The sequence below is a fragment of the Ruegeria sp. YTSC199 genome, from assembly GCF_059609725.1.
Genome location: NZ_JBXWMF010000018.1, coordinates 56,039 through 105,471, shown reverse-complemented (window position 1 = coordinate 105,471; position 49,433 = coordinate 56,039). Strand labels below are relative to the sequence as shown.

The 49,433-nt window shown below is 58.4% G+C and carries 43 protein-coding genes and 2 tRNA genes (1 of these 45 cut by a window edge); 24 read left to right on the top strand and 21 right to left on the bottom strand.

What is annotated here, in order from left to right; genetic code table 11:
* On the top strand, window positions 1-605 hold a 605-nt coding region (locus AC2FEE_RS17410; RefSeq protein ID WP_496866595.1), incomplete at its 5' end, for a hypothetical protein.
* 140 nt (window positions 606-745) lie between these two features.
* Here the strand turns inward: AC2FEE_RS17410 and AC2FEE_RS17405 are convergent.
* From AC2FEE_RS17405 to recA, 4 genes are all read right to left on the bottom strand, one after another.
* Complete coding sequence (locus AC2FEE_RS17405; protein ID WP_496866594.1) at window positions 746-1,297, bottom strand: transglutaminase-like cysteine peptidase; 552 nt, start codon at window positions 1,295-1,297, stop codon at window positions 746-748.
* Between the two features lie 428 nt (window positions 1,298-1,725).
* Complete coding sequence (locus AC2FEE_RS17400) at window positions 1,726-2,013, bottom strand: DUF1330 domain-containing protein (RefSeq protein WP_496866592.1); 288 nt, start codon at window positions 2,011-2,013, stop codon at window positions 1,726-1,728.
* Between the two features lies 1 nt (window position 2,014).
* Window positions 2,015-4,684 carry an alanine--tRNA ligase gene (gene alaS / locus AC2FEE_RS17395; RefSeq protein WP_496866591.1) on the bottom strand — a complete coding sequence of 890 codons (2,670 nt, stop codon included), beginning with the start codon at window positions 4,682-4,684 and terminating at the stop codon, window positions 2,015-2,017.
* 138 nt (window positions 4,685-4,822) lie between these two features.
* Entirely contained in the window at window positions 4,823-5,890 is a 1,068-nt protein-coding gene (gene recA, locus AC2FEE_RS17390) for a recombinase RecA (protein WP_496866590.1), read from the bottom strand.
* Window positions 5,891-6,082: 192 nt separating this feature from the next.
* Between recA and AC2FEE_RS17385 the strand changes: the two genes are divergently transcribed.
* Window positions 6,083-6,676, top strand: coding sequence for a sulfotransferase family 2 domain-containing protein (locus AC2FEE_RS17385; RefSeq protein ID WP_496866589.1), 594 nt, complete (start codon window positions 6,083-6,085; stop codon window positions 6,674-6,676).
* Here AC2FEE_RS17385 and AC2FEE_RS17380 read toward each other — a convergent pair.
* From AC2FEE_RS17380 to guaB, 3 genes are all read right to left on the bottom strand, one after another.
* The gene (locus AC2FEE_RS17380) at window positions 6,673-8,964 is read right to left on the bottom strand and encodes a hybrid sensor histidine kinase/response regulator (RefSeq protein ID WP_496866588.1); all 2,292 of its coding nucleotides are present in this window, start codon (window positions 8,962-8,964) and stop codon (window positions 6,673-6,675) included. The two genes, AC2FEE_RS17385 and AC2FEE_RS17380, sit on opposite strands and share 4 nt — an antisense overlap.
* A 104-nt stretch (window positions 8,965-9,068) precedes the next feature.
* Window positions 9,069-10,226, bottom strand: a complete 1,158-nt coding sequence (locus AC2FEE_RS17375; RefSeq protein WP_496866587.1) for an RsmB/NOP family class I SAM-dependent RNA methyltransferase — start codon at window positions 10,224-10,226, stop codon at window positions 9,069-9,071.
* 93 nt (window positions 10,227-10,319) lie between these two features.
* Complete coding sequence (gene guaB, locus AC2FEE_RS17370; RefSeq protein WP_496866586.1) at window positions 10,320-11,768, bottom strand: IMP dehydrogenase; 1,449 nt, start codon at window positions 11,766-11,768, stop codon at window positions 10,320-10,322.
* 217 nt (window positions 11,769-11,985) lie between these two features.
* On the opposite strand from guaB, the gene AC2FEE_RS17365 reads away from it, so the two are divergent.
* Together AC2FEE_RS17365 and AC2FEE_RS17360 are read left to right on the top strand one after the other, a co-directional pair.
* Window positions 11,986-14,028 (top strand): ASKHA domain-containing protein, encoded by a 2,043-nt coding sequence (locus AC2FEE_RS17365; protein ID WP_496866585.1) that lies wholly within the window; start codon window positions 11,986-11,988, stop codon window positions 14,026-14,028.
* Between the two features lie 23 nt (window positions 14,029-14,051).
* Window positions 14,052-14,909: a class I SAM-dependent methyltransferase gene (locus AC2FEE_RS17360; RefSeq protein WP_496866584.1), complete on the top strand. Its 858-nt coding sequence runs from the start codon at window positions 14,052-14,054 to the stop codon at window positions 14,907-14,909.
* A gap of 1 nt (window position 14,910) precedes the next feature.
* Here AC2FEE_RS17360 and AC2FEE_RS17355 read toward each other — a convergent pair.
* The 5 genes from AC2FEE_RS17355 to AC2FEE_RS17335 all read right to left on the bottom strand — a co-directional run bounded on the left by AC2FEE_RS17355 (window position 14,911) and on the right by AC2FEE_RS17335 (window position 18,325).
* Window positions 14,911-14,984, bottom strand: a tRNA-Gly gene (locus AC2FEE_RS17355).
* A 64-nt stretch (window positions 14,985-15,048) separates the two neighbouring features.
* Window positions 15,049-15,876: a polyphosphate kinase 2 family protein gene (locus AC2FEE_RS17350; protein WP_496866582.1), complete on the bottom strand. Its 828-nt coding sequence runs from the start codon at window positions 15,874-15,876 to the stop codon at window positions 15,049-15,051.
* 128 nt (window positions 15,877-16,004) lie between these two features.
* The gene (locus AC2FEE_RS17345; RefSeq protein WP_496866581.1) at window positions 16,005-17,066 is read right to left on the bottom strand and encodes a methyltetrahydrofolate cobalamin methyltransferase; all 1,062 of its coding nucleotides are present in this window, start codon (window positions 17,064-17,066) and stop codon (window positions 16,005-16,007) included.
* 9 nt (window positions 17,067-17,075) lie between these two features.
* A complete protein-coding gene (locus tag AC2FEE_RS17340; protein WP_496866580.1) occupies window positions 17,076-18,002 on the bottom strand; it encodes a methylenetetrahydrofolate reductase in 927 nt (308 codons plus the stop codon).
* A gap of 26 nt (window positions 18,003-18,028) precedes the next feature.
* Window positions 18,029-18,325: a virulence factor gene (locus AC2FEE_RS17335; protein ID WP_480588957.1), complete on the bottom strand. Its 297-nt coding sequence runs from the start codon at window positions 18,323-18,325 to the stop codon at window positions 18,029-18,031.
* Between the two features lie 241 nt (window positions 18,326-18,566).
* Between AC2FEE_RS17335 and AC2FEE_RS17330 the strand changes: the two genes are divergently transcribed.
* From AC2FEE_RS17330 to AC2FEE_RS17320, 3 genes are read left to right on the top strand one after another with little or no spacing between them, the layout of a single operon-like run.
* Window positions 18,567-19,679, top strand: coding sequence for a Ppx/GppA phosphatase family protein (locus AC2FEE_RS17330; protein ID WP_496866579.1), 1,113 nt, complete (start codon window positions 18,567-18,569; stop codon window positions 19,677-19,679).
* Window positions 19,680-19,695: 16 nt separating this feature from the next.
* Entirely contained in the window at window positions 19,696-20,031 is a 336-nt protein-coding gene (locus AC2FEE_RS17325) for a hypothetical protein (protein ID WP_496866577.1), read from the top strand.
* A 52-nt stretch (window positions 20,032-20,083) separates the two neighbouring features.
* Window positions 20,084-20,800: an RlmE family RNA methyltransferase gene (locus AC2FEE_RS17320; protein ID WP_496866576.1), complete on the top strand. Its 717-nt coding sequence runs from the start codon at window positions 20,084-20,086 to the stop codon at window positions 20,798-20,800.
* Window positions 20,801-20,802: 2 nt separating this feature from the next.
* On the opposite strand, the gene AC2FEE_RS17315 is transcribed toward AC2FEE_RS17320, so the two are convergent.
* The 3 genes from AC2FEE_RS17315 to AC2FEE_RS17305 form a co-directional block, all read right to left on the bottom strand.
* Entirely contained in the window at window positions 20,803-20,991 is a 189-nt protein-coding gene (locus AC2FEE_RS17315; RefSeq protein WP_496866575.1) for a hypothetical protein, read from the bottom strand.
* Window positions 20,992-21,087: 96 nt separating this feature from the next.
* Window positions 21,088-22,962, bottom strand: a complete 1,875-nt coding sequence (locus AC2FEE_RS17310; protein WP_496866574.1) for a multiheme c-type cytochrome — start codon at window positions 22,960-22,962, stop codon at window positions 21,088-21,090.
* 20 nt (window positions 22,963-22,982) lie between these two features.
* Window positions 22,983-23,849, bottom strand: coding sequence for a YihY/virulence factor BrkB family protein (locus AC2FEE_RS17305; protein WP_496866572.1), 867 nt, complete (start codon window positions 23,847-23,849; stop codon window positions 22,983-22,985).
* Window positions 23,850-23,999: 150 nt separating this feature from the next.
* On the opposite strand from AC2FEE_RS17305, the gene AC2FEE_RS17300 reads away from it, so the two are divergent.
* From AC2FEE_RS17300 to AC2FEE_RS17265, 8 genes are all read left to right on the top strand, one after another.
* Window positions 24,000-25,085, top strand: a complete 1,086-nt coding sequence (locus AC2FEE_RS17300; protein ID WP_496866571.1) for an AI-2E family transporter — start codon at window positions 24,000-24,002, stop codon at window positions 25,083-25,085.
* A 3-nt stretch (window positions 25,086-25,088) separates the two neighbouring features.
* Entirely contained in the window at window positions 25,089-26,195 is a 1,107-nt protein-coding gene (locus AC2FEE_RS17295; protein WP_496866570.1) for an acetoin utilization protein AcuC, read from the top strand.
* Between the two features lie 120 nt (window positions 26,196-26,315).
* A complete protein-coding gene (locus AC2FEE_RS17290) occupies window positions 26,316-27,293 on the top strand; it encodes an AAA family ATPase (protein WP_496866569.1) in 978 nt (325 codons plus the stop codon).
* A 20-nt stretch (window positions 27,294-27,313) separates the two neighbouring features.
* Window positions 27,314-28,261: a DUF58 domain-containing protein gene (locus tag AC2FEE_RS17285; protein ID WP_496866568.1), complete on the top strand. Its 948-nt coding sequence runs from the start codon at window positions 27,314-27,316 to the stop codon at window positions 28,259-28,261.
* Complete coding sequence (locus tag AC2FEE_RS17280) at window positions 28,258-28,734, top strand: DUF4381 domain-containing protein (protein ID WP_496866567.1); 477 nt, start codon at window positions 28,258-28,260, stop codon at window positions 28,732-28,734. Before AC2FEE_RS17285 ends, AC2FEE_RS17280 begins: the two co-directional genes overlap by 4 nt.
* Window positions 28,731-29,714, top strand: coding sequence for a VWA domain-containing protein (locus tag AC2FEE_RS17275; protein WP_496866566.1), 984 nt, complete (start codon window positions 28,731-28,733; stop codon window positions 29,712-29,714). Before AC2FEE_RS17280 ends, AC2FEE_RS17275 begins: the two co-directional genes overlap by 4 nt.
* A 122-nt stretch (window positions 29,715-29,836) precedes the next feature.
* Window positions 29,837-31,216, top strand: coding sequence for a VWA domain-containing protein (locus tag AC2FEE_RS17270; protein ID WP_496866565.1), 1,380 nt, complete (start codon window positions 29,837-29,839; stop codon window positions 31,214-31,216).
* Window positions 31,213-32,445 (top strand): hypothetical protein, encoded by a 1,233-nt coding sequence (locus AC2FEE_RS17265; protein WP_496866564.1) that lies wholly within the window; start codon window positions 31,213-31,215, stop codon window positions 32,443-32,445. Before AC2FEE_RS17270 ends, AC2FEE_RS17265 begins: the two co-directional genes overlap by 4 nt.
* Here AC2FEE_RS17265 and AC2FEE_RS17260 read toward each other — a convergent pair whose 3' ends face one another.
* Window positions 32,446-33,096: a Crp/Fnr family transcriptional regulator gene (locus AC2FEE_RS17260; RefSeq protein ID WP_496866563.1), complete on the bottom strand. Its 651-nt coding sequence runs from the start codon at window positions 33,094-33,096 to the stop codon at window positions 32,446-32,448.
* A gap of 231 nt (window positions 33,097-33,327) precedes the next feature.
* Between AC2FEE_RS17260 and AC2FEE_RS17255 the strand changes: the two genes are divergently transcribed.
* The 3 genes from AC2FEE_RS17255 to cls all read left to right on the top strand — a co-directional run bounded on the left by AC2FEE_RS17255 (window position 33,328) and on the right by cls (window position 37,416).
* Entirely contained in the window at window positions 33,328-34,938 is a 1,611-nt protein-coding gene (locus AC2FEE_RS17255; protein ID WP_496866562.1) for an arylsulfatase, read from the top strand.
* A gap of 67 nt (window positions 34,939-35,005) precedes the next feature.
* Window positions 35,006-35,980 (top strand): HAD family hydrolase, encoded by a 975-nt coding sequence (locus AC2FEE_RS17250; protein WP_496866561.1) that lies wholly within the window; start codon window positions 35,006-35,008, stop codon window positions 35,978-35,980.
* A gap of 23 nt (window positions 35,981-36,003) precedes the next feature.
* Window positions 36,004-37,416, top strand: coding sequence for a cardiolipin synthase (cls, locus tag AC2FEE_RS17245; protein ID WP_496866559.1), 1,413 nt, complete (start codon window positions 36,004-36,006; stop codon window positions 37,414-37,416).
* On the opposite strand, the gene AC2FEE_RS17240 is transcribed toward cls, so the two are convergent.
* Window positions 37,413-37,847 (bottom strand): ion channel, encoded by a 435-nt coding sequence (locus AC2FEE_RS17240; protein ID WP_480588994.1) that lies wholly within the window; start codon window positions 37,845-37,847, stop codon window positions 37,413-37,415. The two genes, cls and AC2FEE_RS17240, sit on opposite strands and share 4 nt — an antisense overlap.
* Window positions 37,848-38,006: 159 nt before the next feature.
* Here AC2FEE_RS17240 and AC2FEE_RS17235 point away from each other — a divergent pair, with 159 nt between their 5' ends.
* Genes AC2FEE_RS17235 through AC2FEE_RS17225 form a run of 3 tightly spaced genes read left to right on the top strand, consistent with a single transcriptional unit; the run spans window position 38,007 to window position 42,095 of the window.
* On the top strand, window positions 38,007-38,654 hold the full coding sequence (locus AC2FEE_RS17235; protein ID WP_496866558.1) for an ABC transporter ATP-binding protein: 648 nt from the start codon (window positions 38,007-38,009) through the stop codon (window positions 38,652-38,654).
* A complete protein-coding gene (locus tag AC2FEE_RS17230; RefSeq protein ID WP_496866557.1) occupies window positions 38,651-41,065 on the top strand; it encodes an FtsX-like permease family protein in 2,415 nt (804 codons plus the stop codon). The genes AC2FEE_RS17235 and AC2FEE_RS17230 overlap by 4 nt, the downstream gene beginning before the upstream one ends.
* A complete protein-coding gene (locus AC2FEE_RS17225; protein ID WP_496866556.1) occupies window positions 41,055-42,095 on the top strand; it encodes a lipocalin-like domain-containing protein in 1,041 nt (346 codons plus the stop codon). Before AC2FEE_RS17230 ends, AC2FEE_RS17225 begins: the two co-directional genes overlap by 11 nt.
* Window positions 42,096-42,097: 2 nt before the next feature.
* Here the strand turns inward: AC2FEE_RS17225 and AC2FEE_RS17220 are convergent, their stop codons facing one another.
* From AC2FEE_RS17220 to AC2FEE_RS17210, 3 genes are all read right to left on the bottom strand, one after another.
* The gene (locus tag AC2FEE_RS17220) at window positions 42,098-42,529 is read right to left on the bottom strand and encodes a universal stress protein (RefSeq protein ID WP_496866555.1); all 432 of its coding nucleotides are present in this window, start codon (window positions 42,527-42,529) and stop codon (window positions 42,098-42,100) included.
* Window positions 42,526-45,135 (bottom strand): TRAP transporter permease, encoded by a 2,610-nt coding sequence (locus AC2FEE_RS17215; protein WP_496866553.1) that lies wholly within the window; start codon window positions 45,133-45,135, stop codon window positions 42,526-42,528. The genes AC2FEE_RS17220 and AC2FEE_RS17215 overlap by 4 nt, the downstream gene beginning before the upstream one ends.
* Window positions 45,136-45,237: 102 nt before the next feature.
* A complete protein-coding gene (locus tag AC2FEE_RS17210) occupies window positions 45,238-46,206 on the bottom strand; it encodes a TAXI family TRAP transporter solute-binding subunit (RefSeq protein ID WP_496866551.1) in 969 nt (322 codons plus the stop codon).
* A gap of 403 nt (window positions 46,207-46,609) precedes the next feature.
* Between AC2FEE_RS17210 and AC2FEE_RS17205 the strand changes: the two genes are divergently transcribed.
* Complete coding sequence (locus tag AC2FEE_RS17205) at window positions 46,610-48,103, top strand: BCCT family transporter (protein WP_496866550.1); 1,494 nt, start codon at window positions 46,610-46,612, stop codon at window positions 48,101-48,103.
* Between the two features lie 121 nt (window positions 48,104-48,224).
* Here the strand turns inward: AC2FEE_RS17205 and AC2FEE_RS17200 are convergent.
* Window positions 48,225-48,310: transfer RNA gene (locus AC2FEE_RS17200), tRNA-Leu, on the bottom strand.
* Window positions 48,311-48,455: 145 nt separating this feature from the next.
* Here AC2FEE_RS17200 and AC2FEE_RS17195 point away from each other — a divergent pair.
* Both AC2FEE_RS17195 and AC2FEE_RS17190 read left to right on the top strand, forming a co-directional pair.
* Window positions 48,456-49,034 carry a YqaA family protein gene (locus tag AC2FEE_RS17195; RefSeq protein WP_496866549.1) on the top strand — a complete coding sequence of 193 codons (579 nt, stop codon included), beginning with the start codon at window positions 48,456-48,458 and terminating at the stop codon, window positions 49,032-49,034.
* Window positions 49,031-49,433, top strand: partial view of a disulfide bond formation protein B gene (locus AC2FEE_RS17190; RefSeq protein ID WP_496866548.1) — the 5' portion only. 65 nt of this gene lie beyond the right edge of the window; the window shows 403 of its 468 coding nt (coding positions 1-403); its start codon is at window positions 49,031-49,033; its stop codon lies off the right edge, out of view. Before AC2FEE_RS17195 ends, AC2FEE_RS17190 begins: the two co-directional genes overlap by 4 nt.

Genomic DNA, 49,433 nt, shown 5'->3' with positions numbered 1-49,433 from the left:
GTGGCGACAACGGCAATGACGGTGGCGACAACGGCAATGACGGTGGCGACAACGGCAATGACGGTGGCGACAACGGCAATGACGGTGGCGACAACGGCGGCGGCGGCAATAACGGCGGCGGTGGCAACAACGGTGGCGGCGGTAACTCCGGAAACGGCAACGGCGGCAACAACGGTGGCGGCGGTAACTCCGGAAACGGCAACGGCGGCAACAACGGCGGCGGCGGAAATTCCGGCAACGGCAACGGCGGCAACAACGGTGGTGGCGGTAATTCCGGAAACGGCAACGGCGGCAACAACGGTGGTGGCGGTAATTCCGGCAACGGCAACGGCGGCAACAACGGTGGTGGCGGAAATTCCGGCAACGGCAACGGCGGCAACAACGGTGATGGCGGAAATTCCGGCAACGGCAACGGCGGCAACAACGGTGGTGGCGGCAACTCCGGAAACGGCAACGGCGGCAACAACGGTGGTGGCGGCAACTCCGGAAACGGCAACGGCGGCAACAACGGTGGTGGTAGCGGCGGCAACGCCGGTGGCGCTGGTACTGGCGGCGGCGACGGCGGCGGCAATTCTGGTGGTGCCGGCAAAGGCGGTGTTTTTTAAATGAAAACCTTCTGGCTTGCGTCACGATTCAATATGTGGCGCAACCAAATCCCATAAACAAAGCCGTAAAGATGGAAAGGGCGACACTCGTGTCGCCCTGGCTCATGTCTCAACAACCCGAGTATTCAACAGATGATGTATCAACTGCGGCTGTAAACCCCAACCCAACCACTGGGCTTCCGCGGGTTCTGCATCCGAAGGAACAAATACCGCGTTGCCGACCATGGCTTGATTTTATCGGTGAGATTATCCAACACCAAGTCACCTGCAGCCGAGCGGTACACAAGGACAGCATGAGCATTGCGCTGCCTATCCAAAACAGTCGCGATAAGCAATTTACTCGGATCGACCCCGGCGCGAATAAGATCTCTTTTCTTCAGTAGGGCGAAGTCTTCGCAATCTCCGCCCCGGGACGTCGGCAACGCCCATCTTTCAGCTGTCCGATACTGCGACTGATCCGTCACCGAGCGTGTTGTCGCGTTGACCTGGCGATTGACCCGCTGGATTATCTGCATTTCCTGTTGGCTGGACATGGATGCAGCGGCCTTACCGGAACAGGCCCAATTGTACTGACGGCACAATTGACGCGCGCCCGACGGCGGCGGCGATGCGGAAACGATCTTTAGAAAGTCGCCTTCGCTTGCATCAGCAGCGGTACCTGCGCCCAAAGCGCTTACCGCCAGCGCGGCCACTGCGATCAGTCGCCCCACGGATGAGGTCAACCGCGCAACAACGGCTCTGAATTCAGTGCTCAACGGTTTCATGCCTGTTCCTCGATCCACATTTATCCACGCGACTGCGAAAAAACGGGACCGTAGATTGTTCTGCTAACTATCAGTGCACGGGGCCGTTTGCGCAATCTGCAGCGAGGTTGCAAGTGAAATGAGGCAGAAATTCGTCCCGTGTTTTGACCATTTCAGGCAAGAATTGAGAGAAGTTGGCCACAATCTAAGGGTGACCTTACGTAAACTCTTCACCCGACATCCGCGATAAGCACTTGAAAAGCTTAACAGCAATCTGAAATGAAAAAGGTCAGGCGGCCATCCGGGCCGCCTGTTTCATTCGTTGGCTGATTTTCGCTCAGCCCGCCAAATTCCGGCATAAGTATGCCAAAGTGATTCTAGTCAGTGATCTCGACAACGACCAATTCACGCTCGCTGGCGCCACGGGCGTGGTCCAATGCCCGCTGATATTCGGGGGATTCGTAGCACTCCACCGCGGCTTCAACAGAGGGGAAACGGGCAACCACGTTGCGGGGCCGTTCTTTCCCTTCAAGCTGCACATATCGCGCCGCGCGGGCGATGAATTCGCCCCCGTGCTTGGCAAGCGCTGGGCCTGCCAACTCGGCATATTTTCCATAGGCCTCGGCGTCGGTCACAGTGACATGGGCTATCCAGAGTGCAGGCATGTTATCCTCCCAATACTTGCTCAGCGGCTTTTATCGCCGCGTCCGAATTCGTGGCATCACGGCCACCGCCCTGCGCCATGTCAGGGCGTCCGCCGCCACCTTTACCGCCCAACTCGACCACCGCGGCCCGGACTAGATCAACGGCCGAGACCTTGTCTGTCAGGTCTGAAGTCACACCGGCCGCAACCGCAGCCTTGCCACCGGCATCGGCAATCAGCAAAACCGCGCCCGATCCCAATCGGCTTTTGTGTTCGTCGATCAAAGCAGGCAGATCTTTGCCGGACACGCCACTCAGAGCCTGAGCCAGGAATGGCACTCCGTTCACGTCGCGGGCCTCGGCACCGCCCTGCCCCGAGCCTCCTGCCATCGCCAGATCACGGCGCAGCTGTGCGACTTCATTTTGCAGGGCTTTACGCTCATCCAGCAAGGATTTGACCCGGCTCACCACGTCGTCCGGCTGTGCCTTCAACTCAGTCGCAATTTGACCAAGCCGTTGATCTTGTGACGAAAGATGTAGGAAAGCCTCTTCTCCGGTCAGCGCCTCGATCCGGCGCACACCGGCACTGCTGGCGCTGTCACCTAGAACCACGAACGTGCCGATATCGCCAGTCTGCCTCACATGCGTCCCACCGCAAAGCTCGATCGACCAGGTTTCGCCGTCATGTCCCTTGCCCGTCGGGGCCTTACCCATCGAGACCACACGAACCTCGTCGCCGTATTTCTCACCAAACAGCGCCTGGGCACCCAGACCCCGTGCATCATCCGGCGTCATGATCCGGGTTTCGACGGTCGAGTTTTGGCGGATGAACTCATTCACCTCGCGTTCGACTTTCTGGATCTCGTCAGGGCTCAGCGCCTTGGAATGACTGAAGTCGAACCGCAGCCGGTCCGATGCGTTCAGCGACCCGCGCTGCGCCACATGATCGCCCAGCGTTTCGCGCAGTGCCTCGTGCAGCAGGTGCGTGGCCGAATGGTTTGCCTGGATCGCGGTGCGGCGCGCGTGATCAACTTGCAACTCGACCGCGTCGCCTTTCGACAATGTGCCCTGGCTGACCGTCACCCGATGCGCATAAACCTTGCCTTCGGCAAACTTGCGCGTATCTTCAACCTTGGCCACATCCTGCATATTCTCGAGACGCCGGATTTCCCCGGTATCACCAACCTGGCCACCGGCTTCGCCATAGAAAGGCGTCTGGTTCACCACGACCCAGCCGGTGCCGCCCTGTTCAATCTTGTCGACCAGCTCACCGTCGATGACCAGCGCGGCCACCTGCCCTTCGGCTTTCTCGGTATCATAGCCGAGGAAATCCGTGGCCCCGGCACTGTCCATCACGTCAAACCAAACGGCCTGATCGGCAGCTTCGCCCGACCCGGCCCAAGCGGCGCGCGCTTTGGCTTTTTGTTCAGCCATGGCAGCGTCAAACCCATCCGTATCCACGGTCCGGCCTTTTTCCCGCAGCGCGTCCTGTGTCAGGTCCAACGGGAATCCATAGGTGTCATACAGCTTGAAGGCCGCCTCGCCAGACAGTGCAGCGCCATCAGGCAAGCCCGCGACCTCGTCATCCAACAGCTTCAGACCGCGGTCCAGCGTCTGCTTGAAGCGGGTTTCCTCAAGCAAAAGCGTCTCTTCGATCAGCGGCTGCGCCTGACCCAATTCGGAATACTGTGCGCCCATCAGTTGCACCAGCGTCGGCACCAGGCGGTACATCACCGGATCTTTCGCCCCCAGCAGATGCGCGTGACGCATTGCCCGGCGCATAATCCGGCGCAGTACGTAACCGCGACCGTCATTGCTGGGCATCACCCCGTCCGCAATCAGGAATGAGGTCGAACGCAGATGATCCGCGATAACCCGGTGATGGACGTTCTGATCTCCGTAAGGATCAACACCGGTCGCATCCGCCGAGGCCTCGATCAGCGTCTTGAACAGATCGGTGTCATAGTTGTCATGGCTGCCCTGCAATAACGCGCCAATCCGCTCCAGACCCATGCCGGTGTCGATTGATTGCATATCGAGTTCGACCATCGATCCGTCTTCGAACTGCTCGTTCTGCATGAAAACGATGTTCCAGATTTCGATGAACCGATCGCCATCTTCCTCGGCCGAGCCCGGAGGGCCGCCCCAGATGTGATCGCCGTGGTCATAGAAAATCTCGGTGCACGGGCCGCAAGGGCCGGTCGGACCCATCTGCCAGAAATTGTCATTGGTGGCGATGCGGATGATCCGGTCTTCGGGTACGCCGACCTTTTTCCAGATCTCGAAAGCCTCGTCATCTGTGTGGTAAACCGTGGCCAGCAAACGGCTCTTGTCGATGCCGAACTCCTTGGTGATCAGTTCCCAGGCAAATGGTATCGCGTCGCTCTTAAAGTAATCGCCGAAAGAGAAATTCCCCAGCATCTCAAAGAACGTGTGGTGCCGGGCGGTGTAGCCCACATTGTCCAGATCGTTGTGCTTGCCGCCCGCGCGCACACATTTCTGCGCCGTGGTCGCGCGCTGATAATCGCGCGTTTCCACTCCGGTAAACAGGTTCTTGAACTGCACCATGCCTGAGTTGACGAACATCAGCGTGGGGTCATTGCGGGGAACCAGAGGGCTGGACGACACCACCTCATGCCCCTGTTTGGCAAAGTAGTTCAGAAAGGTTGATCGGATATCGTTCAGCGTGGGCATAAGCTTCTCTCAGCGCGCAATCATAGTGTGTTGAAACGGGTTTATCCCTGTCCCTGCGGATAGTCCACAGCATTGGAGACGCTGAACGAAACAAGGCGGCCCAAGGGGCCGCCTTGCAATCAGAATTCTCAGAACGCTTTAGGCTTCGAGGATATCGTCATCTTCGGCCGCGCCGGGCGGCATATCGAACTCCAGCCCATGAGCAGCGCGAATCTTATCTTCGATCTCGAGCGCGGCACGGCTGTTGTCACGCAGGTATTGTTTGGCGTTCTCACGCCCCTGCCCGATCCGTTCGTCGCCATAGCTGAACCACGAACCCGATTTCTCAACCACTCCGGCTTTGACGCCCAGGTCCAGCAGCTCGCCCATTTTCGAGATTCCTTCGCCATACATGATGTCGAATTCCACCTGTTTGAACGGCGGCGCCACCTTATTCTTGACGACCTTGACGCGGGTCTGGTTGCCGACCACCTCGTCCCGGTCCTTGATTGCGCCGATACGGCGGATGTCCAGACGGACCGAACTGTAGAATTTCAGCGCATTACCACCGGTCGTGGTTTCCGGGCTGCCAAACATCACGCCGATCTTCATCCGAATCTGGTTGATGAAGATCACCATGCAGTTCGAGCGGCTGATCGAGCCGGTCAGCTTACGCATCGCCTGGCTCATCAGGCGGGCCTGAACGCCGACACTGCTGTCGCCCATATCGCCCTCAAGTTCCGATTTCGGCGTTAGAGCCGCCACCGAGTCGACCACGACCATATTCACCGCACCCGAACGAACCAGCGTGTCGGTAATCTCAAGCGCCTGTTCGCCGGTGTCGGGCTGAGAAATCAGCAGCTCATCCAGATCAACGCCCAGCTTACGGGCATATTGCGGGTCCAGCGCATGTTCCGCGTCGACGAACGCACAAACGCCACCGCGTTTCTGCTGTTCCGCAATACAGTGCAGCGTCAACGTGGTTTTACCTGAACTTTCCGGGCCATAAATCTCGACAATCCGGCCCATCGGCAGACCGCCGATCCCCAGCGCAATATCCAGACCCAGAGAGCCTGTCGAGCTTGCCTCGATGTCCTGCTTGGCGTCCTCGCCGAGCTTCATGATCGAGCCCTTGCCGAACTGCCGTTCAATCTGCGCCAGCGCGCTGTCGAGCGCCTTTTGCTTGTCCGCGTTTTTCTTGTCGCTCATCGTCAGAAGATCCGCCATTGTCCTGTCGCCTTCCCTTTTGTCACACCCTTGAACGGGCGGCAATCGCTGCTTTGTTCGCCTCTTGTTCCTTATGAGACCAAACAGAGAACATTTCAACTAAAACTTACAACACGTACTGTTCAGCAATTGTGTTAAAGAGTCGTTTACGCCAATCTGCGACAGTAACATAGATTGGCAAAGGGCGACTAAATGCTTGTTTTCTATAAGGAACGACTTGCGTTCCTAGCTGTCCCCAAAACAGGCAGCACGGCATACCACACCGCCCTGCGCGACCGCGCCGACTTTGTCGTGACCGGCCCACCAGAGTTGAAACACGCCCCCGTGCGGCGCTATGACCGTTTTTTTCAAAACATCTTTCGGAAAATGTACGACACCGAGATGGAAATCATGGCGGTTGTTCGCGAACCAATCGATTGGCTTGGCAGTTGGTACAGATTTCGCAGCCGGGATGATCGGATCGGGCATCCGCATTCCACGCGCGACCTCAGCTTTGACGACTTTGTGCAAGCCTATATGCAAAACCCGCGCCCCGAATTTGCCGATGTGGGCAGCCAGAGCCAGTTTTTTCGCACCCGGAGCAACGGTTTTAGCGCCAGCCACATCTTTAAATATGAAAACCAGGACAAGATCCTGGATTTCCTGCAGCACCGACTGAACACGCAGATCGATCTGAAACAGGAAAACGTTTCACCCCATCGCGAGCTGTTGCTGACGCCCGAGACGAAGCGCAATTTTCGCAATCGACACAAGGCTGAATTCGCTTGCCATGAGGCCGCGCTTTAGTTGATCTGCAGAAACACCGCCTCGGTCAGTTGATTCAGCGAGAACGGCTTGGGCAGGAAGGCGGAATTTGCGATCTCGGGCCCGGAATCGCCGAAGGCTCCCTCGGTATAGCCGGACATAAAAATCACACTTGTATCCGGCCGTGTCTCCATCGCCTTGCGCACCCAGGTCGGCCCGTCCATCCCGGGCATAACCACATCGGTGACAAAGACATCGACATTCAGCGCACCGTCTTCCAGCAGACGCAGCGCCTCTTCCGCCGACTCAGCCTCGAGCACGGTATAGCCCTTCAACCGCAGCGCACGTGTTGCAAAAGCCCGCACGGGCGCTTCGTCTTCGACCAGCAGAACAACCCCTTCGCCCTGACGAGCAGTTTGCGTGTCAGCGACGGGCATCGTATCCGGCTGGGCGTCTGGTGAGGCGACGGAGACAGGGAGGTAGACGATGAATTCCGTTCCATGCCCCTGAAAGCTGTCGACAAAAATGAAACCACCCGTTTGCTTGACGATCCCATATACTGTCGACAACCCCAGACCGGTGCCTTCCCCTGTACGTTTGGTGGTGTAAAACGGTTCGAACACCTTTTGCAGCTTATCAGCGGGGATGCCGACGCCGCTGTCGATCACCTTGACGGTGACATATTCGCCAGGCTGAACCGTCGCCCGGTCGCGCGAGAGTGGATCGGTCAGCACCACAACCTCGGTCTCGATCCGCACTTCGCCGCCATCAGGCATGGCATCTCGTGCGTTCACGACGAGGTTCATCAGAACCTGTTCCAGTTGCCGCTTGTCGGCACGCACAGGTTTCAGGACCGGATCGTGGCTTAGGATCAGGCGGACTTTCTCACCTACCAACCGGTTCAGTAGGTGGATCAAATCCGAGATCGTATCCCGCAAATCCAGCACCTCGGGCTGCAGTGTCTGTTTCCGGGAAAACGCCAGCAACTGACTGACCAGAGCCGCGGCCCGGTTGGCATTCTGGTTGATTTGTACGAGGTCCCCATAGTTCGGGTCGTTCTGGTCATGTCGCAGCAAGAGCAGATCGCAATGCCCCGATATGGCCGTCAAAAGGTTGTTGAAATCGTGGGCAACACCACCGGCCAATTGCCCGACCGCCTGCATCTTTTGTCCCTGCACGAACTGCGCCTCAAGTGTCTTGAGCTCGGTTGCGTCGTTCAGCACTGCAATCAGCTGGACCTGTCCGTCATTCACCACACGGTTCAGCGTGACCTGTACGAACACCTCCTTGTCCTGGCGGGTCAGGCGCAGGAATTCGGACCGCACCGCCGGTTCCTGAGCGGCCGTGCGCGCCAGCCAATCTAACACCGGATAGCCAAGCCCTTGCATGATCTGGTCGGCATTGGTTTCGCCGGGCTCGACTTCTCCGATCAGCTTCACAGCCAGCCGGTTGGCCTCGAGAATCCGGCCGTCGGGTGCAAGACGCATGATCGGAACTGGCAAATCGGCAAAAGACGCCCCGCTGCTGGCATGCCCTGCTGCCTCTGTCGGCAGCACAAGCAGGTCGCGCACAGTGCCGGACCGGTTGAGCTCGCATACGGCGGCAGAAACCGTTCCATTTGCCGTTTGAACCTGCATGATATCGCCTTGTGGTCTTGGGACGGTCGAAAGGACCTGTTGCATCGTTTCCGGCCTGTGTCCCAGCAAATGGGCCGCGGCGACGTTGACCCGCAGCAACATGCCATTGCGACCTTCGGTCAAGACTGGAACGGAGACCTCATCCCACTGTCCCGGGGTATCCAGATGAAAACGCCAGCAAAACTGACCGTTGCCAACATCGAAAACCGAAACCGGGACGGTCGATCCGACGGTCACGATGTCTTCCCGCGCTTTGCCGTGGATCTCAGCCTTCGACTGAAGCCGCAACAGAACCGCGGCAGGATTTGCAAACATGGACTTCAGGCAGCTTTCCAATCGCTCACCCGGAACGGCCTGAAACCTGTTTCTTGCCTCGGGGTTGGCAGCGAGAATGTCACCTTGAGCGTTTGCGATGATGCAGGGAAATAAGTCCTGTTCTGCAAAAACCGCCATGGTCTTTACCACCTGCTGCATCAGAAGGTCCACGATCTTTCCCCGCAGCACCACCAGAAAACTCGCCGCCAGCAAAGATACGCCAGCCACAACAAAACCTGTGTGCCACAACTGAGGCACAAGCCCCACAACAGGCGAAAGGCTCAGCAGCGCGCCGATCACGACCAAAGGGGCAAGTCGCAAACCGGATGGGGCGTTTTGAAAGGACGGATCAGAGAAAACTTCCGTAGTATTAGTCATAAACAACTCAGGTCAGTGGGCTTTCACGCAGTCAGCCCAAATAAGGTTAATGCCCGCTTAAAAGAAACCGGAAACTCTCCTTTAAGTTGCTATGACCTGGCGCTCTATCGCGTCAAGTGTGACGTGAAGAAACCATCCGTACCGTGGGAGACAAGCCACGTTTTTCGAAAAACGTCGGACCAATCCGGATGTTTGCGCAGGAAATTGTCTACAATATCACCGTTTTCGGCGTCCAGCATTGAACAGGTCGCATAGGCCAGAACACCGCCGGGTGCGATCATCGGTGACAGCTTGTCCAAAATAGAGGATTGAGTTTCAGTCAGCTCTTGCAAGCGGCTTTCGGTCAGGGCCCATTTCCCAGCCGGAGCCCGCCGCCACGAACCGCTACCGGAGCATGGCGCGTCCGCGAGAATGACATCGAATGAAGCGTGTTGCGCGAGTTTCTCCGTTGTTAGGATCTCGACCTGAGCACCGGCCCGCTCCGCCCGCGCCGGAAGGTCGCGCATACGAGCAGCGTTCACGTCATGGGCAAAAACCGAGACCCCTTTTTGCGCGGCCAGGTCCAGAGACTTACCGCCGCCGCCCGCGCAATAGTCCAGCACACGCATCCCGGGTTGTAGGTCCAGGGCCGCGACAACGGCTTGGCTGGCTGCGTCCTGAAGCTCGACCAGCCCGTCCGCATAGGCCCGGCCTAGTGCAATCTTGCGCGCGCCCTCGGTGACTTCTAACGCCGTGTCGCAAGTTGGATGCTTTGCGGCGATGATCCCTTCAGCCGCCAATGCAGCGATAGCACCTGAAACGTTCGTCTTGATCAGGTTAACACGCAGATGCACTGGTGCCCGGTTTTGCAGAGCCTGCGCAACAGGAATTGCCTGTTCCCCCAGCGAGGACTGAAACCTAGGCCAGAGCCAATCTGGGATATCATACTGCTCAGCCTCAGAGACGAAATTGCGGCCGACCTCATTTTCGGCCAGAATCTCGGGTGCATATCGAGCACCGGAGAACAGATCATCCGGCTGATCACCAGACGCGCGCACGGATCCGATCATCAGGCCGCGTCCTGTTTCGGCCCCTCCCAACGCCGCATAGGATCGTTTGCACCGCAATGCGGAAAACACATGGTCCCGAACCGCGGCCCGATCCTTGGACCCGGCGAACCGGCTGCGCCGCGCCCAGTTGGTCAGGGATTTCTCGACAGGCGCACCGGCGAGAACCTCATCAAGGATTTCTATCGAAGCCTGAATACGCGCGGCCGGTGTCATGATATCTTCCGATGCTGGTAACGCGGCTGCTGCCAAAGCCACAAATGCAAAACGGCGCCCTGCTCCGGGCGCTGTGAACCTTGAAAGCCGAGGTTACATCACCCGGTAGTTCGGACTTTCGCGAGTGATCTGCACGTCATGCACATGGCTTTCTTTCAGGCCCGCGCCGGTGATTTTAACGAAGCTGCAGTTCTGGCGCATCTCTTCAACCGTTGCACAGCCGGTATAGCCCATCGCCGCCCGCAGACCGCCCACCAACTGGTGCACTACGGCGCTGGCCGACCCTTTATAGGGTACCTGCCCCTCGATCCCTTCGGGCACCAGCTTGTCGTTGGCCGCGTCCTTCTGGAAGTAACGATCCGCCGAGCCGCGCGCCATGGCGCCAAGGCTACCCATACCGCGGTAGGACTTGAACGAACGGCCCTGATACAGGATCACCTCGCCCGGGCTTTCATCGGTGCCCGCAATCATCGAGCCAACCATCGCGCAGGACGCGCCCGCCGCGATTGCCTTCGCGAAATCACCCGAGAACTTGATGCCACCATCGGCAATCACTGGAACATCACCGGCTGCCGAGGCACAATCCATGATCGCTGTCAGCTGCGGCACGCCGACCCCGGCAACCATACGCGTGGTACAGATCGAGCCCGGCCCGATGCCGACCTTGATGGCATCCGCACCGGCATCGATCAACGCCTTGGTGGCATCGCCAGTCGCTACGTTCCCGGCGATGATCTGAACCTCGTTCGACAGGGATTTTGCGCGCTTCACCGCATCCAGAACACCCTGAGAGTGACCATGTGCCGTATCGACGACGATGATATCGACGCCAGAATCCACCAGTTGCTCGGACCGCTCAAACCCGGCATCCCCGACCGAGGTCGCCGCTGCCACGCGCAAACGACCCAGCGAGTCCTTGCAGGCGGTGGGGTTCAGTACGGCCTGTTCCGTATCTTTCAGGGTCAGCAGACCGGTCAGCTTGCCTGTGCCATCGACAACCAGAAGCTTTTCGATTCGACGAGCTTTCATTAGGCTCTTGGCCTCTTCCAGATCTGCCGGTTCCTGCAGCATGGCCAGGTTGTCGACAGTCATCATCGCCCGGATCGGCTGATCGTCCGAGGTCGCAAAGCGCATGTCCCGGTTGGTCACGATGCCAACCACGCGGCCCGCCTCGTCAACTACAGGGAAGCCGGTGAAGTTGTAGCGCTCGACAAGAGCCTTGGCATCCGCCAGCGTCTGATCCGCGCGCAACGTGACCGGGTTGTAAACGATGCCCGATTCAAACCGTTTGACCCGACGCACTTCGCGCGACTGTTCTTCGACCGTCAGGTTTTTGTGAACGACGCCGATGCCTCCGGCCTGGGCCATTGCGATGGCCATGCGTGCCTCGGTCACTGTATCCATGGCCGAGCTAAGCAGCGGGATGTTCATGGTGATCGCTCGCGTCACGCGCGTGCTTGTATTCGCCGTTGCCGGCAGTACCGACGAGGACGCCGGAACCAAAAGAACATCGTCAAAGGTAAGTGCCTCACGAATCTGCATCTGCTAACCCCATGCAAAAGCCCGTTTGGCGGTGACCCTATTACATGGATTTCACCTAAGGAAAAGCCCCTGACCTAAACTAGTTTGCCTTTACGGACCGATGCAGCACCAAAAAAAGACGCAACCCATACAAAACGTGCCGCTGAATGCCCTTTCCCTTCGCCCGCAAACCCATATCTTGCCCGGCATACGCGCGAATACAAAAGGCAGGCCAGATATGACCACCGACCCCCTTGTAGTTTTTACTCCTTCAGGCAAACGCGGACATTTCCCCGTTGGCACCCCGGTTCTGACCGCTGCCCGGCAGTTGGGCGTCGACCTGGATTCGGTTTGCGGCGGGCGCGGGATTTGCTCGAAATGTCAGATAACGCCCAGTTATGGCGAGTTTCCCAAGCACGGCGTGACGGTGTCCGAAGGCGCGCTGAGCGAATGGAACGCGGTCGAGCAGCGTTATGACGACAAGCGCGGATTGAAACCGGGCCGCCGTCTGGGTTGCCAGGCCACCGTTCAGGGCGACATCGTGATCGACGTACCGCCCGAAAGCCAGGTACACCGTCAGGTTGTCCGCAAGGCCGCCACTGCGCGCGCAATCATAATGGACCCGGCAACGCGTCTGTTTTTTGTGGTTGTGGAGGAGCCCGACATGCACTCGCCAACCGGCGATCTGGAGCGTCTGGAACGCGCCCTCCGCCAACAGTGGAACATTGAGGCCGTCACCGCCGATCTTTCGCTGATGTCCAAGCTGCAACCGGTGCTGCGCAAGGGCAAATGGGAGGTCACCGTGGCCGTCCACAAAGGCCACAAAGATGAAGTTGCCCGGATTGTAGAAATCTGGCCCGGCCTGCATGAACACGGGTTGTACGGTCTGGCCATCGACCTTGGCTCGACCACCATCGCCGCGCATCTGACCGATCTGGAGACAGGTGAGGTCAAAGCGTCTTCGGGCCTGATGAACCCGCAAATCCGCTTTGGCGAAGACCTGATGAGTCGTGTCTCATACGCGATGATGAACCCCGGCGGTGATCAGGAGATGACCCGGGCCGTGCGCGAAGCGATCAACGATCTGACTGTTTCTATCGCCGAGGAAGCCGGAATCGACGCTGCGCTTATCGTTGAGACCGTATTTGTCTGTAACCCGGTCATGCACCACCTGCTGTTGGGGCTGGACCCTGTCGAACTGGGCCAGGCGCCGTTTGCGCTGGCTACCTCGGAAAGCATCTCTCTGCCCGCGCGTGAGATGGACCTGACCAAAATGAACCCACGCGCGCAGGTCTATATCCTGCCTTGTATTGCGGGCCACGTTGGGGCCGACTGCGCCGCCGTTGCGCTGTCGGAAGAGCCGGGCAAATCCGAAGACCTCGTACTGATCGTGGACGTGGGCACCAATGCCGAAATCCTGCTGGGCAACAAGAGCCGCGTTCTGGCCTGTTCCTCGCCTACTGGTCCGGCATTCGAAGGTGCCCAGATCAGTTCCGGCCAGCGTGCCGCACCTGGTGCGATTGAGCGGATCGAGATCGACCCCGTGACCAAGGAACCCCGCTTCCGCGTGATCGGGTCTGACAAATGGTCCGATGAGGATGGGTTCGATCAGGACGTTGCCACTACTGGCATCTCCGGCATTTGTGGGTCGGGCATTATCGAGGCGGTGGCTGAGATGCGCATCGCCGGGCTGTTGGATGAAAGCGGCCTGATCGGCTCAGCCGCACAAACCGGCACCGCGCGCTGCGTTCCCGAAGGTCGAACCCACGCCTATCTGATCCACGATGCCAGTGCCGAGGGTGGCCCGCGCATTACAGTGACCCAAGGCGACATCCGCGCCATCCAACTGGCCAAATCCGCGCTATACGCCGGTGCACGGCTGCTGATGGACGTGATGGAGGTCGATAAAGTCGACCGCGTTGTTCTGGCCGGTGCTTTCGGGGCCCATATCTCGACCAAACACGCGATGGTTCTGGGTATGATCCCCGATGCGCCACTGGACAAGGTTTCCAGTGCGGGTAACGCTGCTGGCACCGGTGCACGGATCGCTCTGTGCAACATCGGTGCCCGGACTGAGATTGAACGCGTCGTGCGCGAGATCACCAAGGTCGAAACCGCCATCGAGCCCAAGTTCCAGGATCATTTCGTCGCCGCAAACGCGATTCCGCACAAAACCGACCCATTCCCGGAACTGGCGCAGGTGGTCACCCTGCCCGCGCCTTCGTTCAACACCGGCGGAGATGAGGAAAGGTCTGGCCGCCGTCGCCGCAGGAGGTCATAGTCGCCCCAACCAAGGGGGCAATGATGACGTCAGCAAACGAAGAACAGGCCGAGTATTGGGGCCAATCTGACAGCGGCACCAAATGGTTGACCTATGAAGATCAGTTGGACCATGCCTTTGCACCTGTTCTGAATCTGGTTCTTGACCAAGCTGACGTGTCTGCAGGAATGAAGGTTCTGGATATCGGTTGCGGCACGGGTGTCAGCACCCTTGCCGCGGCCCGGCGGGTCGGGCCGGACGGGCGTGTGCTGGCTGCCGATATTTCGCAACCCTTTCTGGATCGCGCTGCAATACGCGCTGCAGAAGGCGGGCTGGACAACATTCAGTTCCAGTATGCAGACGCGCAGACACATACCTTCGACCCCGATCAGATGGATGCCGCAATCTCTCGGTTCGGCGTCATGTTCTTCAGCGATTCCGTGGCCGCATTCTCCAATATCGCCAAGGCGCTGAAGCCTGGTGCTCAAATGACTTTCGCGGCATGGGGCCCTCTGGCTGTGAACCCATGGTTTCGCATTCCGCATATCGCCGCCGTCAAACGATTGGGTCAGCCGCCGCGCGTGGACCGCTATGCACCCGGTCCCCTCGCATTCCACGACCTTGATCACGTCAAGGGAATGATGGTTCAGGCCGGATTGTCTGATGTGAAGGCAGAAGCAATCCCTTTGAAATTGCAGGGCGTCAACGGCGTTGAAGGCACAGCAACACTGTGTACACGCGTCGGGCCGGCCGCTCGGGTCATCGCGCATTTCGATGGGGATGAGCAGGACATTCAGGCTATCCGGAAAGAGGTTGCCGCAGAGTTTAATCGCCTGCAATCCGGAACGAAAACCTACATCCCGGCAGTCATAAACCTGTTTCAGGCACGCCGATCCGAGTGATTGGAGCGGGTAGCGGGAATCGAACCCGCGCGTTCAGCTTGGGAAGCTGACAGGCTACCATTACATCATACCCGCCGCGTGGAGCTGGATAACACCGCCCACCGAGCGACATCAAGCGCGTTTCAGCAGCGTTTCGAAATTACTCGGTTCGGGCGCGCAGGCTTTCGATCAGGGATTGGTCCACATCCAAGGCTTCGCAAGCTGCGTCCAGTGTCCGTTTGTCCAGGTGTTGCGGGCTGAGGTCGATGTCTTTGGAAAACGTATCCACAATCGCGCGCATCGCGCTGATTCTAGCGTATTTCTTATTGTTCGCCGGAACGACTTGCCACGGGGCGATTTCGGTCGACGTCCGCGCCAGCATCTCATCCACCGCCACTTCGGCCTCTGCCCACCTCTCGCGATTGCGGAAATCTTCATAGGTCAGCTTCCACCGCTTCACCGGGTTGCGAAGGCGCTCGGTGAAACGCGCCGTCTGCTCATCCGGAGAGATGTGGAAAAACAGCTTTACAATCCGGGTGCCGTCGTCGGCCAGCATCCGCTCAAAGTCGTTGATTTCACGATAGGCGGCCCGCCAACGTTCTTCCAGCGTGAACTTTTCAAGCCGCTCGACCAGCACCCGGCCATACCAGCTGCGGTCGAAGGCTGAGATCGCGCCTTCGGGGGGCAGTCTTTCCCAGAACCGAAGCAGGTAGTGTCGGTTGAGGTAGTAGTTGCGCGGCGCACCAATCGGCCAGACCTTGAAACTGCGCGGGTCCAGCGCCTGGCTGATCCGGCGTATCGTACCCCCCTTGCCTGCCGCATCCCAACCTTCAAATACAAGCACGCCCTTCACGCCATGAAACAGGAACGCTTGCTGGATCAGCGCCAGTTGCGCCTGAAGATCGACAAGTTTTTCGAAATAGTCATGCTTGCTCAGGCGCTTACTTAAGTCTACGTCCGCCAATTTCGGAGGGTAATGTTTGCTCATGAAAACACCTGATTTTTGCTGCTGGGGTCGTGCCATTGTCGCAAGCCCGACAAGACCCGGCATTGATCAGGGTCAAAACGAAAAAGGCCGGGCACATGGCCCGGCCTTTGATCACACTATTGCAAAAATCAGGCGCGACGGCGACGGCCACCACCGCGACGACCGCCTGCGGCACCAGCCGCACCCGCCTCTTCAGGCGATTTGTTGAACTTGATCCACGCTCCGCCATGCGGGTCGTTGTTGGTCAGGAGGTTGGCGGCACGGATGGCCTCCATTTCCTTACCAGCGCGGGGCAAGGTCGAACCCAGACCGAACATCTGAACAAATGCCTCATCGTCCATGCCTTCGGGCAGGATGATGCCGGCAGCAGCCACGGCCTCTTTCTTCTCGGCAATCTTCTTCTGCGTCACCGGCAGAGCCACCGGGTTCATGATCGCCGAAGTCATGCCAGCACCCATTGCCATCGGCAGAAAGGCGTTGTTGATGCCGTGGCGGTTCGGCAGGCCGAACGAGACGTTGGACGCGCCGCAGGTGGTGTTCACGCCCAGTTCTTCGCGCAGACGACGGACCAGAGCAAACACCTGTTGGCCAGCAGTTGCCATTGCACCGATCGGCATCACCAGCGGGTCGACTACGATATCATGTGCGGGGATGCCGAAATCGGCGGCACGCTCAACGATCTTGCGGGCTACTTCGAAACGAACATCTGGGTCTTCCGAGATGCCGGTGTCGTCGTTCGAGATCGCAACAACAGGAACGTTGTATTTCTTGACCAGCGGCAGAACCAGCTCCAGACGCTCTTCTTCACCTGTGACCGAGTTCAGCAGCGGACGGCCTTCGGCGGCCTCAAGACCGGCTTCCAGTGCACCCGGAACCGACGAGTCGATGCACAGCGGGACTTCAACAAGAGCCTGAACCAGTTCGACGATCTTGGTCATCAGCGGCGGTTCGGTCTCGTTCGGGTTGGGGTTCGAGTTGTAGACAACTCCCGCGTTGATATCCAGAACGGTCGCGCCTGCAGCGACCTGAGCAATGGCATCTTTCTCGATGGTCGAGAAATCGCCTGCTTCCAGTTCAGCAGCCAGTTTCTTGCGGCCGGTGGGGTTGATCCGCTCGCCGATCACGCAGAACGGTTCGTCAAAGCCCAGAACGGCAGTTTTTGTTTTTGATTCTACGACTGTACGGGTCATGTCCGTTCCTTAGGAGTTTACAGGCTTTGCCGAGGCGCCGCCGTTTTCGATTGCCCAGTTGGCGTTGGTCTTGATACCGCCAAGCGGGAAGAAATGCACGTTGGTGATGTTGAAATCCGGGTTGGCCGCCTTGTGGTTGGCCAGTTCCGTCAAAACATCGGTCGGCTCGTAGGGAAGCAACAGCTTGGACACGTCCATGGCGCGCTTCTGCAGGACCTTCAGCGACGGGCCAACACCGCAAGCGATGGCGAACTTGATCAGGGTCTGCAGCTTGGCCGGACCTGCGATACCGATATGGATCGGCAAATTGATCCCCGCTTCTTTCAGACCGTCCGCCCACGCGATGATCGGCTTGGCGTCAAATGCGAACTGAGTCGCCAGCGCCATTTCTGCATCGGTGGTTTCCGAGAACTTCTGTTTCCAGCGCAGTGCGTCGTCAACGTTCTTGCTCGAACCGTCCGGATCGATGTCCTTGTTGCCCTCGGGGTGACCGGCAACGTGCAAGCGCTTAAAGCCCGCCTTGTCGAACAGACCGGTCTCCAGCAGCTGCATCGAGCTGTCGAACGCGCCGTGCGGCTTGGCAACACCACCGGCCAGCAGCAGCGCTTGGTCGACGCCCGCTTCGCCCTGATACATCGAGATCCAGTTCTCCAGGGTTGCCGCGTCCTTGATGATCCGCGCCGGGAAGTGCGGCATTACCGGATAGCCTTCGGCCGCGATCCGCTTGGCGGTCTGGACCATGTCCTCGATCGGGGTACCTTCGATATGGGCGATGTAGACGCGGGTGCCTTCGGGCAACAACGCGCGGAAGTCATCGACTTTCTCGGCGGTGCGCGGCATCACCTCGATCGAATAGCCCTGCAGAAAGGCTTCGACGGTGGGGTTTACCGGGGCCTTTTCGACCGCATCACGTTTCTTGAAGTTCAGCAAAGCCATAGCGGCCTCCCATTTAGATCTCGGGCTTAAGCCCAACCGTCATTGGCGATCAAGGCCTTGATGCGATCCTGATCGTATTCCGTTTCCAGACGCACGGCTTCGGCCTCGGCAATCTCGGACGGGTCGCCCTCAGCTGCAAAAGGCTCGGCTTTGCGCCACTCGGCCAGGTAGGCATCGCTGTCCTTGGCATTCACCTTCATGGCTGCCCGGTCGATGGCTTGCTCGAACCGTTCCTCCAATTGCCGCTTTGCGCCACGACGGCCTTTGCCGACGATGACCTGAGCGGGAATATCGCGCCAGTATACAATGGTGACGTCAGGCATTGCGTTTGATTCCTCCTAACCAGATGGACTGGTTCTAAACGTCTATGTGGGGGCAAGTCGGTCGGTTTTCGACACTAGGCGTATTTCAAGCGACGTTTTTGCCCACGATGGGATACGGCGCTTGTACTGGATTCTGACGCAAACGCGCACATCAAAATACTCATCACTTTAATGAGCGTCTTGCACGAAACAATTGCCCGACCTATGGTCAACGTAACTCGAAAATCGGAGGGCGTTTAAGATGGCGCCCAAGCGTCCCAAAGGTGCGGGCGCGTTCCCGAAGGCGGTCGAAAGCCCCGCGCCGGCAAGACCCGATCCAGATGCGTTATATGCGGCGCTGGATCTGGGAACAAATAGCTGCCGCATGTTGATAGCCCAGCCCAAGGGCAGCGGGTTTCATGTGGTGGATAGCTTCTCCAAATCCGTGCAGTTGGGCGCGGGCTTGGAACGGACCGGGCGGCTGTCTCGGGCCTCAATGGCGCGCACCATTCAGGCACTGCGCATCTGTCAACAAAAGCTGAAACGCAATAAAGTCAAACGGATGCGGCTGATCGCAACCGAGGCCTGTCGACGCGCGAAAAACTCACGTGATTTCATCCGGCAGGTGAAGCGCGAAACCAGCCTGACATTAGAGATCATTCAGCCCGAGGAAGAGGCGCGTTTGGCCGTTATCTCCTGCGCGCCACTGGTGTCGACCAAGACGGAACAGTTGCTGGTCGTGGATATCGGCGGTGGCTCGACCGAGCTGGTGTGGATCGACATTTCATCGGTGCCGCGTCGCGACCGCCCTGCCGCAATCATGCGCCTGCACAACGGGTTTCACACCGCCGACAGCCCCTTTCCGGCGGCCAAGGTGGTGGATTGGATCAGCGTGCCGCTGGGTGTCGCGACGCTGCGCGACCAGTTCCACGATGTCGAAGACGATTCGGCACGCTTTGCACTGATGAGCTGGTTTTTCGAAGAAAACTTGGCCGATTTCGCCCCGTACAAGGATGAGCAAGCCCGCGAAGGGTTCCAGATCGTCGGAACCAGCGGCACCGTGACTACCGTGGCGGCCTCTCATCTGGGATTAAAGCGTTATGACCGGACCAAGGTGGATGGTTTGCGTATGACCAGCGATCAGATTGACAAAGTCATACGAGGATACTTGGAACTCGGCCCACTGGGGCGGCGGCGTGATCCGCGGATCGGCGATGACCGGCAAGCCCTGATCATGTCCGGTTCGGCCATTTTACAGGCATTGCTTCGCTGCTGGCCCACCGACCGCCTTTCCGTGGCGGACCGGGGGCTGCGCGAAGGTCTGCTTTATGCGCAGATGAGCGCGGACGGCGTATTGGAAGACGGACCATTCTGATTTCGGACACAGGTGTATGAGCGTCTCAACGATTGCGATTGCCTATCGTTATGCAACGGCTGCAACCACAATATGCACATTGGAAGCCGCAGGATTTGATGTTTTCTGCCCCAGCTTTCATACTGCGACCATGCTCCCCCACTGCTCTTTGGCCATTGGTGGCATTCAAATTGCTGTGCCCGATGACCAAGTGGTGGATGCACATGAATTGCTGCGAGGCTTTGCACAAGAGGACGCGCGAGGTGCACCGTGGACTGCCAAAGCTGTAGATGCGTTGGGTTGGTACATCTTTGGAGTTTCGTCCCACTGGCCAGATCTGGCTCTTCGACAGCCCGAAACGACAGCGTCTTGATACACCTTGGCCAAGCCGGTATTGAGCGGGAACCTTTCAGGAGAACCAGCGCATGGCAAAAACGCCGAGCGGAAAAAACAACTCAGGCCGTGGGCAACGCGACCTGAAGGTCAAAGTAAAGACGGCGCGCGGGCGCAAGCTCAGCTCGACCCGCTGGCTTGAGCGGCAGTTGAACGACCCGTATGTGAAACGCGCGCAGGCCGAGGGCTATCGCGGACGCGCGGCGTTTAAAATTTTGGAACTGGACGACAAATTCCGCTTTCTCGTCCCAGGCGCACGCGTCGTCGATCTGGGCTGTGCGCCCGGCGGCTGGTGTCAGGTGGCCGTCAAACGTGTCAACGCGCTGGGTGAGCGGTCGGGCAAACGGGTTGGCACCGTGCTGGGCATTGACTTGCAAGAGATCGAGCTCGTCGCCGGCGCGGACACCCATGTTCTGGACTTCATGGAGGACGACGCCGACCAAAAGGTCAAAGACTGGTTGGGCGGTAAGGCTGATGTGGTGATGTCCGATATGGCCGCAGCTTCTTCCGGGCATAAACAGACAGACCACCTGCGCATAATGGCCCTGTGCGAAACCGCGGCCTATTTTGCTTTTGACGTTCTGGAAGAAGGTGGAACATTCGTTGCCAAGGTTCTGGCCGGAGGCGCCGAGGGCGATCTGCAGAAGTTGTTGAAACAGAAGTTCGAGAAGGTGGCCAACGTAAAACCGCCTGCGTCTCGCTCTGACAGTTCCGAGAAATTCGTGGTCGCCACGGGGTTCCGGGGCTGACCTCAGTCGTCAAGCCAGATACGGTCGCCGGTCAGAAACTGCTCGCGCAGTGACGCGGCGGCGGTTTGTTGAAGCATCAGCGCCTGACCGTGATTGATATATTCCGGCTTTCTGGCCTGCAGATCGGCAATCCTTTGATCCGGGGACAGAGGGTTTTGCAACTTTGATGTGTGGACCGGCTTTTCCGGCATGTGTCACCTTTGGGCGTGGCTGGGTTACTGCCTTGCTCATGGTTAACGCCCAATTTTGCCGGGATCGTGACCTAAACCGGGCCAAGCCGTGCCGTTTTACGGGACCAATTGCGACTTGAGTTGTTGCAGCTCCGGATCGTTCGGCAAAACCGCCAGCCCCTGTTGCAGCACGTCCCGCGCGGCATCCGGACCGCGGTTGATATGTGCCAGTTGGACCAGCATAGGCCACGCTTCAGCCCGTTGCGGGTCCAGCGTGACGACCTCGCGAAAGGCGCGTTCGGCCGCCAGCGCGTTGCGGAAGGTCAGAGCCATACCGCCCAGAACAAGGTGGGTTTCGGGAAAGTCCAGCCGGTTACCAATCGTGACCTGCCATTCCTCCATACCCTGCGCCACCTGAGCCTGCTGTTCCGGTGTCAGGGCTTGGCCGGGGATGTTCAAGAACTCTTTGGCGGCTGAGATACGGACATTGCGCAATGGATCGGACAGCAAGGGTTCGAGACGCTGAACCTGATCCGGCAAGGCGGCCTGTCGTTGCAATACCACCGCATTCGCGCGCACCAGCGGGTCCGTGTCAGACAACAATGCCGCCGTTTTTTCCGCAACATCTGCCGAGCCGAAGGGCTGCAACAGATAGGCTGCCGTGGCGCGGGCAATGCCCGGCTGAGACGAATCCATCGCTATCGCAATCAATGCACCCGGCCCTTCCGCGCGACCGTCCAGGGCTGCCTGAAAAGCCGTTCCATAATGCGGCACACGATGAGTGGACGCCGGAAACCATTCCTCTATCCGCTGTGCGGCCCAATCCTGATCCTCGGTCTGATGGCAATCGGTGCAGGCATCTTCGCCAAGCCCAAGATCCGGACGCGGAATGCGAAAGCTGTGATCGCGCCGCCCGTCGACACCCATGTAAGTGCGCTCAACCATGTGGCAGGACTTGCACTGCGCACCCACGCTGTCTTCCAGGTGATGATGATGCACGGGCGTGTCGTAGTCCTTGGCAGTCAGGGACGAAAAGTCTGGATTGCCAGCCGGTGAGTGGCATTGCGTGCAAACTCCGTTTCCCTCCGCCTTCAACCCGGCACTGTGTGGATCATGGCAATTCATGCACCCGACACCCTGCGCATACATCTTGGATTGCAGGAACGAGCCGTAAACGTAAACCTCGTCCAGAATCTGACCGTCCGGGTAATAGAGACCCGGGCGCAGCACCGCCAGATTATAGGCGTCGTGATAAGGTGTTCCGGGGATCGGGTTGCCGTCGCCATGCGCCTCGCGTCGGGAATGGCATCCGGCGCATTGTTGAATTTCGGCCTCAGTCCGGCCCCTGCCCCAATTCATTGTGAAACCAAACTCGCTCAGATCAGCGGCGAGTGTCTGGCCTTGCGTCCAGTCGATATGTGCCGATCCGGGACCGTGGCAGGCCTCGCACCCGACCCCAATTTCGGACTGCGTTGAGGCGTAACTGCGTGACTGCGCGTCATAGTTCTTTTCAAACCCGGTGGCGTGGCATTCGGCACAGCGAGCATTCCAGTTCTTGTAGGGGCCGGTCCAGTGCAGCCCGTCATCCGGCGGCAAGTCCTGATCGGGATAGAGGTGGTACCAGCTCTCGGCCTCGGTATCCCAAACGACATCGAAACTCTGCAATCGACCGGGTTCGGTTTCGAACAGGTATTGCTGCAGGGGCTCGATACCCACGACCGAATGCACACCATATTCAGTTGCGACGCCATCCTTCTCGGTCACTTTGGCCCGCAGGCCTTCGCTCGTCACCCCGAATTCGACCGTCATGCCGTCGTGATCAAACCGGGCTTCGTTAAATTCCGCAGCCACATGCCCAGCCTCGACCTCGGTCCAAGCCAGCGCGTGATGGGATACCGCCCACGCTTCGGCCTCGGCGGTGTGGCATTCGATGCATTGATCCGAACCCACATAGTTCGGCCCTTGCGCAAAAGCGAAAGTTGGCAGAAACATCCAGATGAGGAACGCGGCTCTCACGTTTCAAATCCGTCTACATCGTTCTGCAGGTCCATCAGGGCTCCGTTATATTCGGCCCCAAGGATCAGGATGGCAGCGCAAAGATAGAGAAAGATCAGGGCCGCCATGGCTCCGGCCAACCCTGCGTAGGTAGCGCTGTATGAGGCAAATTGCGCAATATAGACCGAAAAACCCCATCCTCCTGCTGCCCACAAGGCCAGCGTCAACAGCACGCCCGGCAGGATCTGACGCAATCTATGACGCCCGGTCGGAAGAACCAGATGCGCCAGCACCACCACGCCCACTGGAACACCCACCGTGAAGGTCCAGCGCAACCGATCGACCGATAACCATTCGGATACGTTCACATCGGTCTTTTCCGAAACCAGTTGCGTGTAAACCGGCAGGATGACCTCGACCGCAGCAATGATCATGATGGTGAGGCCGCCACCGATCACCAACGCAAAACAAAGCAACCGGGTTTTCCAGAACGGCCAGCTGTCAAAATCATGATAGGCTTGGTTCATCGCCTTGCGCACCGCCATCACCCCGTTCGAGGCAAAGAACACCGCCAGCAGTCCGCCCAGTGTAATCACGCCAGAGCCGGACTCGGAAAGAACCGAGCGTAGTTCGGCCACGATCGGCCCTGCCACATCTTTGGGCCATGCACCGAAAATCAGATCGATCAATTCGTTGGTGACATAATCCTGCGACAGTGAACCCGCCAGCGCAACGGTGAACAGGGCAAAGGGAAACAGCGCCAACATCAGCGACATGGCCACGTGGCTGCTCATGACAAAGCCGTTCTTGGCGTCGAAACGGATTACGGCCACCCAAAGCGCCTGAACGGGTCGGCCAAAGAAGGGAATCACGCGGGCATTCATTTCCGAAGCCTAACCCGCTTGCCCCAGCCACTGAACCGGCAAATCCGTCCGCTGCGCAATTATTCTCTGACAAACATCTGGGCGCATTGCATAATCCGGCCCTGCTGTGCAGGATCAGACACAAGTGCAATTCTCAGGATGAGCCACCGCATGACACCGGACAAAGACAAAACCGCTACGCCGAGAAAGCTTAAGCTGTCTGTTGTTCGGGATGTGTCGATTGTAACGACCCTTGTAGTGCTGGGGTTATACGCCGGTGCCGCATTCCTGATCCCGCTGACGATGGCCCTGCTGATCAACGTCCTGATCATCGCGCTGAGCGACCGGATCATCGCCTTGACCCGCATGCCGGTCTGGCTGGCCAATGTCGCTGGCGTGACAGTGGTTTTGGCCGGTTTGTTCGTAATCATGTATATTTTAGGCAGTCAGGCCACCCAGTTTGCACGCACGATCGGCACCTACGAAAACCAATTCGACGATGCGGTCAGTCGCGTCACGGGCTTGGTGGGTAATGATGTAACCAAGTTTATACGCGACAACCTGATCAACATAGACATGTCCTATGTCGCGCGCATTCTACTGGGCAGCGCGACCTCCCTGCTGAACCAGTTCTTTCTGATCAGCCTATACGTCGCATTCCTTATGGCCGAGCGGCTGGCCTTTCGAAAAAAAATTCAACTGGCCGCAGGTGATCCGAAAACAGGTATCGAGTTCGCCTCTATACTGGATGCCATTACGTTCAGTCTGCAACGTTACGTCGGCGTTAAAACCATGATCAGCCTGATCACGGCTGGCATCAGCTATTCGGTATTCAAGGTGCTGGGGCTCGAGTTTGCCGAGACCTGGGCCGTGCTGACTTTCGCGCTGAACTTTATCCCATCCATCGGATCGATCATTGCAGTCATTTTCCCATCGATGATTTCACTGGTTCAGTTCGACAGCATCGGCCCGTTCCTGATCATTGTTCTGGGCTGCGGAACCATACAGTTCCTGATCGGCAATTTCCTCGACCCCGCCTTGCTGGGCCGGTCGCTGAACATGTCCACCTTTCTGGTCATTCTGGCGCTGATGTTCTGGACCACGATCTGGGGACTGATCGGAGCCTTCCTGAGCGTCCCCCTAACCGTCTGCATCCTGATCGTCTTCAGCCATATTCCCGCTCTGCGCCCGGTTGCGATCCTGATGTCACTTGATGGCAGGCTGGGGGAAGAGAACGCCGCGCGCAGTGCAAGCTAGACGATGAAACGCCCTCTGTTCATCGGATCGGAAATCTATCGCAGCTCGACCTATGGTTCGAAACACCCTCTGGCCATTCCGCGTGTCTCTACCGTCATCGACCTGTGCCGGGCCCAGGGTTGGTTTTCATCCGCGAACTATCGCGTCAGCCCCTGCGCGAAGCCCTCGGCGTTGACGGCATTTCACACGCCGGACTATATCGCCGCCCTGCAACAGGCCGAGCAGGATCAGGCGGTGTCCGACAATACACGAGAGAAATACGCGCTGGGCACCCTGTCAAACCCCGTATTCCCCGAGATGTATCGCCGCCCGGCCACCGCTGCCGGGGGATCAATGCTGGGGGCCGAGCTGATCCGGGATGGCGGCATTGTCTTTAGCCCGGCAGGTGGCACGCACCATGGGCTTGCGAACCGGGCAAACGGGTTCTGCTATCTGAACGATCCGGTGCTGGCGATCCTGACCTTGTTGAATGCCGGGCTTGATCGTATCGTCTATGTCGATATCGACGCGCATCACTGTGACGGAGTCGAAGCAGCCTTTCGCGGATCAACAAAGGTGCGGATGATCTCGACGCATGAAGGCGCCCGGTGGCCCTTCAGCGGAACATTAGACGACGATGCGGGCGGGGCGGCATTTAACCTGCCCGTCGCGCGCAACCTCAATGATGATGAGTTCAACGCAATCCTCGACCAGTTGATTCTGCCCGCAACGGCATCTTTTGACCCCGAGGCGATTGTGTTGCAATGCGGCGCGGACGCGGTGGCCGAGGACCCGCTATCCCGGCTGACCCTGTCCAACAACGCCCATTGGTGCGCGGTTGCCTCTCTGCGCGACATGGCACCGCGCCTGCTGGTTCTGGGCGGCGGAGGTTACAACCCATGGTCCGTCGCGCGGCTCTGGACCGGAGTTTGGGCGACCCTGAACGGGATCGCCATACCCGACCTTCTGAATACTGAGGCGCAATCCGTGCTTGGTCACCTGACGTGGAACCGCGCAGCCGGAAAGCAACCGCCGCGTCACTGGGTCGAAACGCTGCGCGACGTCCCGAACCACGGAGAAATTCGCCCCGAACTGCGCGCCGACCTGCAACATATCGCGGAACGGATTTGATAGTGGATCGGACGCGGCAAGACTGTTAACCTTCGATCATTACTGCACATTCCAGCTCATCCCGCCCCGGCGCATCCTGCCATGTCCTTCCGGACATCTGGCCACAATCGGACCAAATCGATGAATGCACTTAATCAGATACATGATCTTAAAACCCGCATGGGGCAGGCGATTATCGGCCAGACCGAGGTGATAGACCGGCTGCTCATCGGCCTGCTGGCAAACGGCAATCTTCTGATCGAGGGCTTGCCGGGTCTGGCAAAAACCCGCGCCGTCAAAGCCATGGCGCACAATCTGGACGCCGACTTCAGCCGGATACAGTTCACGCCCGATCTGCTGCCCTCAGACGTGACTGGAACCGAAGTATACCAGCAAACCGATGAAGGCGGCACGTTTCGGTTCGACCCCGGTCCGATCTTTGCCAACCTCGTTCTGGCGGACGAGATCAACCGCGCGCCAGCCAAGGTGCAAGCCGCTCTATTGGAAGCGATGGAGGAACGTCAGGTCACCGTTTCTGGCACTACGCACAAAATGGAGCCGCTGTTCATCGTAATGGCCACCCAGAACCCGATCGAGCAGGAAGGCACCTACCCTTTGCCCGAGGCACAGATGGACCGGTTTCTGATGCATGTGCAGATCACCTATCCCCCGGTTGAAGACGAGGTTGAGGTCATCCGTCTCGTTCGCGGCGAAGAGATTGCTGCAGGATCCGGATCGACGGGTGGGATGCCGATCCCAATCCCGCAGGACGCCGTCTTTCAGGCGCGGGCGGAAATCGGGCAGATTCACGTGTCCGACGCCATGGACCGATACATGGCCCAACTTGTTCAAGCGACCAGAACACCCGAGAAATACAGCCAAGAGCTTGCCAGTTGGATCGAAATCGGCGCCAGTCCGCGCGCATCGCTGGCGCTGGACAAATGCGGGCGGGCCCATGCCTGGATGAACCAGCGCGATTACGTGGACCCAGCCGACGTTCGCGCCATCGCGCACGACGTCTTTCGCCACCGCATCACGCTCAGCTTTGAGGCACAAGGCAACGCCAAATCGGCGGACAATGTGATTGCAGAAATCCTGCGTCTCGTCGCGCTGCCCTGATTGATCGGAAAGAGAGCCCCGTGGCCCAAACCGCCACATATCCCAACGACTCGCGCATCCATGTAGATGCGGATCATCTGCTGCGGCTGGGTGCCAGATCGCGCGCTATCAGCCTGTTGCCGCGACAACCGGCGCGCTCGATCCTCAATGGCCACCACGCCTCGCGCCTGCGCGGACGCGGTTTGAACTTTGAGGAACTCCGCACCTATCTGCCCGGCGATGACATCCGGACAATCGACTGGAAAGTGACCGCCCGCACCGGAAAACCCCATGTTAGGGTCTATACGGAAGAACGGGACCGCCCTGCCCTCTTGCTGGTTGATCAGCGTATTTCGATGTTTTTCGGCACCGAAGTTTACATGAAATCCGTCGTTGCTGCCGAAGCTGCTGCTATCGCAGCCCATCGCGTTCTGGGGCAAGGCGACCGCGTCGGCGGGATTGTCTTTGGCGACACGGATCTGGCCGAGCACCGCCCCCAGCGCCGCCCCGCTGCGTTGAAGCGGTTCCTGTCCTCAGTCGCAGGGCTGAATTGCAGCCTGAACGCAACGCTGCGCCCCAAACCGACCGTTTCACTGAACGACGTCCTGAAACAGGCCGCACGGATCGCACACACAAATGCTCTGGTATGCGTGTTTTCGGATTTTGACGGCCTGAATGACGCCTCGGAAAACTTGCTGAGACGGCTTTCGCTATCAAACGATTTGATTTTATTCAATATTTCCGACCCCAGTTCGAATGAGCTAATCCCGGGGCTGCGCATGACCGTCTCGGACGGAGACGCGCAAATCGAACTCGACAGCTCGGAACCGGATTTGTCGAACCGCATCAGGACGGAGTTGGAAAACAGGTTGGCGCAGCTCAGGCAATGGTCGCGCCGCTATGGCTTTCCGATTGTCCCGCTGACCACCGCAGAACCGGCCCTGGATCAATTGCTGCGGCAGTTCGGTCATCACGGGGGACAAAAATGAGCGTCGATACGGAAGGTAAATCACTTGTTGAATTGCTGGACATGCTCGAACCCGCCCCAGCCCCCGCGCCGATACCGATGACGCCGCAGACTTGGGGTTGGGCCGTCCTGGCTTTGCTGCTGGCAGGGGCGGTCGCTTGCGGTTTTTACTTCTACCGACGGCATCGTACGACCAATGCCTACCGTCGATCCGCGCTTGCTGATCTGCAAGCTGCCGACAATGACGTTGCCAAGATCGCAGAAATTTTGCGACGCACCGCGCTCGCTGCCTTTCCGCGTGATCAGGTCGCAAGCCTCCATGGCTCTGAGTGGATCACCTTTCTCAAACAATCCTCTAATAAAATTACGATTTCTTCAAATGAAGCCAAAGCCCTCCTTGAGGCGCCCTACAGATCCGGCCCTCCCAATCCAAAGGTCGCCATGTTCGCGCAAGCCTGGATCCGGACCCACAAAGCTCAGAGGAGGCTTGGATGATCTCTTTTGCCGCCCCTTGGGCATATTTGCTTTTGCCTTTGCCACTTCTGGTCTACTGGCTAACGCCGCCGCACCGGGAAGCGACCAATTCAATCCGCATCCCGTTTTTCCGCCATGTCGCCAAAGCGGCTGGTGTTGAGCCCAAATCCGGATCGGTCATTGCACAGCGACCGATGCGTCAGACCACTGCTGTTATTCTGATTTGGCTGATGTTGGTGACGGCCCTGGCCCGCCCGGAAGAATTGGCCGATCCGATCGTCATTGAAAAATCCGCCCGTGATGTGGTGCTGGCGCTCGACATTTCGGGTTCGATGGACCAACGCGATTTCCAGTCCACCGACGGAACGCCCAAACAACGGCTGGCGGCGGTCAAAGATGTTATGCGGACGTTTATTGCTGAACGTCAGGGTGACAGGATGGCGCTGATCATCTTTGGCACTCGTGCATTTGTTCAGGCGCCATTTACAGAAGACCTTAATAGTTTGAATGGGTTCCTGGACCAAACTCAAGTCGGAATGGCGGGACCGAACACCGCCTTGGGCGACGCTATCGGCCTTGGTATCCGCACTTTTGACTCCAGTGATGTCGATCAGCGCCTGATGATCGTTCTCAGCGACGGAGCGGATACATCCAGCCGGATGACACCTACCAATGCCTCTGCCATTGCGGCGGACAAGGGTGTCGTTATCTATACCATCGGCGTCGGCGATCCCAATGCATCTGGCGAGGATCGCGTAGATCTGGACGCCCTGAAAGCCATCGCGGATCGCACCGGCGGGCAGTATTTCTTTGCAAATGATGAGGCTGCGCTTACCGAGACCTACCAGCGCATTGATGAGCAAAACCCCAGAATCGTAGAAACCCATAGCTACCGTCCACGGGAAAGCCTCGCTCACTATCCATTATTGGCGGCACTGTTGCTGATGCTGGGAAGTTGCGTTGGCCTTCACATCACGCAGCGCCGAAGGAGTCCCTCATGATCGGTGCCTTCGCGGAATTTCATTTTTTAAGAGCGGCTTATCTGCTTTTTCTGATACCAATTGCAGGTCTTTGGTGGGTAACTCGACCGAAACGTTCACGACAGTCCGGTCTGCCATCTGGTGTGGCTCCGCATCTGGCAGCAGCCCTGCTTCTGGGGACTGAAGACAAGCGGCGTATCTATCCCATTGATGTTGCCATGATCGCCACTGCTTTGGTTGCCATCGCCGCCGCAGGGCCAACATGGTCGCGGGCACAGAACCCGCTTGTGGCGGACACAGCCCCTCTGGTTATCGCTCTGAAGGTCACTGAGAGCATGGAGAATTCCGACGTGCCTCCATCGCGGCTGGAGCGTGCAAAGTTCAAGATCACCGACCTCATAAACACCCGCGCAGGCGCGAGAACGGCGCTGATCGCATATGCTGGTTCACCACACCGCGTGGCACCCCTGACCGAAGACGCAAATATCCTGCGCCCGTTGCTTGAAGGGTTGACCCCGGCTGTGATGCCCAAACAAGGGGATGCCGCAGGTGATGCGCTGACACTGGCGCAAAGCATATTGGACGAAAGCGACACCCCTGGAGCCGTCCTGTTTGTGTTGGACGATCTCGATCCATCTCAGCTTGTCGAGTTTCAGAACGCAACAACGCAGGTTTTCTTTCTGACCCTGCTCCCGAACGGAGACGAGATTGTTCAGTTGAACAACCTGAGGAACACCGTTGTGGTTCCGTTTTCCAATGATGACAGGGATATCACGCGGCTGCATCGGCAAATCCAAACCGCCTATGTGGAGGCGCTGGATGACGATGATCGTCTGGACTGGCAGGATCGGGGGTGGATGCTGGCATGGCCTGCGGCGCTGTTGTCGCTGCTCTGGTTCCGACGGGGTTGGGTGATCCGATGGGCCGTGTTGGGACTGTTCCTGATACAGCCCGCGAGTCCCGCGCGCGCAGAAGGTTGGCGGGACTGGTTCCTGACACCGGATCAGCAAGGCCTAATCGCAATGAACCAAAAACGCTATGCAGATGCTGCTGACCTGTTTGAGGACCCGTATCATGAAGGCTACGCGAGGTTGAAAGCAGGCCAATACCCGGAAGCCGCGGCCATCTTCGCCGAACTAAACACAGCCGAAGCCGCCTTTGCCGAAGGTATGGCTCGCATACGCAACCGGGAATACCGACCCGCCATTTCCGCTTTTGAAGAGGCGTTAGAACGCCGGCCTAACTGGCCGGAAGCACAGCATAATCTCGAGGTTTCCATCGCCATTCTCGACTATGTAGAATCCACGCGGGAACAATCCGACACTGGCGAAGAAGCCGGGATCGGAGCAGATGACACTGTGTTCGACAATGACTCTGGTCGCGGGGAAAACACGACCATTCAAGCCCAGACCGAAGGTGCAAAACCTTTGTCGGCAGACCAGTGGATCAGCACGATTGATACGGACATGCAGGATTTCTTGCGCAACCGGTTTCGTCTGGAAAACCAGGAGCAGGAACAATGAGATTTTTGCTCCTCGTCATGTCTGCTTTTCTGCCGTTCGGGGCTTTCGCGCAAAACGCGACCGCTCCTCAACCACAAGTCACGGTCGAGGCGCCAAGTGAGGACGTGATTGTCGGACAGCCCGCCATCTTACGTGTAAAGGTTCTGGTGCCGACCTTCATGCCGTCCCCACCAGTCTTTCCTGCACTGGAACAGGAAAACCTGCTGGTGCGCCTGCCCGAGCGTGCCTCGGGACCTGTGAGCGAGTCTGTAAACGGCGAGACATGGTCCGGTGTTCAGCGAAGCTATCGCATCTATCCACTGGCGTCAGGGGCGATAGATTTTGGCGCTCAGGACATGACAGTCACCTTTGCAGACCCGGAAACGAATGATCCTGTTCAGGCTTCCGTCCCGCTGCCACCGATCAAGATTAACGCAGTTGTCCCGGATGGGGCACGTGATCTGAATCCGCTGATTGTCGCGACGGGTTTTGAACTGACGCAGGAAATCGAAGGCCCAACTGAAATGCAGGCTGGCGATGCGGTCACCCGAAGACTGACAGCGCGCATCTCGGGAACGAGTCCGATCCTGATACCACAATTAATGCAAGATAATCAGGACCCTCTACTGCGACCTTATCCCAAAGAACCACGATTTACCGAAACCGAGGATCGGGGAATCCTGTCAGGCCAACGTGTTGATGAAACCGTTTACCTAGCGCAGGATGGAGGTGAAACTCAGCTGCCTGCGGTAGCACTGCAGTGGTTCAACCTGACGACAAATGCCGTTGAAACCGTAGACGTCGACGCTGTTGACCTGAAACTTGCCGCGCCGAAGTCTGGGCCTCCGTCAGCAGTTACATTGATGAGATATCTGTTTTGGGCTGCTGCTGTCCTGATAGTCACTTTGGTCGTTTTGTGGTGGTCGATGCCGCGATATCGAAACTGGAAAGAAGCACGTGAAAAGGCATACCGCGCTTCACCGGAATTTGCCCTCGCGCAACTGCGCCATGCGCTGCATGACCAGGACCTCAACGCCGCCTATTCTGCGCTTGAAACCTGGAAGCAACGCTGTGAAAGCCCGCAAGGACACAACGGGCTTGAAGCACGTTTGGAACAGATTGGCTCTACGCATTACGCCACTGATAAAGGCGACAGAACACCGGATTGGAGCGGGGCTATTTCCGCGCTAGACGCTCTTACAGCCGCCCCCCAAAAACAGGCAGAGCTCCTTCCGCCACTGAACCCCTGATCAGGTCTGACAACTGGCAATCAGCGCCTTCCGGTCTTTCAGCCGAACGCGCCCATACCCGAGTTCGATCAGGCCCAAATCCGCAAGTCGGTGCAGGCTGCGGTGCAGAGTTGGCTGCGACACGGCAATCATCTCGGCCAGTTCGTCCTGAGACACCACGATCCAACCATCGGTTTTTGACCTGCCCTCATCCAGATGAAGCAGCCGCAGTACCAACCGTTTTTCACTGCCGGTCACGGCAAGGTTGGCCATTATCCGAAGCGCCGTCTGCATGTTCTCCTGCGTCAGCGCGTAAAAATCGCGGACATAATTCGGATTGGCTTGAACCAGTTTGGCGATACGGGAATGCGGAAAAAACAAGGTTTGCGTCTCTTGCGTGGTGACGACGCTGATCAGCCGCGGTGTATCCGCGAATAAAGCAAGATCCCCTATCCAGAAACCGGCACCTTCGCGGTGTATCACGAATTCCTGCCCATCATCCGCCGGCGCTGTGATCTGAACAGCGCCACTCAGGACGGCAAATACTCCGTTTGCCGGGTCTCCATGATGATAAAGCGCTTCGTAAGGTTCAAAAACTCTTGCGGTTCCGCAATCCAACAGGTCACGGCGAAACGCTTCCGAGCGTTTGCTGAACCACCCGGCCTTCTGCAAGAGCTTAATATTATTCGCTTTGTCAAACATTAGAATTTTCCAATATCATCATATGATGAGTTTTCAATCCTGCAAATCGCCTAGTGTAAACGCGTTCGATTCCTCGGAAGGGTGAAGGTTTGCCGTTCAGAATGCGACCGATTTTTACAATCCGTTTTGGCCGAAATTACCGGCCGATAAACACCTTCCCACCTCTGGGGCCTACAAACTCTTACAGATCAGGAGCATATCATGTCACCACCACGTTCGATTGCATACAGGTGGCGCACCGAGTTGCGTCGCATTGCTGTGGCTACCGTCGCCGTTGCGTTGGCACTTCCCGCCTGGGCACAGGACCAGAAACCCAACATCCTGGTCATTTGGGGTGACGATATAGGGCAGTCCAATATCTCGGCCTATACGATGGGTCTGATGGGGTATCAGACGCCGAACATCGACCGCGTTGCCAAGGAAGGCATGATTTTCACCGACTATTATGGCGAGCAATCCTGTACTGCTGGCCGCTCGTCCTACATCATGGGGCAATCGGTGTACCGGACCGGCCTGTCCAAAGTTGGTTTGCCCGGCGCTGATCTGGGGATGCAGGTCGAAGATCCTACTATTGCCGGCCTGTTGAAGGACCACGGTTATGTCACTGGTCAGTTCGGCAAAAACCATCTGGGCGACAAAGATGAGCATCTTCCGACAAACCACGGATTTGATGAGTTTTTCGGAAATCTATACCACCTGAACGCTGAGGAAGAGCCAGAGAACGAGGACTACCCCGGCGATGCGGTTCTGGCTGATGGCCGCACCTTCCGCGAGGCCTATGGGCCGCGCGGCGTTATCAAGTCCAAGGCCGACGGCACCATCGAGGACACCGGCCCCCTGACCCGCAAGCGCATGGAGACAGTGGACGAAGAGACCGTTGCGGCTGCCATCGACTTCATCAAGCGTGCCCACGAACAAGGCCAACCTTTCTATGTTTGGTGGAATGGTACTCGGATGCACTTCCGTACCCACGTGAAGGATGAGATGCGCGCGCAGGCCAACGACATCGCAGGCCGCGTGACCGATGAATACACCGCAGGCATGATCGAACATGACATGCATGTAGGCCAGCTGCTGGACCTGCTGGATGAGCTCGGCATCGCCGACAACACCATCGTTCACTATTCCACCGACAACGGGCCACACATGAATACGTGGCCGGATGGCGCTTCGACGCCATTCTGGGGTGAGAAGAACACCAACTGGGAAGGCGGATGGCGCGTTCCGTCGATGGTACGCTGGCCCGGCCAGATTGAGGCCGGATCGGTCACCAACGAGATCGTGCACCATATGGATTGGCTGCCGACGTACCTTGCTGTTGCCGGTGATCCGGACATCAAGGAAAAGCTGAAGGCCGGTTACAACTCCTCAGGTATGGGCCGCGACTACAAGGTGCATCTGGATGGCTACAACATCCTGCCCCTGCTGACCGGTGAAGCCTCTGAAAGCCCGCGTCGCGAGATCTTCTATTTCTCGGATGACGGGGATATGACCGCGCTGCGCTTTGACGATTGGAAGCTGATCTTCCTTGAGCAGAAGGCGTGGGGCACCCTGCGCGCATGGATCGAACCCTGGACCGAGCTGCGCATTCCGCTGATCGTGAACCTGCGTCGCGATCCTTATGAGCGTGCTTACCGGACGTCCAACACCTACTACGACTGGCTGTTGGATCGGGCCTATTTCCTGGTGCCCGCTCAACAATATGTCGGCAGCTTCCTGGAGACCTTCCAAGAATACCCGCCGCGCCAGAAGGCTGCCAGCTTCAACCTGGATCAAGTGATGGAGAAGCTGTCCGCGCCGACCAACAATTAACCAATCAAAACACGAAGGGCCGCCTGTGCATCGGCGGCCCTTTACTAATTGAAGCAAGGAATTTCTCATGAGGAATGCAGTTCTTTCAGCCGCTCTTGTCGTGGCTCCGCTGGCCTTGTCTGCCGACCCTCTGCCGAGTTGGGGCACATCCGCGTCCAAGGATAGGATCATCGAATTCGTCGAGGCCGTCACTGACCCGAACGGCGCCGACTATGTCACACCGGCCGAGCGGGTTGCGGTATTCGACAATGACGGCACGCTGTGGGCTGAACAGCCGGTCTATTTTCAGCTCACCTTCGCCATGGATCGCCTTGCCAAACTGGCCGGGGCGGACCCCTCGATCCTGACCAGCCCAACGCTGGAAGCTGCGGCAAAGGGCGATCTGCAAGCTGTCGCCGAGGGCGGTCACGATGCCTTGATCGAAGTTCTGAACGCCTCGCACTCCGGTGTAAGTGTACAGGAATTCCAGGCATCCGTCGCCGAATGGCTGGACACCGCGCGTCACCCGGAAACCGGTTTGCCATACGATCAGATGACCTATCAACCGATGGTGGAACTGCTGCGCTATCTCAGGGATGAAGGATTCCGCACCTATATTGTCTCGGGCGGCGGCCTGCATTTCATGCGCGTGTTTGCCGAGGATGCCTATGGCATTCCGCCCGAACAGGTTCTGGGTACTTATGCCGATACAACCTACGAAACAGCTGATGGTGCTCCTGTCATCACCAAGGCCCCCGGCATCGCCTTTGTCGATGACAAAGAGGGCAAGCCCATCAACATCGAACGCACGATTGGCAGACGCCCTATTCTGGCTGGCGGCAACTCGGACGGGGATTTCGCCATGCTGGAATGGACCACTGCAGGCGACGGTCCACGACTGGGCGTTCTGATTCATCACACCGATGCCGAGCGCGAATGGGCTTATGACCGCGAAAGCCCGATCGGGAAACTGGTCGACGGGCTGGACAAGGGCCCCGACATGGGCTGGGTCATTGTTGATATGGCGCAAGACTGGGATCGCATCTACACTGGGGCTGAATAAGGCACTTAGAGACCGATAACCCCATGTGGACACTGCTTGTTTCCGCGTTCGTCTTCTTTCTGTATGGGACGGCCGCGGTATTTTCGATACGGGCGGCCCAAACCGCCCGCACGCCCCAGGGAGCCGTCGGGTGGGTGGTCCTTTTGATCTCAGCCCCGTTTGTCGGCGTGCCGCTGTATCTGTTTCTGGGGCACCACCGGTTTAGCGGCTATCGCATCGCTCGCAAGCACAGCGAAAGAGTCGTCGAAGGCATCAAGACCTTTGCGGATTTCTCCAAACCAGATCCAGCCTCAATGCCGATCAACCCCCGCCCGTTCGAGGCTTTGGCGCATCTGCCAGTCTCGCGCGGGAACGGAGCCGAGTTACTGATTGACGGGCAAGCGACGTTCGACGCTATATTCAAGGAAATCGATGCGGCGCGGAATTATATCCTGATCCAGTTCTACATTGTCCGGGATGACGCACTGGGTAAACAGCTCAAGGACAAGCTGATCGCCGCCACCGAACGCGGGGTGTCGGTTCGGTTCATGACGGATGCTGTGGGTAGCTATGGCTTGCCGACCAACTATCTGGACGAGCTGCGCGCCGCCGGGATCGAGATCGCAAATCCGCGAGACCGTCGGGGGCCGCAATACCGTTTTCAACTGAATTATCGCAATCACCGCAAAACCGTGATCATCGATGGTGAGACCGGCTTTATTGGCGGTCACAATGTGGGTGTGGAGTATCTGGGCCAGAACGCGCATTTCGGCCATTGGCGCGACACACATATTAGGATGACCGGCCATATTGTCCGGCAGCTGCAGTTGATTTTCACCGAAGACTGGCACTGGGCGCACGAAGAAGATCTGATCGAACAGTTGGACTGGGCCGGATCAGAATCCGAACAGGACATGAACGCTCTGATCGTCGCTACCGGCCCCGGCGACGACACGGAAACCGGCGCGATGATGTTCTTTGCCGCCATCACTGAAGCGAAAGAAAGACTGTGGATCGCCTCGCCCTATTTCGTGCCCGATATTGATATCATAACTGCCCTTCAACACGCCGCCCTGCGCGGTGTGGATGTGCGCATTCTGGTGCCGGACGTGATCGACCACCGCCTGCCTTGGCTGGCCGCCTTCGCCTATTTCGACGAGGTCACGGATTGCGGTGCGCGTGTGTTCCGCTACACCGATGGTTTCATGCACCAGAAAGCCTTTGTAGTCGACGACACGCTGGCGGCTGTAGGAACCACCAATCTGGACAATCGCTCTTTCCGCCTGAACTTCGAGGCTATGGCCCTGTTCTTTGATCCACGAGCGGCGCAGGCCGTGGACAAGATGCTGCGGGCTGATTTCGAGAAAAGCTATGAACTGACCAAGAAACTTCCTGACCAACCGGCCTATATCCGGTTTGGGTCACCTCTCGCCCGGCTGTTCGCGCCGATCCTCTAGGACATTAATTCCTCTTTGAAGACCTGCGTCATCAACGCCACCATAAAGGCCGTAGACAACCCGAACGCCAGCAGACCGGTCACCGAGGCAAACGCTCCGAATATTCGCAACGGTTCTCCCAGAACAATGTCACCATATCCCAGCGTCGTGAATGTCACCAATGAGAAGTACAAGGCCGAGTTCCAGTCAGGCAGAACATCCCCCAGCATCCAAACGATTGCCCAAAGCCAGACCTGAAACGTGTGAATGGCAACGATAAAGACGAGGGCTATGCAGATAGGGGCCGCGATAGAAAAGAACTTCTTGCTGTTTTCCAGCCTCAGCGACATGACGCGAACCACCTGTGTGCACCACGTAAGAAGGATAATCTCGATCAGAAAACAGATGCCCAGATATATGCTGCCCCAAAGGATTTGCTGCGTTAACGTCATCAACTCACTTATCATGTTCCGGTCCGAAGAAGTTCCACCACAATGGCGACTTAACCGAAAAAGGACAAGGCTGCGGCGAATGGAAACGAATGCGGCTGGACGCTGGACTCTGCCGATCAGCAGCGCACATTGTTGCGGGCACAGTCCGAGGTTTTTTGCATGTTGCTGACGATCGACCAGGTCCAGAAGTCCTATCCGGGTGGGCGCCCCGTTTTGCGGGACGTGTCGCTGTCCCTCGGTCAGGGACAGACGCTGGCCCTGACCGGAGAAAGCGGTAGCGGCAAAAGCACGCTGCTCAACCTTGCGGCGGCATTGGACAGTTTCGACGGCGGCGAGATCACGCTGGACGGCACCCCCCTGTCACCACTTGATGACGCCGGACGTGCCGTGTTGCGTCGGCAAAGCGTTTCGCTGGTGTTTCAGCAGTTCAACCTGATTCCTTCGCTGACGGTCGCGCAGAACCTGTCATTCCACGCCCGGCTGGCGGGTCGAGAGGACGCCTCCTGGACCACGCAGTTGGCCGAGCGGTTAGGCCTGTCCGACTTGCTGACGCGCTTTCCCGAGAGCCTTTCCGGCGGGCAGCAACAGCGCGTCGCCATTGGCCGCGCCATGGCCGCGCGACCAAAACTCCTGCTGGCGGACGAGCCCACGGGAAATCTGGACGAAACCGCCAGCGCCACTGTGCTGGCCCTGATGCTGTCGCTGGCAGCAGATACCGGGGCCGCCCTGCTGTTGGTCACTCATTCGCAGGATATCGCCGGACGGCTGGATCGGCGCGCGCATCTGGCGGGTGGCCACATCACATGACCGGCGCGGTCACACAGGCCCTGTTGTCGCATTGGCGACGACACAAGCTGCAACTGGCCACCTTGCTGATCGGGATTGCGCTGGCCACGGGGCTGTGGTCCGCCGTTCAGGCGATCAACGCCGAGGCGCGCTACAGCTATCAGCGCGCCAGCGAGCAACTTGCGCTGGGTTTGCACGACGAGTTGCGCGATCCATCCGGCCCAATCCCGATTGCGCGCTATGTCACTCTGCGCCGCGCCGGGTGGCAGGTCGCAGCGGTTCTGGAAGGGCCACTGCGTCTGAACGGACGCACGATACAGGTGATGGGCGTCGACATGCTGGCCTACCCCACCCTGCCCGCCGTGACGCAGATCGAACAATCCGAAACACCGCCAGAGCCCGCCGACATGCTGACCACACCCGGCCAATTACTGGCATCCCCCGAACTGGCCGAGGTGCTGAGAAACCAAGACAGCCTTCCGCCAATTCTGCAGACGGATGCAGTCCCGCCCGACCTGATCCTCACCGATATCGGTGTGGCCGAGACACTGTTGGAAAAACCCGGCCAGATTTCCCGGCTTCTGGTGTTGCCCGATCAGCCGCGCGACACTCCTGCGTTGTCGGACATCGCACCCGAACTGGAGCGCATTGAGGCCTCGGCCCGGCTGGATGCAGCCCAGTTGACGGACAGTTTTCACCTGAACCTGACTGCCTTCGGCCTGTTGTCCTTTGCAGTCGGGCTTTTCATCGTCCACGGCACCGTCGGACTGGCCTTTGCCCAGCGGCGGGCGATGATCCGTACCTTGCGGGCGCTGGGTGTTTCCATGCAGCAGCTGGTCTGGATGATCATGGCCGAACTGACCCTGCTGGCCCTGATCGGCGGCCTGTTGGGATTGATCCTTGGCTTCTTTCTGGCCGGAGCCTTGCTGCCCGACGTCGCTGCCACCCTGCGCGGGCTATACGGAGCGCCTGTTGACGGGCAGATGACCCTGCAGCCGCAATGGGTTCTGGCCGGTTTGGCGATGGCTTTGGCGGGCACGCTGCTGGCCAGTGGTCAGGCCTTGTTTCGACTGTCACGTATGCCGTTGCTAACCGGGGCTGGCCTGCAGGCATGGCGTGGCTCGACAAGCGCGCACTGCACCACTGGGCTGCTGGGGTTGATCCTGATCGGCGGTGGCTTTGCCATCGGAAACGCAATCAACGGGTTGATCGCGGGGTTTGCCATGGTGGGTGGTATCCTGACCGGCGCCGCTCTGATCCTGCCATCCCTACTGTCACTTGCCCTGTCGGCATTGCAGCGCAACGCCCGAGGTCCCGTTGCGCAATGGGTCTGGGCCGACATGCGCGCGCAATTGCCGGGTCTGTCGCTGGCCCTGATGGCGCTGCTGCTGGCCTTGGCAGCAAATATCGGCGTTGGCACGATGGTATCCAGCTTTCGGTTGACCTTCACCGGTTGGCTGGATCAGCGCCTGACATCCGAACTTTACGTGTCCGCCGCCGACAATCAGCAAGGCCAACAGATCGCGCAGTGGCTGGAGCCGCAGGTGGACGCGGTTCTTCCAATCCGCAGCATAGAGCTGACGCATGATGCGGGACCGCTCTTTCTGTACGGGATTGTCGATCACCAGACCTACCGCGAGCATTGGCCGATCATCGCGTCCTCGGACAGCGCGTGGGATCGCCTTCATGCGGGTGAGGCCTTGCTGATCAACGAACAACTCGCCCGGCGTGCGAACCTGTGGCCCGGAGACGCGCTGACCCTCCGTAAGGGTCATACCCTGCCGATTGCAGGCGTCTATTCGGATTACGGAAACCCTACCGGTCAAGCCATCGTGTCGATGTCTCAGCTGGACCGGATCGCGCCGGGGGCTGACACACGCCGGTTCGGTATCCGTATTGCACCAGAGCGCGCTACAGAGATGGCACAAGCCCTGAGAGATCAATTCGACCTACCCCGCCAAGCCGTCGTGCATCAGGCGGCGATGAAAGCGCAATCGATGACGATCTTTGACAAGACCTTTGTGGTGACATCGGCGTTGAACGTTCTGACGCTGGGCGTTGCCGGATTTGCCATCCTGACCAGCCTGCTGACCTTGTGGACCCAGCGCCTGCCGCAAATTGCCCCCGTCTGGGCGCTGGGTCTGACACGGGCGCAACTGGCGCGTCTAGAGTTGTTGCGCAGCGTGCTGCTGGCTGCTCTGACAGCGGTTCTGGCCCTGCCGCTGGGGCTGGTACTGGCCTGGGCTCTGCTGGCGGTAATCAATGTACAAGCCTTTGGCTGGCGGCTGCCGATGTATCTTTTCCCGGCTGACTGGGCTTATCTGTTCGCTCTGACCCTGCTGGCCGCCTTTGTCGCCGCCGCCCTGCCCGCGTTGCGTTTGCTTCGCCTGCCGCCTGCCGATTTGTTGAGAGTCTTCGCCAATGAACGTTAAAATCTGGCTGTGTGTTATGTTCCTGCTGCTCCCCGCCGCCTTGCGCGCACAGGGGTATGCCGGGTTGGGTGGTTCGGCCGAAGGGTTCGATATCCCGCAGCCCGGCTATCAATTCGAATTCCCCCGCGATCACGGCCCGCATCCCAGCTTTCGGATCGAATGGTGGTACCTAACCGCAAACCTGACAGGCGAGGACGGGCGCGATTACGGTATTCAGTGGACCCTGTTCCGATCAGCCCTGAAACCGCTTGAGGCTGATGGGTGGCAGAGCCCGCAACTGTGGATGGGCCACGCCGCCGTCACGACGCCTGAAACGCACTATTTCGCCGAACGCTTGTCGCGCGGTGGCGTCGGTCAGGCCGGGGTGACTTCTGACCCTTTCGAGGCCTGGATCGACGAATGGCACATGCGCGGAGCCGACCCCAGCGCGGTGACCCTTTCGGCCAGCGGCGCTGAGTTTGCCTATGACCTGTCGCTGAACGCCCAAGGCCCGTTTGTGTTTCACGGAGACGCCGGATACTCGATCAAGTCCGCCGATGGGCAAGCCAGCTACTATTACTCGCAACCCTATTACACGGTTGAGGGCGTGCTGCACCTGCCCGAGGGCGATGTGGCAGTCACCGGTCACGGCTGGCTGGACCGCGAGTGGTCCTCACAACCTCTGGCCGCGGATCAGAGCGGCTGGGACTGGTTCTCACTCAGCTTTGACGACGGAGATAAGTTGATGGCCTTCCGTCTGCGCGGCGGGCGCGGCGATTTCACGGCCGCTACGTGGATCGCGCCGGACGGAACCACCATGCCCCTTCCGGACGGGTCCGTATCCTTTACCCCATTGGAAACTGCCCGCGTGGCGGGACGGGACGTGCCCGTTCAATGGCGTGTATCCCTACCGGACCGCGATTTGGACGTCGAGGTTTCGGCCATCACCCCTGATGCCTGGATGGGTACAAGGTTCGAATACTGGGAAGGCCCGGTCACGGTATCCGGCAGCCACCAAGGCCGCGGATACCTTGAGATGACGGGGTACTGATCCTAGCGCACGACGTAGACCGAAACAGTCGAGTGGCGTACAACCCGCGCCGCATTCGGCCCCAGAAGATAGTCCTTGAGGTCCGGTTTATGCGCGCCGATCACAATCAGATCACTGCCTGCACTTTCTGCGGTTTTCAGGATTTCCTGATAGGCAGTGCCGGTGGCGACGACATGGCGGATCTTGGCGTTCTGCTCATCCCCAAGGGCTGAGATGCACAACTCAGACAGTTTGGCGTGTGCCTCTTCCAGCGCCTTTTCGTGAAAGTCGGCTTGGAAAAATCCAGACACCCAGCTTTCGCCAAAATCGGGCAGAACTGTCACCACATCCAGTTGCGCGTTGTGCTGATCGGCCAATACTGCCCCAGTCTTCAGCACATTCTCGTCAAGGTCGCCGTTGCTGATATCGACGGCGCAGAGAACAGAGTTTGTCATGCGGGCACCTCTTGTCTGGCGGCACGGCCACGTTGCAGGAAGGCGATCAGACCCAGCAGGATCAGCGCAGGGATATACATCAATTGCTTCGGAGGCTGGCTGGACGGCAGGCTGACCGAGGTCAGACGCACCGCGTCGTCGCCGTAATAGTCGAACATGTCCAACTCATCCGCGACGGGCGTGCCGAACATCGGCTCCTCCACTTTGATCAAACCGTCCTCTTCCAACAGCATCAGCCCCATGGCATCGACCCGGGATTCACCGCCTTCTTCATTGCCGACCGAAACAACGACTGTCGTGTCTGTCATCTCAAGCGTGTCGAAATCCGGGCCGCTGACCACCATTCGCACCTCGGTCCCCGGGGGGGTTTGTCCGATGGTTTCCACAAAGGCGGCTGGCTCGACCGACGTATAAGGCGGCGAGATGCGGTCCATGAAATAGTCGGGCCGGAACAAGGCGAAAGCCACGGCGATCAGTGCGATGCTTTCATAGATACGGCTGTGGGTCAGGAAGTACCCCATTGTTCCCGCAGTGAAGACAAGGATCGCTATTGTTGCAAATATCGCAACTATTATCCCTTCAACCCAGGTCACATCAATCAACAATAGGTCCGTGTTGAAGATGAACACAAACGGAAGTGCAACGGTGCGAAGGCTGTAGAAGAACGCGGTGAAGCCGGTCTTGATCGCGTCGCCCCCCGACACAGCGGCGGCTGCAAAACTGGCCAAACCTACCGGTGGCGTCACGTCTGCCATGATGCCGAAATAGAACACGAACAGGTGCACGGCGATCAGCGGCACGATCAGTCCGCTCTGCGCGCCCAGTTCAACAACCACACCCGCCATCAGCGAGCTGACCACGATATAGTTCGCCGTGGTCGGCAGGCCCATACCAAGTATCAGGCTGAGCAGGCCAACCATGACCAACATCAGAATAAGGTTGCCGCCTGAAAGGAACTCGACCAGATCGGCCATCACCTGCCCGACCCCTGTCAGGGTCACGGTGCCCACGATGACACCGGCCGTGGCCGTGGCCAGAGCGATCCCGATCATGTTGCGCGCACCATCGATCAGGCCCTGCCATAGATCAGCGACACCATCGATGAAGTTGTCATTCAGATTGCTTTGTCCGCGGAACAGCGCCTTGAGCGGCTTTTGCGTCAGCAGGATCACGAACAACAGTGCCGTCGCCCAAAATGCCGACAGCCCTGGCGACTTCTGCTCGATCATCAGGAAATAGACCAGAACGATGATTGGCAGCAAGTAATGCAGCCCAGCTTTGTAGATATCTGCGATAACCGGCAGTTCTACTTCTTTGGCGTTCGGGTCATCCGGTTCCAGATCCGGGACCTGCGCGGCCAAGTACAGCAGTGCGATATAGATGCCACAGACAATAAGGCTCAGGATCAGACCTGCAGAGGATGGGGCCCAACTGGTGACCGCTTCGACCGGGAACTGCGAGCCATAGCAGAGTCCAGCAAACACGAGGAAGAAGGAGAGCATCCCAACGACAGTGCGCGCCAGATGCACCTCGCGATCGCCCAGCGTGGGCATGTTCCGCTTCACGGCTTCAAGGTGCACGATGTAGACCAGCGCGATGTAGGAAATCGCCGCAGGCAGGAAGGCGTGAGTGATCACCTCAACGTAAGAGATGCCCACATACTCCACCATCAGGAAGGCTGCAGCGCCCATCACCGGTGGCATGATTTGACCATTCACGGATGAGGCGACCTCGACCGAGCCCGCCTGTTCGCTGCTGAACCCAACGCGTTTCATCAGAGGGATGGTAAACGTACCGGTGGTGACCACGTTTGCAATCGACGAGCCCGAGATCAGACCGGTCGCCGCCGAACCCACAACGGCTGCCTTGGCTGGGCCACCGCGCAGGTGGCCAAGCGCACCGAACGCCATCTTGATGAAGTAATTCCCTGCCCCGGCTTTATCCAGCAAAGCGCCGAACAATACGAACAGGAACACAAACTTGGTGGAAACACCCAGGGCGATGCCAAACACGCCCTCGGAGGTGATCCACATGTGGCTCATGGCCTTCTTCAGGCTGGCCCCTTTCCAACGGATAACCTCGGGCACCCATTCGGACGAGCCAAAGAAGACATAGGCCAGAAAAATTGTCGCGATGATCGCCATTGCCGGACCAAGTGCGCGACGCGCGGCCTCAAACAGCAGCAACAGCCCGACCAAAGCGACCCATTTATCAGTATCGTCCGCAAGGCCACCCGCGTCGACGATCTTTTCGTAAAAGAAGTATCCGTACAGCGCCAGAAACGCGCCTACGATTCCCATGATCCAGTCCTGGACCGGGATATAATCACGTGGGCTGGATTTCAGCGCCGGATAGGCTGCGAAAGCCAGGAACATGGCAAAAGCCAGATGAAACTGACGTGCATTATTCACTACACTTCCGGGCAACACATAGTTGGCGATAGGCGAGGCCAAAAGCACTTGAAAAATAGACCAGATAGCCGCCACAATGGCCAGAAAAATCCCGACATTGCCGACCGGGTTTCGCCCACCCGCATCGGACGAGGCTACAAGTTCCTGCAGCTCTTCTTCGGATAGCGGACGATTGGATTGTGTGTCGGAACTCATGCAATTGTCTCCCCGTCGCGGCCTTTTTGGCCTTTTGAACCACCCGTTATTTTACGGGCTTCGGTTGCAGGGCGCCCGAGGGCACCCTGCTTCAGGTCTGGCTTACTGTATCCAGCCTTTTTCTTTGTAGTACTTCTCGGCGCCCGGATGCAGCGGAGCCGACAGGCCGTCAGCAATCATTTCTTCCGGTTTCAGGTTAGCAAATGCCGGGTGCAGCTTTTTGAAGTCATCGAAGTTTTCAAAGACAGAGCTGACAACAGCATAGACCGCATCATCCGACACGTCTGCCGAGGTTACGAAGGTCGCGCCCACACCAAAGGTTGCAGTGTCACCGTCGGAACCGCGATACATGCCACCGGGGATGGTTGCGGTACGGTAGAATGAGTTGTCGCCGACCAGTTTGTCCACGGCATCGCCGCTGACATTCACCAGCACGGAATCACACGCGGTGGTGGCTTCCTGGATCGAACCCGAGGGGTGACCAACAGTGTAAACCATCGCGTCGATCTGGTTGTCGCACAGCGCAGCAGACTGTTCAGCCGCTTTCAGCTCGGTCGCCAGTTCGAAATCGTCGGTGGTCCAGCCCAGTTCGCCCAGCAGAACCTCCATGGTGCCGCGCTGACCGGAACCGGGGTTGCCAATGTTGACGCGCTTGCCCTTCAGGTCCTCGAAGTTGGCGATGCCGGAATCCGCACGGGCCACAACCGTGAACGGCTCAGGGTGTACCGAGAAAACGGCGCGCAGACCTTCGAACGGGCCGGCCTCTTCAAATTTCGAGCTGCCGTTAAAGGCGTGGTACTGCCAGTCGGACTGCGCCACACCGAACTCCAGTTCGCCTTCGCGAATGGTGTTGATGTTGTAGACCGAACCGCCGGTCGACTCGACCGAGCAACGTACGCCGTGTTCCTTGCGGCCCTTGTTGACCAGACGACAGATCGCGCCGCCCGTCGGATAATACACACCGGTCACACCGCCGGTGCCGATGGTGATGAATTCCTCTGCATATGCTGCTGGAGCCATAAGGGCCGCGGTGACGACCGCGCCGAGGCTGAGCTTGCTGCTGTTTTTCATTTTTGAGAACTCCCAATTCTTATGGTGGATGGGAGACCGCCCGGCGACCCCCCCTCCAGGGACTCCGCCGGTTAAGGCAAGCGCCAGCGTGTTGCAACAGGTGCAAGCGCCTGAATTTCCAAAATCTCCCAACATCTTCGACGTTTCATTCAGACACTCATCTTGTCAACCCCCGCGCGTGGACCAACCGCCTCAAGCTGCATATCTGAGGGGTTTTTTCAAAGTTTCCCCCCACCAACCGGCCAGCAGGCGTGAAATGCCGGACTTACGGGGTGGATCGACCACCAGATTAAATTCTTTGAATGTTGTGAACCGTGCCTCTAGTCTTTCGGGAGTCTTGGTACACCTCTGTAACCGTAGGGCTGTAAAGGAATTTATTCCAACACGGAAAGAAGGATCCCTGATGAAGCGCCCCTCACCCAGCCCTTTGCTAGTCGTCGCCCTTACCATCAGCGCGGCGATTGCGGCCTGGGGCATCGCCGACCCGCAGGGGCTGGCGCGGCTTGCATCGGCGGCGGTCGCCACGCAGTTCAACAGCCGCGGCTGGTTCATCATGCTCGAGGTCAGCGGCCTGCTCTTTGTGGCACTGTATCTGGCGCTTTCACGGTTTGGCGATATTCGCCTCGGCGAAGACGATGCTGAGCCCGAATTCTCAACCCCGGCCTGGATCGCGATGCTGTTTGCCGCCGGAATGGGTGTCGGGCTGTTGTTCTACGGCGCAGCCGAGCCCCTGACCCACTTCGAAGTTCTACGCCAATTCAGCCCCGACCCCGAAGCCGCCAGTTATGCCCTGTTCGTGACCTACCTGAACTGGGGGTTTCACGCCTGGGCCATCTACGCGATTGTCGGGCTGGTCATCGCCTATTTCGCCTATCGCAGACACCGCACCCTGATGCTGAGCGCGCCTCTGACTGACGCGCTGGGTGAGGCACGCTGGGTCAAGGCGATGGGGTGGATGTTCGACCTGCTCTCGATCGTTGCGATTGCCGTAGGTTTGGCCGGTTCGATGGCGATGGGCGTGTTTCAGGTGCAGACCGGGCTGGCAGGTCTGATCGGGATCGAAACGCCCGGAATTCTAACGCTCCCTGTGTTTGCCGCGCTCTGTGTCGCGTTCATCATCCCCCTGCGACGGGACCTTGGCGAAGGGATGTCCCTGCTGTCCAATGCCGCGATGCTGATTGCCGTTGGGATGATGGTGTACCTGCTGGTCCTGGGCCCGACCTCGTTTCTGATGAACGATATCGTTGCGGGGTTCGGGCGTTATTTGTTTGGCGTGCTACCTGCCGGGTTTTCCACAGCCGAATTTTTTGACGACATCATCGTCGACTGGTTTCACGGCTGGACGCTGAACTACATGATCTGGTGGTTGGCCTGGTCCCCCTTTGTGGGAATCTTCATCGCTCGCATATCGCGCGGGCGTACCATCCGAGAGTTTCTGATCGGCGTCATCGTCGCCCCCACCCTGTTCTCGATTCTGTGGTTCGGCATCTTTGGCGGGTTGGGTTTTTTCGATGCGTTGCGGCAGGACGGTGCCTTATCCGCCGTCAATGCCGAAAATCTGGACGCGACAACCTTTGCCCTTCTTGCCAAGTTCCCATTCAGCGGCCTGACGCAAACAGCAACAATCCTGGCGGCCTTCCTGTTCGTGGTCACCAGCGTCGTCAGCGCCGGGTTCACTCTGGCGATGATTGGCACCGGCGGCGACGACAATCCATCTCCGGGCGTCCGGACGGTCTGGGGGCTGATTCTGGGGGCATTGGGGCTGGCGATGATATTGGTGGGGGATATTTCCCTGGTCCGGTCGATCATCGCACTGTCGGCCATGGCCTTCGTTTTTATCGTTCCGATCCTTGTGATCTGCCTATTCAAAAGCCTGACGCGTGAGGAACGAAGATGACTGGTCAATTCATCGACACACTGCTGAATCTCAGCGTTTTTGCCTATATCGGGTTTCTGATCTGGCTGAGCCTGCGACGCGATCCGTGAACACACCGCGAGTTCACGTCATTAGTCTGAGGTGGTGCCCAAGGAGAGACTCGAACTCTCACGCCCGTGAAGGCGGGGGATTTTGAATCCCCTGCGTCTACCATTCCGCCACTTGGGCCACGAACACTGGATTAGCGTCCATGACCGGGAAGGTCCAGAGGCAAAAACCAACCTAAATCCAGTTTGTTTTCGCAGCAGCGGTTGACGCTTCACCGGACGCGTGGTTTGGCTTGCGCAACGTTAGAACAGGAATTTAGCACCATATGTTGCGCTCGCTTTATGACTGGACCATTCGTCTGGCCGAACATCCGCACGCCTTGTGGGCGCTGGCCTTTGTCGCCTTTATCGAAAGTTCGGTCTTTCCGATCCCGCCGGATGTGCTGATGATTCCAATGATCCTGGCCCGCCCGTCGCGCGCGTGGTTGATTGCAACGGTCGCTCTGGTCGCCTCGGTCCTGGGGGGCCTGTTGGGCTATGCCATCGGTGCCTTCTTTTATGAAAGCATCGGCCAGCCGATTCTGGAATCCATGGGCAAGGCGCACGCCATGGAAGAGTTCAACACCCGCTTCAACGATTTCGGCTTCTGGGCGGTTCTGGGTGCCGGTGTCACGCCCTTCCCCTACAAGGTCATCACCATCATGTCGGGCTGGACCGGGATGCCTCTGGGCACATTCATCGCCACTTCGATCCTTGCCCGCGCGCTGCGCTTTTTCATGGTCGCCGGCCTGCTTTGGGGTTTCGGTGAGCCGATCCGGGCCTTCATTGAAAAGCGACTGGGCCTTATGTTCACCTTGTTCGTCGTGCTTCTGTTCGGCGGGTTCCTTGTGGTGAGATACCTATGACACGCAAAAACATTCTGGTCCTGATCGCGACCTGCGGTTCTGTAGCGCTTCTATTTGGGGCATGGGGTTTTCAGCATCTCGGCGGGCTGGCGCCGTGCAAAATGTGCATCTGGCAGCGGTATCCGCACGGTGCGGCTATTTTGATCGGTGCAGTGGCGCTGGCGCTACCGCGCGTAAATCTGCTGCCCCTGCTAGGCGCACTCGCCGCACTGACAACCGCAGCCATCGGTGTGTTCCACGCCGGGGTCGAGCAAAAATGGTGGGAGGGTCCCACAAGCTGCACTTCCGGTGATATCGGCGGCTTGTCGACGCAAGAGTTGATGGATCAGATCATGTCCGCCCCGCTGGTACGTTGCGATGACATCCCGTGGCAGATGATGGGCATTTCGATGGCCGGGT

Excerpts from the sequence above, each read along its gene's own strand:
- AC2FEE_RS17300 (WP_496866571.1), top strand. The coding sequence starts at position 24,000 with ATGACACCGGACAAAGACAAAACCGCTACGCCGAGAAAGCTTAAGCTG.
- AC2FEE_RS17310 (WP_496866574.1), bottom strand. The coding sequence starts at position 22,962 with ATGTTTCTGCCAACTTTCGCTTTTGCGCAAGGGCCGAACTATGTGGGT.
- AC2FEE_RS17255 (WP_496866562.1), top strand. The coding sequence starts at position 33,328 with ATGTCACCACCACGTTCGATTGCATACAGGTGGCGCACCGAGTTGCGT.
- AC2FEE_RS17275 (WP_496866566.1), top strand. The coding sequence starts at position 28,731 with ATGATCTCTTTTGCCGCCCCTTGGGCATATTTGCTTTTGCCTTTGCCA.
- AC2FEE_RS17215 (WP_496866553.1), bottom strand. The coding sequence starts at position 45,135 with ATGAGTTCCGACACACAATCCAATCGTCCGCTATCCGAAGAAGAGCTG.
- AC2FEE_RS17365 (WP_496866585.1), top strand. The coding sequence starts at position 11,986 with ATGACCACCGACCCCCTTGTAGTTTTTACTCCTTCAGGCAAACGCGGA.
- AC2FEE_RS17235 (WP_496866558.1), top strand. The coding sequence starts at position 38,007 with ATGTTGCTGACGATCGACCAGGTCCAGAAGTCCTATCCGGGTGGGCGC.
- AC2FEE_RS17385 (WP_496866589.1), top strand. The coding sequence starts at position 6,083 with ATGCTTGTTTTCTATAAGGAACGACTTGCGTTCCTAGCTGTCCCCAAA.
- AC2FEE_RS17315 (WP_496866575.1), bottom strand. The coding sequence starts at position 20,991 with ATGCCGGAAAAGCCGGTCCACACATCAAAGTTGCAAAACCCTCTGTCC.
- AC2FEE_RS17210 (WP_496866551.1), bottom strand. The coding sequence starts at position 46,206 with ATGAAAAACAGCAGCAAGCTCAGCCTCGGCGCGGTCGTCACCGCGGCC.
- AC2FEE_RS17345 (WP_496866581.1), bottom strand. The coding sequence starts at position 17,066 with ATGACCCGTACAGTCGTAGAATCAAAAACAAAAACTGCCGTTCTGGGC.
- AC2FEE_RS17250 (WP_496866561.1), top strand. The coding sequence starts at position 35,006 with ATGAGGAATGCAGTTCTTTCAGCCGCTCTTGTCGTGGCTCCGCTGGCC.
- AC2FEE_RS17195 (WP_496866549.1), top strand. The coding sequence starts at position 48,456 with ATGTTGCGCTCGCTTTATGACTGGACCATTCGTCTGGCCGAACATCCG.
- AC2FEE_RS17295 (WP_496866570.1), top strand. The coding sequence starts at position 25,089 with ATGAAACGCCCTCTGTTCATCGGATCGGAAATCTATCGCAGCTCGACC.
- AC2FEE_RS17205 (WP_496866550.1), top strand. The coding sequence starts at position 46,610 with ATGAAGCGCCCCTCACCCAGCCCTTTGCTAGTCGTCGCCCTTACCATC.
- recA (WP_496866590.1), bottom strand. The coding sequence starts at position 5,890 with ATGGCGGATCTTCTGACGATGAGCGACAAGAAAAACGCGGACAAGCAA.
- AC2FEE_RS17280 (WP_496866567.1), top strand. The coding sequence starts at position 28,258 with ATGAGCGTCGATACGGAAGGTAAATCACTTGTTGAATTGCTGGACATG.
- cls (WP_496866559.1), top strand. The coding sequence starts at position 36,004 with ATGTGGACACTGCTTGTTTCCGCGTTCGTCTTCTTTCTGTATGGGACG.
- AC2FEE_RS17230 (WP_496866557.1), top strand. The coding sequence starts at position 38,651 with ATGACCGGCGCGGTCACACAGGCCCTGTTGTCGCATTGGCGACGACAC.
- alaS (WP_496866591.1), bottom strand. The coding sequence starts at position 4,684 with ATGCCCACGCTGAACGATATCCGATCAACCTTTCTGAACTACTTTGCC.
- AC2FEE_RS17225 (WP_496866556.1), top strand. The coding sequence starts at position 41,055 with ATGAACGTTAAAATCTGGCTGTGTGTTATGTTCCTGCTGCTCCCCGCC.
- AC2FEE_RS17335 (WP_480588957.1), bottom strand. The coding sequence starts at position 18,325 with ATGCCTGACGTCACCATTGTATACTGGCGCGATATTCCCGCTCAGGTC.
- AC2FEE_RS17375 (WP_496866587.1), bottom strand. The coding sequence starts at position 10,226 with ATGACACCGGCCGCGCGTATTCAGGCTTCGATAGAAATCCTTGATGAG.
- AC2FEE_RS17340 (WP_496866580.1), bottom strand. The coding sequence starts at position 18,002 with ATGGCTTTGCTGAACTTCAAGAAACGTGATGCGGTCGAAAAGGCCCCG.
- AC2FEE_RS17265 (WP_496866564.1), top strand. The coding sequence starts at position 31,213 with ATGAGATTTTTGCTCCTCGTCATGTCTGCTTTTCTGCCGTTCGGGGCT.
- AC2FEE_RS17240 (WP_480588994.1), bottom strand. The coding sequence starts at position 37,847 with ATGACGTTAACGCAGCAAATCCTTTGGGGCAGCATATATCTGGGCATC.
- AC2FEE_RS17360 (WP_496866584.1), top strand. The coding sequence starts at position 14,052 with ATGACGTCAGCAAACGAAGAACAGGCCGAGTATTGGGGCCAATCTGAC.
- guaB (WP_496866586.1), bottom strand. The coding sequence starts at position 11,768 with ATGCAGATTCGTGAGGCACTTACCTTTGACGATGTTCTTTTGGTTCCG.
- AC2FEE_RS17320 (WP_496866576.1), top strand. The coding sequence starts at position 20,084 with ATGGCAAAAACGCCGAGCGGAAAAAACAACTCAGGCCGTGGGCAACGC.
- AC2FEE_RS17290 (WP_496866569.1), top strand. The coding sequence starts at position 26,316 with ATGAATGCACTTAATCAGATACATGATCTTAAAACCCGCATGGGGCAG.
- AC2FEE_RS17330 (WP_496866579.1), top strand. The coding sequence starts at position 18,567 with ATGGCGCCCAAGCGTCCCAAAGGTGCGGGCGCGTTCCCGAAGGCGGTC.
- AC2FEE_RS17220 (WP_496866555.1), bottom strand. The coding sequence starts at position 42,529 with ATGACAAACTCTGTTCTCTGCGCCGTCGATATCAGCAACGGCGACCTT.
- AC2FEE_RS17380 (WP_496866588.1), bottom strand. The coding sequence starts at position 8,964 with ATGACTAATACTACGGAAGTTTTCTCTGATCCGTCCTTTCAAAACGCC.
- AC2FEE_RS17305 (WP_496866572.1), bottom strand. The coding sequence starts at position 23,849 with ATGAATGCCCGCGTGATTCCCTTCTTTGGCCGACCCGTTCAGGCGCTT.
- AC2FEE_RS17400 (WP_496866592.1), bottom strand. The coding sequence starts at position 2,013 with ATGCCTGCACTCTGGATAGCCCATGTCACTGTGACCGACGCCGAGGCC.
- AC2FEE_RS17325 (WP_496866577.1), top strand. The coding sequence starts at position 19,696 with ATGAGCGTCTCAACGATTGCGATTGCCTATCGTTATGCAACGGCTGCA.
- AC2FEE_RS17350 (WP_496866582.1), bottom strand. The coding sequence starts at position 15,876 with ATGAGCAAACATTACCCTCCGAAATTGGCGGACGTAGACTTAAGTAAG.